Origin of the sequence: Haematobacter sp. (genome assembly GCF_032102465.1) — a bacterium.
In the GTDB taxonomy this organism is placed as follows: Bacteria; Pseudomonadota; Alphaproteobacteria; order Rhodobacterales; family Rhodobacteraceae; genus Haematobacter.
The window spans coordinates 1-55,203 of the sequence record NZ_DAMDHB010000007.1; the positions used below are offsets into that span (position 1 = coordinate 1).

Below are 55,203 nucleotides of genomic sequence, written 5' to 3' on the forward strand. Positions count from 1 at the left end.
GCGGGGCAGCGGGGCAGCGGGGCAGCGGGGCAGCGGGGCAGCGGGGCAGCGGGGCGGACCGCGCCGACCAAGTCAACAACAACGGTGGGCTACTGGGGCACCGTATGAATAAAGCAGCAAGCTGGTAACACCCTGTCCGCCGGACGCCGCGAGCTATCGGCTACCGCAGAGGCCTCTCTCCCAAGACCTCGACTCGCCGTGCCCCCCTCAGCGCATTACGGGCCGAAGACCGCTCACTTCCCCAGAAGCTCCATCCGCCGGGTGAGGCCTTCACGGCAGCGCTGAACCATGAAGTCCACGAACAGGCGGATCTTAGGGTCCCGGAGACGGCGATGCGGGGTCAGGCAGGAAAGCTGGATGGCAAGCGGGGGCGTCGCCTCCGCCACCGCCACCAGCGCGCCGGAGGCAAGGTGCCGGGCCACCTCGAACACCGGCTTCATCACGATGCCCCGGCCCGCCAGCGCCCAGCCGGTCAGCACATCGCCGTCATCGCTCTCATAGGGGCCGGAGACCTGGAACCGCTCTGGCCCCTCCGGCGTCATCAGCGTCCAGCGGAACTCCCGCGCGCCCGGAAAGCGCAGGTTGAGGCAGGCATGGCGATCCCGGACCAGCGCCGCGCCATCCGCCGGATTTCCCCGCGCCGCGACATAAGCCGGCGCCGCACAGAGAAGCCGCGGACATTCGGCGATCACCCGCACCTTCAGTTCGCTGTCCTCCAGCCGCCCGAGATGAAAGGCTACATCCAGCCCCTCTCCCGCCATGTCCACCCCCCGGTCGCTCAGCCGCATGCGGATATCGACACGGGGATGCATGTCATGGAATTCCGGCACGAAAGGCGCGATCAGCCGCCGTCCCACCCCCAGCGGAGCCGCGACGAACACCGTGCCCTGCGGGGTATTGGCGGCGTCCCGCACCTCCGCCTCCGCCGCCTCCATCGCCTCCAGAAGCCGCAGCGCGCCTTCATAGAAGATCCGGCCCGACTCGGTCGGCGTCAGGGTCCGGGTCGTGCGGTTGAACAGCCGGGTATCGAGATGCCGCTCCAGATCGGAAATCCGCGCCGATGCGACGGCGGGGGAGGTGCGCTGATCCCGTGCTGCCGCACTCATGCTGCCCAATTCATAGACACGGACGAACATGCGGACGTTCTCGACATAGGCCATGGGTTTATTTTGCGCCGGATTTTGAAAGTGCTGGGAGATTTATCGAATTAACAGGAAGGTCGTCCCCGGTATAGCCTGCCCGGCGCATAGCCGGGAGTTTGCCAATGTTCGATCTGACCGTCCTCGGGGAATGGCTGGAATTTGCCATCCGCTGGCTTCACGTGGTGACGGCGATCGCATGGATCGGATCGTCCTTCTATTTCATCGCGCTCGACCTCGGCCTGCAGAAGGCGCCGGGCATGCCGGAAGGCGCGCATGGGGAGGAATGGCAGGTCCATGGCGGCGGCTTCTACCATATCCAGAAATATCTCGTGGCGCCGGAACGGCTGCCCGAGCACCTCACCTGGTTCAAATGGGAGAGCTACTTCACCTGGATGTCGGGCTTCGCGCTGCTGGCCGTGGTCTATTATCACGGCGCGTCGCTGTTTCTCGTCGATCCGTCGGTGGCGGATATCCCCGCCTGGGGGGCGATCCTGATCTCGCTCGGATCGCTCGGCTTCGGGTGGCTGGCTTATGACCTGATCTGCAAATCGAAATTCGGCGATGACAACACGCGGCTGATGATCCTGCTCTACGTGCTGCTGGTCTGCATGGCCTGGGGATATACGCAGGTCTTTTCAGGTCGTGCGGCGCTGCTGCATCTGGGCGCCTTCACCGCGACGATCATGTCGGCCAACGTGTTCATGATCATCATTCCGAACCAGAAGATCGTCGTGGCAGACCTGAAGGCCGGGCGCACGCCCGATCCGAAATACGGCAAGATCGCCAAGCAGCGTTCGACCCACAACAACTACCTGACGCTGCCGGTCATCTTCCTGATGCTGTCGAACCACTATCCGCTCGCCTTCGCCACCGAATACAACTGGCTGATCGCGAGCCTCGTGTTCCTCATGGGGGTGACGATCCGTCACTACTTCAACACGATGCACGCGCGGAAGGGTCAGCCCAACTGGACCTGGGCGGTGACGGCGGTGATCTTCCTCATCATCGCCTGGCTTTCCACCGCGCCCATGTTCCGCACCGATCCGCCGGATGAGGTGCTGCTGCAGGGCGGGGCCGCGAAATTCGCGCAGGCGGAGGGGTTCCAGCAGGTCTCCGACATCGTGATGGGGCGCTGCTCCATGTGCCACGCGGCGGAGCCGGGCTATGAAGGGATCCTGTGGGCGCCGCGCGGCGTGCGGCTGGACACGCCCGGCCATATCGCGCGGCAGGCCAAGGACATCTACCTGCAGGCGGGCATCACCCATGCGATGCCGCCCGCCAACGTCTCCTTCATGGAGCCGGAGGAGCGCGCCCGGATCATCGCCTGGTATCGCGCCGCAAACGGGTCCTGACTTCGGGCCAGTTGCTTAGGGCCAGTACCTCGGGCCAGACTATTTCAGGCGGGCATTGCTTCAGGCCAAGTTACTTCAGGCCAAGTTACTTCAGGCAGGCCGAAACCGTATCCGCCAGACCCGTCATCAGGTCGGCGTAAAGCGCGGCCCCCGGCTCCAGCCGGCTGCCCTCCGGGTCCAGCGCGCCGCCTATCTTCACGGTCGTCCCTTCGGTCAGCAGTCTGAGATAGGCGGGGTCGTGGTTGGCCTCCGGGAAGATGCAGGCCGCATCCGCGATCTCTCCGCGCAGCGCGCTCAACCGCTGGGCGCCGGGCGTCGCCGCCTCTCCGTCCGAGACCGTGGCGAGGATGTCGAGCCCGTAATGGGCCGCGAAATAGCCGTAGGCGTCATGGAACAGCACGATGGGCCGATCCTTCGCCACGGCCAGTTCCGCCTTCAGTCGTGCGTCCAGCGCGGAGACACGCTCCTTCGCGGAGGCGGCGTTGCGCGCATAGGTTGCCGCATGCTCCGGGTCGAGGCGCGACAGTTCCGCCGCGATCGCCTCCAGCCAATGCGCGGCATTCGCGGGGTCGAGCCAGGCGTGGGGGTCAAGGCCCTCATGGTGATGGCCCTCATGGTGATGGCCGGCATGATCATCGCCCGCGGCATGATCCGTCTCATCACCGTCATCATTATGACCGTGGCTATCGTGCCCGTGTCCCTCTTGATCGTGACCATGGTCGTCATGACCGTCGGCATGACCGTCCTCCCCAAAGCTCCGCACTTCGGTTCCGGGCGCGTGCAGGAGCGCAAGGGCGGGCGTCTTGCCGATGCCCCGCGCCATCCACGGCGACATCTCCGGCCCGATCCAGACCACGAGATCCGCCGACCCCAGCGCCCGTGCCTGCGAGGGCCGGAGCTGGAAGTCGTGCGCATCCGCCCCCCGGTCGAGGAGCAGCACCGGCTCCGCCACGCCCTCCATCACCTGCGCGGCCAGCGAATGCACGGGCGGGATGTCCGTGACCAAGGTAGGCGCAGCGGTGGCGGGCGCTGCAAAGGCGGTCAGCAAAGGTATGAGGTAGCGCATCCGGTTTCTCCTTGCGGTCGCTCTGCAAGTGCATATGTTATTCTGTAACGCTTCGTATTGAGTTATAATATAACATGTCAAGCACAGAAACGCCCGGGCCGCGCGCCTTTGCGGATCATGACCACTCCCACTGCACCGGCGATCTCCTCGCCCGGGCGGAGATGCTTGCCCTCGAACACGGCGTGCGGCTTACCCCGGTGCGCCGGAGAACGCTCGAAATCCTGCTCGAAGCCCATCGCGCCATGGGGGCCTATGACGTGCTGGAGCGGCTGGCGGCGGAGGGGTTCGGCAAGCAGCCCCCGGTGGCCTATCGCGCGCTGGAATTCCTGGTGGAGAACGGGCTTGCCCACCGCGTGCGCCGCCTGAACGCCTTCACTGCCTGCATGAGCCCCGGCAAGGACCACGCGCCGGTATTCCTGATCTGCGAGGGCTGCGGCACGGTCGCGGAAACGCCTGGCGAGACGGTTCGCGCCGCGCTGGAAGCCGCGGCCGGGGATTTCGTCGTCCAGCGGTCCAGCATCGAGGCGGTCGGCCTCTGCCCCGCCTGCCGGAGCGCGGCATGAGCCTGCTCACCGCGCGATCCCTGAATGTAAGCTACGGCGGCGCGCCCGTGCTGACCGGGGTGGATTTCGCCATCGAGCCGGGCGAGATCGTGACCGTGATCGGCCCGAACGGCTCGGGCAAGTCCACGCTGCTCAAGGCGCTGCTCGGCGCCATCCCCTCCACCGGGAGGGTCACCCGCGCGCCGGACCTCACCATCGGCTACGTGCCGCAGAAGCTGCATGTCGATACCGGCATGCCCATGACCGTGCGGCGGTTTCTGTCGCTTCCCCGCCCCGTCACCGATACCGAGGCCTCAGCGATGCTGGAGCGGGTGGGCGTGCCGGGCCTTGGTGGCCGGCAGCTTTCCGGTCTCTCGGGCGGACAGTTTCAGCGGGTGCTGCTGGCCCGCGCCCTGCTGTCACGCCCGAACCTGCTGATGCTCGACGAGCCGACACAGGGGCTGGACCAGCCGGGAACAGGCGCCTTCTACCGGCTGATCGAAACGGTCCGGCAGGAAACCGGCGCGGCGGTGCTGATGGTCAGCCACGACCTGCACGTGGTCATGGCGGCCTCCGACCGGGTGATCTGCCTGAACGGGCATGTCTGCTGCGAGGGGGCACCCCGGCATGTCTCCACTGCGCCGGAATACCGGGCGCTGTTCGGCGACGGCACCGGCGGCACCATGGCGCTCTACCGTCACCATCATGACCACGACCATGACCACGGCGGCGATGACGGACAGGGTCACGATCACCCGCATGACCACGGCCATCATGACGGCGAGAGGAAACATGCTTGACCCCTTCCTGATCCGCGCGGCCCTTGCGGGCCTGGGCGTCGCGGCGGCGGCGGGGCCGCTCGGCTGTTTCGTCGTCTGGCGGCGGATGGCCTATTTCGGCGACGCGACCTCCCATGCCGCGATCCTCGGAGTTGCGTTGTCGCTGGCGCTGACCCTGCCGGTGCAGGCGGGGATCCTGCTGGTGGCGCTGCTCGCCGCGCTTGCGGTCTCCACGCTGGCGGCGCGGGGCTGGGCGCTGGACACGACGCTCGGCGTCATCGCGCATTCGGCGCTGGCCTTCGGGCTGGTGGCCGTGTCGTTCCTGCCGGTGCGCGTCAGCCTCGACGCCTATCTGTTCGGCGATATCCTCGCCGTAAGCTGGGGGGATGTGGCGACGATCTGGATCGGCGCGGCGTTGACGCTGGCGCTGATCGGGCTGCGCTGGAACGCGCTGGTGCTGACCACGCTGTCGGGCGATTTGGCAGTGGCCTCGGGGATCCGCCCGGACAAGGAGCGGCTGGTGCTGACCATCGCGCTCGCTCTGGTGGTGGCGCTGGCGATCAAGGTGGTGGGTGCCCTGCTGATCGCCGCCATGCTGCTCATCCCGGCCGCGACCGCCCGCGGCATTGCCCGGACGCCGGAATCTGCGGCGCTGACCGCCGTCGCGGCGGGCGCCGTGGCGACGCTGGCGGGGCTTTGGGCCTCCTTCCGGCTGGACACGCCCGCCGGCCCCTCCATCGTGACCGCCGCGACGCTGATCTTCGCCGCAACCGCCCTGATCCGCCGGAAAGCCTAGCAGGCTGCCGAAAAGGCCGGGCCCCTCCCCGGGCTTGCATTGAAAGCGGGAAAATCTATCCGGTCACACGCAAAACGTGCAGTTTCCGGGGCGCGCCTCACCAATGTGGAGACGATCTCCGCCCCGGCGCAACCGCGGAATGCTTCCTCAGCAGCCTGCTGGCAGACGGCCGCAAATCCGGGGTCACGGCCACCGCACTCCGGGAAATCAACGCCGGTGTGGGCGAGTTGCAGTGAAACAGGCACCCTTTCAGGAGCCCGTCCCACCGCAAAGCCCTTTGAACCCGCCTGTCAGGCCACCTGACCGAGCAGGATATCCCCGTAAAGCTCCCGCAGCTTCGCCTTCACCACCTTGCCCGTCGCGCCGAGCGGCAGGCTTTCGACGAAGATCACGCGGTCCGGCACCTGCCATTTCGCCACCTTGCCGTCGTAGAAGGCCAGCAGCTCTGCCTCCGTCACCTCGACGGCGGGCCGCTTCTGCACGATCAGCACCGGCCGTTCGTCCCATTTCTCATGGCGCGCCGCGATGGCCGCGGCATTGGCCACGAGCGGATGGGCGATGGCGATGTTCTCCAGCTCCACGGTGGAGATCCACTCTCCCCCCGACTTGATGATGTCCTTCGCCCGGTCGCGGATGATCATGTAGCCATCCTCGTCCAGCGTGGCGATGTCGCCCGTATCGAACCACCCGTCGAAGGTCAGTGCGGATTTTTCCTGCCCGAAGTAGTTCTGGATGATCCAGTGACCGCGGATCTGAAGCTGGCCCTGCTCCTCCCCGTCATTGGCGAGGATATGCCCCTCCGCATCCACGACGCGCAGATCCACGCCGAAGGGCGGCCGTCCCTGCCCCTGCCGGATCGCTTCCTTCTCTGCGTCGCTCAGATGCTGGTGCTTCTGCTTCAACTGGTTGAGCGAGCCGATCGGGCTTGTCTCCGTCATCCCCCAGGCGTGGATCAGTTCCACCCCGTAGCGGTCGCGGAATATCTTTATCATGGAGGGCGGCAGGGCCGATCCGCCGACGATGGTGCGCTGCAGGCTGAGGGAAGTCTCGCCCGCCTTTTCCAGCGCGCCGAGCAGCCCCATCCAGATCGTCGGCACACCGAGCGCGACGGTCACTTCCTCCGCATTGATGAGCCTGACGAGGCTCTCGCCATCCAGCCCCGGCCCCGGCAGCGCCATCTTGCAGCCCATCGCCGCCGCGACATAGGGCACACCCCAGGCATTGACGTGGAACATCGGGACCACCGGCATCACCGTGTCGGACCCCTTGAGCGCCAGCCCGTCCGGCTGGTTCGCACCATAGGAATGCAGCACCGTGGAGCGATGGGTGTAGAGCACGCCCTTCGGATTACCCGTGGTGCCGGACGTGTAGCAAAGGGAGGAGGGGCTGAGTTCGTCGAACTCCGGCCATGTGTAACCGTCGTCCCCTTCCGCCACCAGATCGTCGTGGAAGAGCAGCCCCTCGACCATCGCGGCCGCTTCTTCCTCCCGTGGCCCCATCAGGACGACACCCCGGAGCGTCTGAAGCTCCGGCAGCACCTTGGCGATCAGCGGAAGGAAGGTCCGGTCCACGAAGATCAGCCGGTCGCTGGCGTGGTTCATGATATAGATGAGTTGATCGGGCGGCAGACGCGGGTTCAGCGTGTGGCAGACCATCCCCGCCCCCGCGATGCCGTAGTAAAGCTCCAGATGCCGGCGGTTGTTCCAGGCCAGGGTGGCGATACGGTCGCCGCGCTCGAACCCCCGCGCCTCCAGCGCCGAGGCAAGCCGCCGCGCATTGGCCTCCACCGTTGCCCAGTCGGAACGGTCGATCCCGCCCGCCGTCTCCACCGAGACGATCTCCGTATCACCGTGCCAGCGCGCCGCATGTTCGATCAGGCTGCTGATCAAGAGCGGCTTGTACATCATTCCGCCGAGCATCCAGTAATCCTCCCCCTTGGACCGGATGCGCCCCTTCGGGCGCCTCATTCCGCATTTTGTGGCACGAATGCCGGCAAAACCACCAGAACTTCATTGTCGCGTTGCGGAGGGTTCGGCGTATTCCGTTGGGTCACGCGGCGCAGGTTCAGTCATGCTTCGCCGCATCGAAGGCGGCCTGCTGCGCGGCACCGGCCTCCTGCTGATGCTGTGCCTTCCAGTCCTCGTAAGGCATCCCGTAGAAGGCCGTGCGCGCCTGCTCTTTGTCCATCGGGATGCCCCGCGCTTCCGCCGCTTCCTGATACCACCGCGACAGGCAGTTGCGGCAGAACCCGGCAAGGTTCATCAGGTCGATGTTCTGCACCTCGGGATGCGCGGCAAGATGGTCGCGAAGCGCGCGAAAGGCCGCAGCCTCCAGTTCGATACGGGTTTGGTCGTCCATGTTCATCCTCCAATACCATGTTCATCCTCCAATAATTGTATCGTTTGCGTGCAGATGGGTTTTCGATCTTCCGGCAGAGCGCCTCCGGGTTCCGCTCACGAGGTTCCCTCAGACAGATCCGCCTTAGCAGGTTGCTGCAAAAGGCTTTTGGGTCTGCGTTGGAGCGGAGATCATTCGCAATCTGACGAAATCCAGCGCGAAATCCGGACATTTCGGGAGCATACCGGGGCCGATTTACAGATTTCCAGAGCTTAGGCGTGAGACTTCATAATTTTTTCAGCAGCCTGCTGGACGCATCCCCTCAGACGGCGGAGTCGGCAAGTGCGTCGGTGAGCAGCGGTGCCAGCCGCTCCGCCCAGCCGCGTTGCCCCTCCGCCTCCCGGACAAGATCGTTGCGGACTTCGATCAACGTGTTGGCCCGCCCCTGTGCAAGCGCGTGGCGGTCGATCGAATCCCCCGGCAGATGCCCCGCATAAGGTTCATTGTCGCCGATGCAGAGATCGTTTTCCCGCCGCAGCCGCGCCAGCACCGCCTGCGAAAACGCATCCTCTCCGGCATGGAGCACCCCCAGATGCCACGGCCGCGGCTCCCGCCCCTGAAGTCTGGGGGTGAAGCTGTGAATGGCAAGGATCACGGTATCCTCCCGCCGCGCCGCCAGCTCCTCCAGCGCCGCGTGATAGGGCCGGTGATAGGCGGTGAGCCGGCGCTCCACCTCCGCCGCGTCGGCATGGCGGTTCGCGGGAATGATCGTGCCGTCGTAGAGCTTCATCAGCAGGGTCGGATCGTCCTCCCCCCGGTTCGGGTCGATGACGAGGCGGGAAAAGTTCGACAGGATCACCGGCGCGTCCAGAAGCTCCCCCAGCCGCGCGCCCACGCCTGCAGCGCCCACATCGTAGGCAATGTGGCGCTGCATGTCGGCGGAAGCGATGCCCAGATCACCGCCGTTGACGGCATCCGGCACGGTATTGGCCGCGTGATCCACCGTGACGAGCCATCGGGACGGGCGATCCGCGCCAAGAATGTGATAGGGCTGGTATGTCATTCGGGCCTCCGCGATCGGACCATAGATCCGCCTCCGCCAAACGACCAGTTGCCGCAACGCCGCAATGGGGCAATAGTGCGCCCGAACAAGCCTGTTAGCGCGAACGAGGACAGATGAGACGCCAACGCAACGTTAAAATCGTGGCCACGCTTGGCCCTTCCTCCAGCGATTACGAGACGATCCGCGCCCTGTTCGAGGCGGGTGCGGACGTGTTCCGCCTGAACATGAGCCATGGCAGTCAGGCGGAACAGGCCGCGCGCCACGCCATCATCCGGCAGGTGGAGACGGATATCGGCCGCCCGATCGGCATTCTCGCCGATCTTCAGGGCCCGAAACTGCGCTGCGGGGTATTTGCGAACGCCTCCGAAGTGCTGGAGGAAGGCGCGGCATTCCGCTTCGACCTCGACCCCGCTCCGGGCAACCAGCAGCGGGTGTGCCTTCCCCATCCGGAGATTTTCGCGGCCCTCGAACCCGGTGCGACCTTGCTGGTCAATGACGGCAAGATACGGCTCTCCGTTACCGCCTGCGGCGTGGATTACGCCGATTGCACGGTGATCGCGGGGGGAGCCATCTCCAACCGCAAGGGCGTGAACGTGCCGGATGTGGTGCTCCCGCTCGCCGCCCTGTCCGAGAAGGACCGGGCCGATCTGGAGTTCGCCTGCGCGCTTGGCGTGGACTGGCTCGCGCTCTCCTTCGTGCAGCGGCCCGCCGACGTAACAGAGGCACGGGAGCTGGCGAGAGGCCGGGCGCTGATTCTGTCCAAGATCGAAAAGCCCGCCGCCGTGAAGGCGCTGAACGAGATTCTGGAGGTGTCGGACGGCATCATGGTCGCCCGCGGCGATCTGGGGGTTGAACTGCCCGTCCAGAACGTGCCGCCGATCCAGAAGCGCATCGGGCGGAAGTGCCGGGCCGCGGCCAAGCCGGTCATCATCGCGACCCAGATGCTCGAAAGCATGATCGAATCGCCCATGCCGACGCGGGCGGAGGTGTCCGACGTCGCGACCGCGATCTATGAGGGCGCGGATGCCGTCATGCTCTCCGCCGAAAGTGCCGCCGGAAAATACCCGGTCGAGGCGGTCCGCACGATGAACGCCGTGGCGGAGGAGGTGGAGACCGATCCGACCTATCGCGAGATCATCGAAAGCTCCCGGAAGGTGCCCCATCCGGGCCGTGCGGAAAGCATCGTCGCCGCTGCGCGCCAAGTGGCGGAATCCACCGATCTTCAGGCGATCTGCTGCTTCACCCAGACGGGGCGGTCGGCGCGGCTGGTGGCCCGCGAACGCTCGCGCGTGCCGCAGATCGCCATGACCATGACGCCGGAGGTCGCGCGGCAGCTCTGCCTCACTTGGGGCACCTACTGCGTGATGACGGGCGAGCTTGACCGGTTCCGCACGGCGGTGCTGAACGGGGTGCGCGCGGCCATCAACCACGGCTTTGCCAGCCCGCAGGACAATATCATCGTCATCGCGGGCGTACCCTTCAACACGCAGGGCACGACCAACATCCTGCGCATCGCGCCCTGCGAGGTGCGCCAGATCATGAAGGTGGAGGAGGACGCGGAATAGCGCGTCCGCCCTTTCCGCCCGGTTGATCCCGGAGCCGAGGCGACTTCGCTTCCGTCGCGCCCCCTGTCCTGAACGGATGGAATCCCGAAACGGGAATCCCGAACTTGGGGGGCGCGACATGATCCGTATTCCCCGGCGATCCTTGGCAGGCTGCCGAAAAAGCATTCCGGGTTTTACACTGAGGCGGAGATCTTTCCCCACATTGTTGAAGAGTGCCGCGAAAACCGCAAGTTTCGCCTCGGGAGCGGACCATTTCCTGGCTTTCAACGGAAACCCGGGTAGGTGCCCGAGTTTTCAGCAGCCTGTTAGGGCGACCGCACCACGACGGATTTCCGGGAAAATGCTGCATCGCCCTTGTCTCCTCCGTCGGTCCCGTGTATGCGGCCCCTTCCGAAATCGTGCGGCCGGCCAGTGTGGCATGCCGAGTCGCGCGGAAGACCACTCGAAAGAGGAGATGGAAATGCCCAAGATGAAGACCAAGTCTGCCGCCAAGAAGCGGTTCTCGATGACCGCGACGGGCAAGGTAAAAGCCGGTCCCGCCGGGAAACGCCACGGCATGATCAAACGCTCGACGAAATTCATCCGCGAAGTGACGGGGACGATGATCCTGTCCGATTCGGATGCGAAGATCGTCAAGAAATACATGCCGTACGATCGCTGAGGGAGGCTGACAGATGGCACGCGTCAAATCCGGCAAGGTCACCCACGCCGCTCACAAGAAAGTCCTGAAGGCCGCGAAGGGCTACTACTCCGCCCGCTCGCGCAACTTCCGCACCGCCACGCAGGCGGTGGACAAGGCGAACCAGTACGCAACGCGCGACCGGAAGGTCCGCAAGCGGAACTTCCGCGCGCTGTGGATCCAGCGCATCAACGCCGCCGTGCGGCTTGCCGATGCCGATATGACCTACTCGGTCTTCATCAACGGCCTCGCCAAATCGGGGATCGAGGTGGACCGCAAGGTGCTCGCCGATCTCGCCGTGCATGAGCCGGAAGCCTTCGGTGCGATCGTGGAAAAGGCCAAGGCCGCTCTGGCCGCCTGATCCCGCCCGCACGTTCGGACAGCCATGAAACCCCCGGAGCCTCCGCTCCGGGGGTTTTTTCACGTCTCGTGGGCCTCCTCCATGCATTCCCCTGCACGCCTTCCTTGACAGCCCAAAACGTTTTGGAGAGACTTCTCGTCGGAGGAGCCATGACAAACCTGCGCGAACTCGCCGAATCCCTCAACCTGTCGATCACCACGGTGTCGCGGGCGCTGGACGGCTATTCCGACGTGGCGGAGGCGACGCGGAACCGCGTGCGGCAGGCGGCGGATGCGGCGGGCTACCGCCCCAATGCCTCGGCCCGGCGGCTCCGGCGTCAGCGGGCGGAAGTCGTGGCCGTTCCGCTCCCCATCGCTGCGGGCCGGATCGGGACGCCGCACCTGCTCGACCTGCTGTCCGGCTGTGCGGAGCGGCTGGCACAGGAACGGCTCAACCTCATGATCGCCCCGGTCCCGAAGGGGGAAAGCGAGATCGACATCTGCCGCCGCTTCGTGGACGGCCGGCGGGTGGACGCGATCCTGCTGGTCCGCACCCGCAGGCAGGATGAGCGTGTGGCCTTCCTGCAATCCCGCGGCGTGCCCTTCGTGACGGACGGACGGACGGAGAATGCCCAGCCACACCCGTGGCTCGACGGCGATGGCGAGGACGGCTTTCGCCGCGCGACGGAGCGGTTCATCGCGGACGGGCATCGCCGGATCGGTCATGTCGCCGGCAATCAGGATTTCTTCTTTGCTCATGCCCGCGCGACGGGCTGGCAGGGCGCAATGGCGGCGGCGGGCCTTCCCGCCGATCTGCTGGCGGTGGGGGAGCTGTCGGAACAGGGCGGCTTCGACGCGGCGCAGGCGCTGCTCGCCACGCAGGATCCGCCGACGGCGCTTCTCTGCACGACGGATGAAATGGCCATCGGCGCGCTTGGCGCGCTGCGCGCCGCGGGACGTTCCGCGGCGGTGGTGGGGCACGACAACCTGCCGCTCGGCGCCTTCACCCATCCGTCGCTCTCCACCATGAGCATGCAGGGCGAGGCGCTGGGGCACCGGGTGGCAGAGCTCATCATCGGCGCCATGGCCGGACGCCCTGCGGCGGAACTTCAGGATCTGCGCCCCGTCCGCTTCGTGGATCGGGAAAGCCATCTTTGGCCGGGCAAGGCCAATCAAGGGAGGGAGACATCATGACGACTGCAACCCGCAAGGGGCTGGCGCTGGCCATCCTCGCCGCGACGACGGCAAGCGCCGCACCGGCGGAGACGATATTCCTGTCCACCCAGCTCCGCCCGATCGAGGAGGCGACCGCCGTCCGGCAGGAGTTGCTGAAAGGTCTCGACGGTGTGGACTACGTGGTGGAGGAACCGCCGCAATTCGCCGTCCGCATGGCGGCGGAGGCGGAAGCCGGAAAACACACCATCAGCCTCGTCGGCGCAACGCATGGCGAGCTTGCCCCGCTGGCGGACCGGAACATGCTCACCCCGCTCGACGACATCGCCGCGGCGCTGAAGGACAAGGGGATCACCCCCGCGCTGATGGATCTCGGCAAGCTCGGGCACGACCACCAGCAGTATATCCCGTGGATGCAGGCGACCTATGTCATGGTCGCCAAGCAGGAGGCGCTGGAATTCCTGCCCGAAGGCGCGGATCTGAATGCGCTGACCTATGAGCAGCTCATCGCCTGGGGCAAGGCCATGCAGGAGGCGACGGGGCAGGCACGGATCGGCTTCCCCGCCGGGCCGAAGGGTCTCTTCTCCCGCTTCTTCCAGGGCTATCTCTACCCCTCCTACACCGGCGGCGTGGTGCGGACCTTGAAGTCCCCGGAGGCCGTGAAGGGCTGGGAGATGATGAAGGCGCTCTGGGCCGTGACCAATCCCTCCTCCACCAATTACGGGTTCATGCAGGAGCCGCTGCTCGCCGACGAGGTATGGGTCGCATGGGATCACGTCGCGCGCCTGAAGGAGGCCGTCGTCTCCATGCCGGATCAAGTGAAGGTCTTCCCCGCGCCCGCAGGCCCGAAGGGCCGGGGTTACATGCCGGTCGTCGCGGGGCTGGCCATACCGCAGGGCTCGCCCGATGTGGCCGGGGCGGAGAAGGTCATCGCGCATCTCGTCACGCCCGAGGTGCAGCTCATGACCGCGGAGAAGGTCGGCTTCTTCCCGACCCTTTCCGTGCCGCTGCCCGAAGGCGGCGATCCTGGCATTGCGGCGATGGCCGCAGCCGTCACCGCCACGCAGACGGCGAGCGACGGGATGATCTCTCTCCTGCCGGTCGGGCTGGGCGACAAGGGGGGTGAGTTCAACAAGGTCTATACCGACACCTTCCAGCGCATCGTCCTGAACGGAGAGGATATCCAGACCGTGCTGGACGCGGAGGCCAAGGCGCTGAGCGGCCTCATGGAGACGACAAAGGCACCCTGCTGGGCGCCGGATGCGAAAAGCGACGGACCCTGTCCGGTGGAATGAGCGATGAGTGCCGCGCCCCCTGACATGACGGCACCGGCGGATCGCGCCGCCCTCCCCGGCGCGCCGCTGTCCCGGCGGATCATCCCTCCCCCCTGATCCGTCAGAGACGGACGGCGGGCGGTTCGCCGCCCGCCGGACCCCGGGCTCGCATCAGGCCCCCGGCCTCCCGCATCAGGCCCCATACCGGCCTCCGTATAAGCTCCCTCCCCGCAACCCGGAGACCCGCAAAGCCCTTCCCGGAAACCTCCCGGTCGAGACCCCCCGCTTCGCCGGCCGGTGTGCATTCCCGCCACTGTCGCTGGTCCCTTCTGACCTGAAACGTCGCCCGGGAAGCCCTATTCACGCAGGATACCATGCCCGAAAGACGCTGGACCCCCTATCTGCTCATCCTGCCCGCCAGCGTGTTTCTGGTGGTGCTGTTCCTCATCCCGCTGGTGCAGACGGTCTGGCTGGCCTTCTCCGACGGCGGGCAGCCGACGCTCGACCATGTCCGGCGGATGGCGGGAGATCTGAACTTCGCCCCGGCGCTTCGCAATACGCTACTGCTGACGGCGATCGTCGTTCCCGTGCAGGTGGCGTTGTCGCTGCTCATGGGCACGATGGTGGCCAAGATCGGGCGGGGGCGGGAGACGATCCTGTGGATCTGGACGATCCCGCTTGCGATATCCGATCTGGCGGCGGGGCTGGTCTGGCTCTCCATCCTGCAGAACTCGGGTTATCTCAACAGCCTGCTCTACATGCTGGGCGTGATCCCGCGGCAGACGGCCTGGCTCACCTATCAGACGCCGGTCGCGCTGTTCTTCGGCGTGGTCGCGGCGGAGATCTGGCGCTCCACCGCCATCGTGCTCATCGTGATCGTCGCCGGGCTGAACCAGGTGCCGAAGGATTTCGGCGAGGCGGCCGCGGTCTTCGGCGCGTCGCGCTGGACGCGGTTCACCAAGATCACCCTGCCGCTCATCCGTCCGGCGCTGCAATCCGCGCTCATCCTGCGCACCGTTCTGGCGTTCGAGGTGTTTGCGGTCGTCTATGCGCTCGGCGGACGGAACTTCCCCGTGCTGATGGGCGAAACCTACGTCTGGCAGCATGACAACCAGAACTACGCGGTGGCGGGGGCCTATGCCGTGCTGATCATGGTGATCTCGCTCGCCGCGACATTCGTTTACCTGAAAGCCATCAAGGTTGACCCGGAGCGGCTGCCATGAGCAATACCCCCGTGACCGCCGCCCCTCCCAGCGTGCCTGCCGCGCGCCGCCTGCTGTTCTGGGCCGGGATCGCCGCGCTCTGCGCCTGGGTTCTGGTGCCGATCTATCTGCTTGCGCTCGGCGCCTTCGGAGGCAGGCAGGGAGTTTATCAATGGCCCAAGACCATCCTGCCCACCAATGTCTCGCTCGATGCGTTCATGGTCTTTCTCCAGACGGAGGGGCTGATCACGGCCCTGCTTAATTCGCTCTGGGCGGCGGGGATCACGGTGCTGCTGTCGCTGCTGCTGGGCGCGCCCGCCGGCTATGCGCTTGCCCGCTACGACTTTCGCGGCAAGAACCTGTTCCGGGTGATGGTGCTGCTGACCCGCGCCTTCCCGCTGGCGGTTCTGGCCCTGCCGCTCACGGTGTCCTACATCCGGCTCGGTCTTTATGACACCGTGCTGGGCGTCGGGCTGATCCACACCATCCTCGCGCTGCCCTTTGCGGCGCTGGTGACGCAGGGCATCTTCATGGGCGTCCCGCGGGAGCTGGAGGAGGCCGCATGGGTCTTCGGCTGCTCGCGGCTGAAGGCGTTCTTCCGCATCGTCGTGCCGCTGGCGTTGCCCGGATTCGCGGCGACGGCGGTCTTCGCCTTCGTCATCTCGTGGAACGAGGTGTTCGCCGCCTCCGTCCTGACCGTCCGCAACCGGACGCTCACCGCCTATCTGCTCACCGTCCTGTCGGAAAGTCCGCTGCATTACCGCTTTGCGGGCGGGCTGCTGCTCATCGTGCCCTCCGTCGCGTTCATCTTCGCCGTTCGGCGTTACCTGTTCGCGATCTGGGGCGTTTCGTCGAAATGACCGGAAGACCCATTCATGGCTGATATCGTCATCGACCGCATACGGAAGCGTTTCGGCGCGACCGACGCGCTGAAGGAAGTGTCTCTCACCGTCCGGGACGGAGAGTTTGTCTCCCTCCTCGGTCCCTCCGGCTGCGGCAAGACCACGCTGCTCCGCATCGTCGCGGGTCTGGAGACGGCGACCTCCGGGGATGTCCGCATCGGCGGCCGCTCCGTCCGCGGGCTGGAACCGAAGGACCGGGGACTGGCCATGGTGTTCCAGAACTATGCGGTGTTTCCCCACATGACCGTGCGGGAGAACGTGGCCTTCGGTCTCAGGATGCAGAAGGCGGAGGAGGCCCGCGTGACCGCGCAGGTCGCCCGGGCTGCGGCGCTGCTGCATATCGAGCCCTATCTGGACCGCTATCCGAACAAGCTCTCGGGCGGCCAGCGGCAGCGGGTGGCGGTGGCGCGGGCGCTTGCCGTCGAACCGGCGGTGCTGCTGATGGACGAGCCGCTCTCCAACCTCGACGCGCTGCTGCGGCTGGAGATGCGGACGGAGCTGAAGCAGGTGCTGGCGGAGGCCGGAACCACCACGCTCTATGTCACCCACGACCAGACGGAGGCGATGGGCCTGTCCGACAGGATCGCGGTGATGCACGACGGTGTGGTGGAGCAGATCGGCTCGCCCGTGGAGATTTACGACCGGCCCGCGACGCGCTTCGTCGGCGGCTTCATCGGCAATCCGCCCATGAACTTCCTGACGCTGCCCGTGGAGGGCGGTGCGGTGGCGCTCGGCGGTTTTCGTGTCGCCGCCCCGCCCGGATCGGGCGCGGCCGTGACGCTCGGCCTGCGCGGAGAAGCCGTCCGGCGGGCAAGGGCGGGCGAGGGTCTGCCGATGACCGTCCGCGTGGCCGAACCGATGGGTTCCCACCTCCTCCTCACCGGCACCATTGCCGGAGAGCCGGTCCGCGTGAGCCTGCCGCCCGGAGAGAACATCCGACCGGGGGAGGAGATCGCCCTTGCCCCGGACACCGCCCGCCTTGTCTGGCTCTCGCCCGAGAGCGGACGCAGCCTTTCAGCCTGACCGGACATTCCCATGACACCCGATCACATCGCCGCCGCCAAGGCCGTCCTCGCCCGCAACGACAGGGGCGGATATACCCTGCCGACCGATCGGCTCTATCCCTTCCAGTGGAACTGGGATTCCGCCTTTGTCGCCATGGGGTTCGCAACCTATGACGTTGACCGGGGCTGCCGCGAGCTGGAACGCCTCGCGGAGGGGCAGTGGCCGGATGGCATGATCCCGCAGATCGTGTTCCACCAGCCAAGCGACAGCTACTACCCCGGACCCGAGGTCTGGCGCACCGGGAATGCCGTGGCCACGTCCGGCATCACCCAGCCGCCGGTTTTCGGCATGGCGGTCCGCGTGCTGCAGGAGCAGGGCGCCCCGGAGGCCCGCATCCGCCCGCTGTTCGAGGCGGCGCTCCGCTGGCATCGCTGGTGGTATTCGGCCCGCGACCCGGAGGGGACGGGCCTCGTGGCATTGCTCCACCCATGGGAGAGCGGATCGGACAATTCGCCCGCATGGGATGAGGCACTCTCCCGCGTGCCCACGACCACGCGGGAACCGGTGCGTCGCAAGGACACCGGCCATGTGGACCCCGCCATGCGGCCGCGGGATGAGGATTACCAGCGGTTCATCCACCTTGTGGACACCTACGCGGAGTGCGGCTGGGAACCGGCGCGGCAGTGGGCGGCGGCACCCTTCCGCATGGGCTGCGTGCAGACGACCGCGATACTGCTGAAAGCGGGGGAGGATCTGCTGAAGGTAGCAGAGGCGCTGGCCCTGCCGGACGCGGGGGAGGAGCTTCGCGCGATGACAGCCCGCTCCCGCGCGGCGCTTCTGTCCCGCTGGTCGCCGGAGCATCGCCGCTTTCTCATCCGTGACCTGATCGCCGGAACCGATGTGGCCACGCCCACGCAGGCGGGGTTCATCCCGCTCCTCGCACTTGATCTGCCCGCCGACATCCGTGATGCGGCGGTGGCAGAGATGCGGCAGTGGATGCAGGGGCTCCGCGTGGCCTTCCCCACGACGCCCGCCGACAGCCCGGCCTATGAGCCGCGCCGCTACTGGCGGGGGCCCGTCTGGCCCATCATCGACTGGCTGCTCGCCGCCGGGCTTGACCGGAACGGGGTGCCGGACCTGGCCCGGACGCTCCGCAGTTCCGTCAGCCGGGCGATGGAAACCGCGGGTTTCGTCGAATATTTTCACCCCGGGACGGGAGAGGGCTTGGGCGGACAGGGCTTCTCCTGGAGCGCGGCCGCCTATCTGCATTTCCGCGCCCTGACCGCCTGATCCCGCTCCGTTTCCGCGCGGCTTTTGGTCCGACGGGCTGGAACCGCGCGCCCACCCGGTGCAAACAGGGGAAAACCGAGCGGAGGCCGGACATGCAGACACCCGAACGGATCGATGTGGTTGCCGATGTGGGCGGCACGAATACCCGTGTCGCCATCGCCCGGGGCGGCAGGGTCGATGCGGCCACCATCCGCCGCTTCGCCAATACCCGGCATGGCTCGCTGGCGGAGGTGTTGCGCCAGTTCGGCGCGGACATGGGCCTGCAGCGTTGCGACAGCGCCTGCGCGGCCATTGCCGGGCCGGTGCGGGATCATGTCGGGCGGCTGACCAATCTCGACTGGTCCGCCGATCCCGACCTGCTCCGCGACGCGACGGGAGCAGCCCGGGCGGCGGTGCTGAACGATCTCGTGGCGCAGGGCTATGCGCTCGACGCGATACCCGAGGGGGAGATCACCCCGGTCTTTGCCGGGAGCAACGCAGGGCCGGGTGCCACTCGGCTGGTGATCGGGGTCGGCACCGGTTTCAACGCCGCCGCCGTGCACGAAACCGCCGCGGGACGGGTCGTCCTGCCGTCGGAGGCGGGCCATGTCACCCTGCCGGTCCGCACGGAAAAGGCGCTGTCCCTCGTGCGCGCGCTGGAGGGCGTGCATGGCTTCGTCGGGGTGGAGGACATCCTCTCCGGGCGCGGCGTGGCCCGGATCGACGCCTGGCTCGGCCATGGCGCGCCGGCCCGCGATACCGCCGCCATCATGGCCGCACTGGAAGCAGGCGAGCCGCGCGCGGTGGAGGCAGGGCGGATCTTCGTTAGCCTGCTTGGCGCCGTCGCCGGTGATCTGGCGCTGATCCACTTGCCCTTTGGCGGGATCTACCTGATCGGCGGGGTGGCGCGCGCCTTCCTGCCGTGGTTCGACCCCTTCGGCCTGTCGGACGCCTTCCGGGAGAAGGGGCGCTTCGGCCCCTTCATGGCCGACTTCGGCCTGTCGGTGATCGAGGACGACTTCGCAGCCCTCACGGGCTGCGCTGCCTATCTCGCCGCCACCGCGCCCTGACCGTCAGGACGCCGCCGCGACCGCCCTGACCGGCCGCGCCGCGCGGAAGGCCCCGCTGTCCAGCCGACCGTTGGAATACACCATCCGCCCGCCGCGCAACGTGGCGACGACATGGCCCAGACCCTCGTCCGTCGCGGCGATCAGGTCGGCACGGCGGCCGACGGCGATGGCCCCGCGATCCTTCAGCCCCAGCGCATCCGCCACGTTTCCGGCGGACAGTCGAGCGGCACCCGCCAGCCCGTTCGGATCGCTCTTGGCCAGCTCCAGAACGGCGGGCAGCATCGCGGAGGGGTGATAGTCGGAGGCGAGGATATCCAGCAGACCCGCCGCATGCGCCGCGCGGGCCGAGAGGTTGCCCGAATAGCTCTGGCCGCGCAGCGCGTTCGGCGCACCCATCACCGTGGCCAGGCCGCGACTGCGCGCCTCCACCGCCGCTTCCTCCGTCACCGGGAATTCGCTGATGCAGACGCCAAGCGCGGCCATGATGCCGACCTTCGCCACGGTATCGTCATCATGGCTGGCCAGCGCCACGCCATTCGCGTGACAGGCAGTGGAGATGCGGGAGAGCGTCGCGGCCAGTTCCTCCTCCGGGCGTGTGCGTTCGGCGATGCGTTCGGCCACGGCAGCGGCGGCTTCCTCCGCCGAGAGTCCCTTTTCCGCCATGGTCCGCTCCACCACGCGCTCGATGTCGCGGTACTGGCCCTGCCCCGGCGTATGATCGGTGAGGGAGATAAGCTCCACGCTCCCCTCGGAGATCAGTTCATGCACCACGTCGAGCGCCTTGGGAAAGGTGATCTCGAACCGGGCATGAACCCGATGCTCGATGAGCAGATCGCCCCGCATCCGGCGAAGCGCCCGGATGACCTCCGTCGTGTGGTCATAGCTCCTGAGGTGCCCATAGGTGGAGGCAGGGCTGAAGGACAGCGCGGCATAGGCGGTGGTGAAGCCCGAGCCGGCCAGCTTCCTGTCCAGATCGCGGATACCCAGCTCCAGCGGCATGTGGACGGAGGGGCGCGGCTCCACCTCCCGCTCGATCATGTCGCCATGCATGTCGATGAAGCCCGGCATGAGCAGAAGCCCGTCGCCCGCAACCGCCGCGCCCGCGACAGGGCCTTCCACGATATCGGCAATCCGGCCGTCTTCCACACGGACGGAGCCGCTCTCCAGCACGTCATCCGGCAGGATGACCCGGAAATCACTGAGCCACATGTTCCAACTCCTTCGTGGACAGGTCGAGTTCTGCGTCGATCAGCCCGGCCACATCGCCGGGATGGTGAAAGACGCCGATCATCGCGACGCCTTCGGTTTTCAGTTGCCGCAACCGGCGCACCAGCGCCCCCCGCGCGCCCGCGTCGAGCGAGGCCGTCGGCTCGTCGAGCATCAGGAGCCGCTGCGGCAGGATGAGTGCGCGGGCGAGGTTCACCTTCTGCTGCTCCCCGCCCGAGAAGGTGGAGGGATAGGCAGCCCAAAGCTCGCGCTTCACCCCGAACTCCGCAAGGGCCGCGCGCGCGGCTTCCAGCGCCTCGGCAGCGGGGCGCCCGGCAAGGCGCAGCGGTTCGGCCACGATATCCTCCGCCGCGACACGGGGGCGGGCGATGAGAAACTGGGTGACGAACCCGATCTCCCGCCGCCGGAGCAGCGCCACATCGACATCCGCCGCAGTGGCAAGGTCGATCCTCCCCTCCGCAGTGTTGAGCCAGATATGGCCGCCCTTCGGCAGATAGGTCCGGTAGAGCGTCCGCAGCAGCGTGGACTTGCCCGCGCCGTTGTGCCCGCTGAGCAGCAGGAACTGACCGGGATGCAGACGGAAGCTCACCCCCTCGAATGCCGGGAGGCGCTGGTGGAGATGGTGCATGTCGAAATGCTTGGCGAGCCCTTCGACTTCGAGCACGGGGAGGGAGCGGTGCATCATGGTCACCTCACAGTTTGGCATGAACAAGGGACTGGGTGTAGTCATGCTGCGGGTCCTGAAAGATCTGGTCGGCAAGTCCCTGCTCGACCACGCGTCCCCGGCGCATCACCATCACCCGGTCCGCCATGGTGCGGATGACGCCCAGATCGTGGCTGACCAGCACCATGGTGATCGACCGGTCGCGTTGCAGCCGTTTCAGCGTGTCCAGCACCAGCGCCTGCACCGATACATCAAGCCCGGTGGTGGGTTCGTCCAGCAGCAGCAGCGCGGGTTCCAGAGCGATGGCCTTGGCGAGCTGAACCCGTTGCTGCATCCCGCCCGACAGTTCGATCGGCCGCGCATCCATCCGCTCCAGCGGAAATTCGGACGCCGCCAGCGCCTCCTTCGCCTTTTCGCGCAGCGTGGCGAAGCGACGCTCCCCCGCGATCAGCAGCCGCTCGGCGACATTGCCGGAGGAGGAGTTGCGCATCAGAAGCCCCAGATGCGGGTTCTGATAGACGATCCCCACATGGCGCGCGCAGAGCATCCGCCGCGCATAACGGTCGAGGTCGAAGAGGTTGCCCTCCGCCCCCGGAATCGCCAGCCTGTAGTCACCGGTGTCGGGCGTGTCCTCAAGGTTCATCATGCGGAGCAGCGTGGATTTTCCCGACCCGCTCTCGCCGACGATGCCCAGAACCTCGCCGGGATAGACCGTCACATCTACATCGTCGAGCGCCGTCACCCTGCCGAAGCGGCGGGAAATGCCGGTCATCGTCATGATCGGCGGCGTCGTCATCAGGCGCGGCGCGGCGCGGCGCGTTCCTTCAGCAATCCGGGTCATTTCATCACCCCGTTCACATACCATGTTTCTCCGGGGGCGACGCCCTCGCCCTCCGCCGCCCGGATGTGTTTGACGGCATAGCCCGAGTCCGACAGCTCATGGATCGAGCCGCCGTCGGCCTGCGGAATTTCGTTCATGAAGAAGGCTTTGACGCCCGTGCGCCCGCAGGTGAGCCCGGCGTGATCCTCCACCCGGTAGGGCACGTCGGAAAACGCCAGCGGCTCCACCGGCGTAAACGGCGGCACGGCGAAGATGCGCTTTTCCCGCCCCGCCGACAGCAGCGTCAGATGCTGCGCCATGTTGAGCTTCGGCACGTCCCAGCGCGGGATGGGCGACGGCGTCATCACGTGCCGCCCGTTGACCAGCGCCGGGTATGAGGCACCCTGCATGATCCGCCCGGACCGCACGATCTGCTCATAGAGCACCAGCCAGAGACGCCCGTAATCGGCATCGGCGTGCATCTGCCGCGCCACGGAGATGTTCGGCTCCACCGGGCGGAGCGGCTCCGGGTTCGGCACCTGGAGGACGAGCACCTGATCCTCGCGCATCACCTCCTCCGGGATGCGGTGGCGGGATTGCAGGATCGTGGCCTCCGCCGTGTCCTCCGTACCCTGCGCACCCGCCACGCGGGCGACGAACTGGCGGATGGAAACGGCATTCACGCTGTCATCCGCGCCCTGATCGATCACCTTCACCACGGAGGCAGGGTTCACGAGCGTCAGCGTCACCTGAAGGCCGCCCGTGCCCCAGCCGCGCGCCATCGGCACTTCGCGGCTCGCATAGGGGATCTGGCAGCCGGGCACGGCGATGGCCTTCAGCATGGCGCGGCGCATCTCGCGCTTGGCGGAGGCGTCGAGGAAGCCGTAGCTCATCGCCTCCCAAGGGCGGGTAAGGTCGCTCAGGGCGGTCATGGGGTCGGCTCCTCGATTTTCTCCTCGGCCGGGCTGGCCTGCGGATCGGCTTCAGGGACAGTCGCCGCCTTCAGCGCCCGTGCGTCCCGCATTGCGTCGAGCGAGGACTGGAAGGTCACGTAGTGCGGCAGCTTGAAGTGGATGCAGAAGCCGGAGGCTTCCACCGGCTCGGTGTGGTAAAGGAAGAACTCCTCCTCCGTCGGCGATCCCTTTGCCGCGCCCGGCGCGTTCAGGTCGAGCGTCGCGGCCGAGATCACCTTCACCTCGTTCCAGCCCAGCGTGGCGGAGAAACCCAGCCGGATCTGGCTGGACGTGTCCTTTGCCGCGACCTCCGCCTGCGAGACCCTGACACGTCCTGCCGCGAATACCGTTCCGCGCGGATGGCGCACGCGCAGTTCCGCCTCCGCCAGCCGCAGCTCATTCACCGTCGGGTGAGCATTGCCGTAGCCCCGCATGGCCGAATAGCCCAGTGCCAGAACGCCGCCAGTGTCAGCTCTTGCAAGGCTTTGGAGCGTATGCGCGCGTTTTGCCGGGAAAAGGAGCGGCTCCCGCGTGAGATCTGGAATGTTTTCCGGCGCCACATTTTCGCGCGGCGGGTCGGCCACGAGGCCCTCGGCCTTTTGCCAGGCGGCAAGCGAGGGCTGAAATGCCGGAGCAGGCATCGCCGCGCGCTCCACCGGCTCCGGCACCAGCGGCGCGCCTTCCAGAACACCCGTCGCCAGAAGCCGGTGGGCGTAATCCAGCGTCGGGCCGAGGATCTGACCGCCCGGAATGTCCTTGAAGGCCGCGGAAATGCGGCGGTGCGTGAACAGCGCCTCCTGTATCACCGGCTCCGCCACCATCAGCCGGGGCTGGGTCGTGCGCCACGCGCGGAGCAGAAGCACCGTCTCGTAAAGATCGCCGCCCGTCTGGGAGAGCGCGAGCGCGGCCAGTTCCGGCTCATAGAGCGAGGCCTCGCCCATCACCCGGTCCACGAGCCAGGGCAGCGCCGCGGCAACAGCGGCCACACGGCTCTGATCGATGGTGCCAAGTCCCTCCCGGTAAAGCCGCTCCGCCTGCGCGATGGCGCGTTCTCCCCCGCGCGTTGCAACATAAGCCATCAGAGCACCTCGATGCGGGTGGAGCGGGGCAGACCGGTGATCCGGTCTCCGTCCACGAGGAACAGGTCGAAGCCGAGCGGGTAGGCCACGCGTTCGGCACGTATGTCCCAAAGCTCCGGGGGCAGAGCCGGGGCAATGGTGACGGAACCGTCGATCCCCGGACCGGCAAGCCGCAGACGGGGCCCGCCCTCCAGCGGCGCGGCGACGACCAGCGTCGCCCCCGCTTCAGGGTGGATCGCGGAGCCGGTCCGAGCCTGCCGGAACGCCGCCTCCGCGCCGCTGGCAAGAAACAGGTAATCGGCAGTGTTCAGACGGGCAGGCCGCGCGCCCGTGCGGTCGATGAGGCGCTGAAGCCCCTCGTCATCCGTGAAGGCCGTGACCTCCAGATCCACGAGCGCCTGCGCCACCGGGGCGAGTCCCGGCTCCGGCAGCCGCCGCTCCACGCCCGGGCGGGACAGAGCCCACATCAGCGCCTCGAACGTGGCATTGTCACGGGTTTCGTCGATATTCGGCAGGGGAGCAGCCATCAGAACGTCTCCATTTCGACCCGAGTCGCTTCAACGGCGCGGAGGGTGTCACGGTCCCCGGCGGCCTGACGCGCGGCCTCAGCTGTCACGAAACGCTCGATCTCCGGCCGGCCGACGTCTTCGGCATATGCGGCATCCGTCAGCGCCATCGCCATCGCCCGCTCCAGATCGCGGCCGATCACCATGCCGTAGCCCTCGGTCCCGGAGGTGAGGCGCAGATGGGCTTCCGCCACCAGAACCTCGCCCAGGTGGAAATCCGTCCCCTTCACCGTGTCGCGCATCGGCAGCATGACGAGGCCGGTGCGGCTCGCCAGCACTTCTACCTCCCCCAGCCGGGGAAGCAGCCCCTCCGCCAGCGCCTTCAGCGCCGCGGCATCGGCCCGCGCCAGTGTGGCGAGCAGGCGCGCATGATCGTCTCCCCCCGCGGGGGGGAGGCTGTTCTGGTCGAACATCTTGTCCTCTTTCTGTTGCCGGTCAGAACCGGCTGTCGTCAGGCCGTTCCGCGCCCGGCGGATCGGTGTCGAAGGTGAACTGCACCCGCTCCGCCGACCAGACGGCTTCGGAATGGCCGATCGGTTGGCCTGCCTCGTCCACGTCGGTCTTCTGCACGACAAGGACGGGCAGCAACGGATGCTGGGCAAGCAGGCGCGCTTCCTCCTCCTCCGCCCGGCGGGCGAAGATGGTGGTGGAGCGCCGGAAATAGTCGGTCACGCCATGAGCGGCATAGATGTCGCTGACGGCCTGCCCCGCCGCGCGGCGCTCTGCGAAATCAGGAAACCGCGCGGCGCAGCACCAGGAGAGGCCGAGGCTGATCGGCACGTCATCGGCCAACCCCCGGTTCAGCAGCCGGTGAACGGCGGCACCCTCCTCCAGCGCCAGCGCACGGGCGATCCGGGCGGGCGCAGGCACGATTTCCGCCGAAATCTGATCGCCCCCCGGCGCCAGACCCTGCTCCTGAAGGTTCTGACGGAAGCGGGTCCTGCGGCCGATGTGATAGTTGATGAGCGGGGCCGATTCCACGAAAGTTCCCCGCCCCTGCTCCACGCGCAGCTTGCCCTCCACCGCAAGGGCGGCGACAGCGCGGCGGATCGAATGCCGGCCCGCGCCGAAAAGCTGGCACAGTTCGGGCTCTGTCGGCAGCCTGTCGCCGGGCGAAAAGCTGCCCGAGGCGATCTCCTCCGAAATCCTGTCCCGGATCATCTGCCAGTTCTCGCGCCCCATGTGAGCCTCCGAGTCATTCGAATGAATTATGAATAGCTGCAGACTATGACGGCAAGATGAAATACAAAGACCTCGCGGAAAAAATTCCACGGCTCTGCAGATATTTGTATGTCTTTGAAATGTCGTCAAATATTCACGAAATAATTATTGCAGAATGCCGCGAGTGCGCCGTAACCGTTTGACACCCCTCGCCGGCGAACGGCCGCGAAGGGGTCAGGAGGATAAGATGAGGACAGCGATCTTCGCGGTGGTCGGCCCATCGGGCGCCGGCAAGGACACGGTGATCGCCGCGGCGCTCGCGCACAGGCCAGAGATCCACCGCGTCCGCCGCGTCATCACGCGGCCCACCGAAGCCGGCGGGGAAGACTTCGAGGGCGTGAGCGAAGCGCTATTCCAGAAGCGGCTGGCAGCAGGCGATTTCGCCCTGCACTGGCAGGCGCACGGCCTGTCCTATGGTATTCCGTGGTCGGAAATAATCTCCGGGCGAGACGTGCTGTTCAACGCCTCCCGCGCGATGGTGGAAAGGGCCGTTGAGGTCTTTCCCGCACTGCGAATTCTTCAGATCACCGCCCCGCCGGAAGTGCTCGCCCACCGCCTTGCCCAGCGCGGGCGGGAAACCGCAGGGGAAATCGCGCAACGCCTTGTCCGCGATACCGCGCCTCTCCCGCGAAACCTCGCTGTCAGCACGATTGACAATGGCGGGGCGCTGGAGGTTGCCGTCGAGCAGTTTCTTCACGAGCTGGACCGGGTGCCGCGCCGGGTTATGGGGTAGCCCGATCCTAATCGCTGCCCTTTTCTGAGCGGATTTACGCATAAGGCACAGCACCGAAAGCAGGCCCTTTTCTTGTGAAACCGGCGCCCCGCACTGGCCGACTGCCGGTTTCGGCAGCACGAAGATAGGTCGTGACCGAGAACCTCGAGAGCGGACATGGTGAGGCGGAAGCTCAGCCGGGACGCGGTGAGGCAGGTAACAGACCGGAGCGTTGCGATGACGCAGGTCGCGCGTGACCTTGGTATCGCCGAGAGCGTATTTCGGGCGATGGATGCGAGAATGGAGCCTAGCCCTGCCGCCGTCTTTCCCTGGAACGGTCAGATGTGGGCCAACCTGGCCAAGATTGCGCCATGAAGAAAAAGGTCACCCGGAATCGGGCGCAGCCTGACATCCCGAAGAGGGCGGAGGCTTTTTTTGCGCGTGAGGTGATATGAGGTTCGCCTTCATGCCGGGCACCCCGCAGATCGGGCCCGTCACCTGAGTCTGGGAGGCCCTCAGATCCCGTGGTCAGGCTACACGCTTGGCTGAACCGAGACCGGTGCGTGGACAACGAAGGCTGGAACCGGGCTTTGGTGCACCACCTCCCGCTGACCAATCCAGAGGGCTTTCAACGCGATTCAAAGCCACTGCGTCGGACATAACCGACCTTTCGCCGGCCGAAGACAGCGGGCGAAGAAATAAATCCCTCCATCCCCGTGCTTCCCGAGACAGAACATGTCGAAGATGAGGTGTTCTCAAACCAGGGGAGAGCGCATTGTTAGTGGGCACTCCTTGAGAACTTCAAATTTTCCATCCGGCCTTTGGCCGAAGAGATAGATGCGATCAATGATCAGCGGCTCCGGCAGAAGCGGCGCAAGATGTGGTTCGAGCTTCTCGATCACCTCCACGCCGACGTCCTGCGACACTCTGCCGGTGAGCGTGAGATGAAACCGGAAGTCATCGCCGACATAGGGATAGCCCCAGTCAAGGAGCTTCTGGCGCTGCGGCGGCGAGAGTGTTTCCGGCCTGCGGCGCGCGATTTCCGCCTCGGTCAACGGGGCCCTGAAATCATCGAAGAACTCCACGACCCTCATCGCAAATCTGTTCAGCTCCGCCGCATCTCCCTTTGGCCGGAGCGCGACAAATCCTGACAGCAGGCTAAAAGCCAGACCATCCAGTCTGACGGCTGCCTGATCTTCCGCAAAGCTTTGAAGTGCAGCCTCCAGCCCTACGCGATCGCGCCCTTCAGCCAGACGAAAGGGGGCTTTCAGTGTGGCGTGGAAGCCATAACGCCGCGGCTCCTCCGTGATCTGCGCCAATCCGAGCGGCTGGCCGAACCAGGGGGTGGTGGGTGGGGTTTCCACGGATGTCCAGGGATTCCATCCCAGCCAAGCCGCCGCAAAATCGGTGAGAGGGCCGGGAGGGGACGTCCAGTAAATGGCGTATCGCGTATGGTCTGTCATATTCTTGATCATGGCGCCGGAGGTCCGGCAATCCGCATCCTCTATGCTCTTCGCATGTCACTTTCATGACCCGTTTGCCGGATCATTCAAGATCAGAACGAGATCCCGGCGGAAAGCCCTGCTTTCTTCCAGAAGCGCTCCAGCTCCCGCAAGACTCAGGGAGGGTTGGGCCGCAGAAGTTCCTGCCCGAGAGGTTCCTGCTTGCACAGCAGCCGTGACCGGGGTCTCTGCCCTGCCCGACACTGTCTCGCTCCTGCCGAAACCAAGCGCGGTTACCCGCTCCTCCACGCCCGCCTGCACCGAAATTGGCAGATCAGGCGCGGTCAGCCGGGAACCGAGTGCGAAACGGAGGAAAGTCACGTCATCGGCGATCCGCAGAAGAAGTGTTGCCAGCGTCTCCCCGGTCTCACGCCGGAGCGAGGCGGGCAAGCGGTCGAACGCGCCATAGGCCGCGTCGAAATCGCCCGTGGAAGCGAGTGCAAGGACTTCCGCACGCGCCAATCTGTCTCCCAGTTGCGCCCCGCGCATCTCCATCGCGAGGGCAGCGGCCTGAACGGCGCGCTCATGTTCCACCGGCTCACCGCGCGCGACGCGGCCTTCAATAAGCAGCGCTAGCGCTTCCGCCCCAAGCACTCCCGAGGTCCGGGAGGTCGGCGCGAGGCCGGGAGGCTCCCTCTCCTCACGGGCAATCAGCCCGTCCGCGATTGCGACCGAAGGTCCCTCATCGGCACGAGCCATGACGGAACGCACCGAGAGCGCGGACTCATCGTCATCGCGCGCGAGGAACCGCTCAACCAGCCGGGGGCCGAGCAGGTCGCGTTGAAACGGGGCAAGCCGTGAAAAGCTGCGCAGGACAGCGCCCCTGTTCACCTCGCGACCCGCCCCAAGGCGGGGGTCGGCAAGGAGCGCCCAAAGCGGCGTCCAGCCGTCGCAGACCGCCATTGCCGCAAGCGGCCCGATGTCCCGGGGGATCTCGCCATCGACGAGCGCGGCTAGCGGCAAAAGCCACTCGCGGTCCCTGATGAGATCGGGGTTGAGCTGCATTTCCGCCAGCGCCTCGTGTCCGAAGCCCATGGCGAGGTAATATCGTACGAGAGTGTTCACGGCCTCTATGCCGGGCCGGTCGAATTCCCCAACCAGTTCCGCACGCAGCTTTCCCAACGTCTCGGCAAGGGGCTCGGCCTTCATCCAGGCCGTGGGGTCAAGGAGTTCAGGAGCCGGACATGCGGACAGCCCCGGAGCAGCGGGCCCATCGTCACGAACATCCCTGTCGAACGCGGTAATGACGGCAAGGCCCGGGGCGTCGTTGTTGGTCACCGGGGTTTCGGATGTGATGGGCGCTCCTTCAAGTTCTACCAACCCCTGGTCCACCGCCCTCGTCAGCTCTGCGCCGATCAGCGAACGCATTTTGGCCAGCGGCTGATCTGGCGCGAGCGGCAGAGGCAGCGGGGACGGAGGTCGGAGGGGAAGCGGAAGACGGGGCATGACGGCGGCCACCGGAATTTCCGGCGGGGGGCCGTCCGTCACGTCGAGCACGATGAGCCCCGGTCGCATCTCCGTCGCGACAGCATGGCACTCGCAGCCGAGAGACAGGCGAAGCCCCTCGGGCGTCTTGCGGATATCGGCGATCCTCCGGCGCGGAATGAGCTCGAACACGCGGCTGATGTCGAGCTGAGGCTTCGCCGCCATGTCGAGCCGATACCCCTCTCCAGCCCGCGTGAGCGACCATGCGGAAGGTTTTGGGAGAGCAATGACAATCCTGCTGAATGTCTCATGCTCGCCCGAGCGCACACGGATCGACTGGGCCGAGGCAAGGCACGGCAGCAAAAGCAGGGCGGCAAGCAGCAGGCGCATCAGGCGACCTCCGGCTTCAGTTCGCGCAACGCACCCTCCAGCATGGCAAAGGACGGACGAACCGCATGCGGCGCGTTCTGTCGCCCGACTTCGACACATATGTTGGCCGCGTGGTTGTGGAGGTTGGCGACCAGAACTTCCCGGATCAGGCGATGGAACTGCGCATCCTCCTCCGTCACCGCCTTCAGCCTCGCGGCGAGGGGACCGACGATTCCGTAGGCGAGGAATACACCAAGGAATGTGCCGACAAGCGCGCCCCCGATCAGCTTGCCCAGGACTTCCGGCGGCTGGTCGATGGAGGCCATCGTCTTGATGACGCCCAGCACGGCCGCGACGATGCCGAGCGCGGGCAGCCCATCGGCCATCGTCTGGAGTGCATGGCTGGTGTGAAGCGCATGATGGAGACTTACCTCCATCCGCTTTTCCAGAATCTCCTCCACCTGATGGGGGTCATCATAATTCATGGCGGCAGAGCGGAGCGTGTCGCAGATCAGATCCACCGCCTCATGATCGGCGACGATCCGCGGATACCGCGCGAAGATGGAGGAGCTTTCCGGCGCCTCCACATGCTCTTCCAGCGCCACCGGATTCTGACGCCCAAGGCGCACCAGTTCGAACAGCAGGCAAAGAAGATCCTGATAGTCGGTCTGGCGCCATTTCGGGCCTTTGAAGGCGCGCGCGATATCGCGAACCGTTGCCTTCACCAGCGCCATGTCGCTTGACAGCAGGAAGGCGCCCACGGCCGCGCCAAGGATCATCGCCATCTCATAGGGGAGCGAATGAAGGATGATCGACATCTTGCCGCCTGCGAGGATGTAGCCGCCAAAGACCATGACGAAGATCACAGCGATCCCGATGATGCCGAGCATTCCTGAAGCCTCCATTCCAGCGTGATCCCCAGAATAGAGGACGCGGGTTAATATTCGCTTGCGACGTCACTCAACCGGCGCAAGCGCATTACGGCCCGCAAGCAGGACGCTGAAAGAATAGGCCGTGCGGGGGTTGAGGCCCGCCATGAGGGAGGCGGCCGCCTCCGGACGCATGCGTGCGAGGAATCCGGCGGCGAAATCGGGTTCCATTTCTTCGAAAAGCAGTGCCGCCTCCTTGGGCTTCATTGCCTCGTAGACAGCAGTCAAACGGGCAAGGTCCGCCTCGCTCGCCTGGCGGGAGGCTGCGATTCGGGCATCAAGACTATCTTCTGCGGCCGCGAGCCGGGCGAGTTGCTGGCGAACGTCCATCTCGGCACGGTCGAGCGCCTCCTTGCGGGCAGTGAGTGCGCGTTCCGTCTCCACCACGCGGGCCTCGCGATCGCGGAGATTTGCCAGAAGTTCTGCCGCACCCGGTAGCGAGGTGCAGGATGTTTCGACCAGCGCGGGTGACGCCTCAAGCGCGAGTGCGCTTCCGCCCCACCCCGCAAGGCGGATCGCCGCGGAGGCGAGGAACATCACTGTGACCAGGGAGAGCGGGCCGGGGCGTCTCATTCCGCGGCCATAAGGATATCGTCCCTGCGCTGGCGAAGGCGAAGCCGGCGTCGCTGCGGCCTGGGAGCGGGCAGATCGTGCATCGCGGCCAGAACGACCTCCAGTCGCCGGGTTGCCGCCTCTGCACGACCCGTCACCTCCTCCAGCGAACGCTCCGACGCTCCCGCCGTCTCCCGCGCCAGCGCGACGGCTTTCGTCAGGTCATCGACCTGCGTGGACAGCAGGGCGACCGCCCCCCCCATTCCGCCTTCCAGTTGAGAAAAGCGCTTCAGACGGCGGGAGAGCACGAAGCAATAGAGACCCGCGCCGAAAGCGCCCGTCGCCAATAGCAGATCGGCGATGAAATCCATGCCCGTCTCCTCAGTTTATGACAAATTCCGAAACGAGCAGGTCGCGCACGCGACCTTCACCCGCGACGATCTGAACGCGGCGCAGCATCTGGGCTCGCAGCGTCATCAGCATGGCGGGCTGCTCCAGCCGCTCCGGCTCCACTGCGCGGAGATAGCCGTTCAGCACGTCGCGAATCCGGGGCATCACCAGCGTAACCTCCCGCGCATCCGCGCGTCTCACCTCCAGATCGGCGGCGAATCGCAGGTGGCGGCCCGCCATTCCCGGCCCGAGAGACAGGACGAGCGGCGGAATGGTCACATAGGCGATATCGCCCAGACCGCTCTCCGGCGTCTTCGGGGAAAACGCCGGTATCAACCCCGTCCGGGCGGCCATGAACCCCCCGCCTGCCAATGCCAGCGCCAGCACCCCGGCGAGAATCAGCCCGCGTTTGCCCCCCTTTCGGGGCGCATCTTCCGTCCCACGATCGGCCACGTCCGACATGTTGCCTCCGAATCTGCACCACATCGTCATAGCGCAAGCCGACTAACGCTTTCTTAAGGCTGCGAATGCAAAACCAGAGTCACGCAGACCGGATCAGGGAGAATCGTCGTGCAGCAGATCGTGGCCATCTGGAATGGGCTGACACTGGCGCGTCGTGTGGCCGTGGCGGCAGCCACGCTCGCCATGTTCGCGGCGATACTCCTGATGGCACGCGGGGTGGCCAGTCCGCGAATGACCCTGCTGTATTCCGGGCTGGAACCGGCGGCGGCGGGACAGGTGGTGAATGCGCTGGCCCAGCGCGGGATCGTCCATGACGTGCGGGGTGACGCGATCTTTGTGCCCGAACAGGCGCGCGACCAGCTCCGCATGGCTCTCGCCGCAGAGGGGATGCCGGCGAACAGCAGCGGGGGCTATGAGATACTCGATTCGCTCTCCGGCTTCGGGACGACGTCGCAGATGTTCGACGCGGCCTACTGGCGCGCGCGGGAGGGGGAGCTGGCCCGGACCATTCTGTCAAGCAACGGCATCCGGGCGGCGCGTGTGCATATCGCCACCGCGCGCGCCCAACCCTTCCGGCAGGATATGCCGCCCACGGCCTCCGTCACGGTCACGACCTCCGGCATGCCGCTCGGCGGCGATCAGGCGCGGGCGATGCGGTTTCTGGTCTCCTCCGCCGTGCCGGGGATGCTCCCCGAAGCGGTTTCAGTCATCGACAGTCAGCGCGGGTTGGTCCTCTCCGGCGTAGAGCCTCCCGGAGCGGGTCCGATGGCGGAGCGGACAGAGGCCTTGCGTCACAACATCCTCAGGCTTCTGGAAGCCCGTCTGGGCCCGGGCCGGGCCGTTGCGGAAGTCAGCCTCGACATCGCCAATGAGCGTGAGACCATCACCGAACGGCGGATCGATCCGGCCTCCCGCATCGCGGTCAGCCACGATGCGGAAGAAACGACGGCCAGCTCTTCCGAAAGCCCCGGCGCGCCGGTGGGCGTGGCCAGCAACCTGCCCGATGGCGAGGCGCAGTCGGAAGGCGGCAGTTCACGCAATCAGGACAGCCGGTCGCGAGAGCGGACAAATTTCGACTTTTCCCAGACCGAACGTGCGGTGGAGCGGGCACCGGGCGCGCTGCGCCGGCTGACGGTCGCGGTGCTGGTGGACGGAATGCAGGTGGCGGGGACCGACGGCACGACGACATGGCAACCCTTGCCCGAGGCGGAGATCGCGGCGCTCCGCGATCTCGTCGCCTCCACAGTCGGATATGACGAGGCAAGAGGCGATGTGATCACCCTGAAATCCATGCCGTTTCAGCCGGTCGATACGCCAGAGATGACGGCCGAGACGGGAATGTTCTCAGGTTTCGATGCCACGACGCTGGTGAAACCCGCGCTCCTTGGCCTCTTTGCCCTGCTCATCGGGCTGTTCGTCATCCGACCAATCCTCACCGGCACCAGAAAGACCAGTCGCGAGCTGGACGACAGCCGCCCCGTCAGGATACTCGCGGCGGGAGAGACGCTGGCTGGTCCGGGCCTCCCTGCCCCCACAGATATTTCAGAACCCGAGGAGCCCGTTCACCGCCTGCGCCGACTCATCGCGGAGCGTCAGGACGAAACGGTGGAAATCCTTAGAGGCTGGCTTGAAGACCGCAAGGAGCGCGTATGAAACCCCTCGCCCTCACATTGGAGAACTTCGCCACATACCCGCAGCTGGCCGAGGAGGACGCTTCGAAGGCGCGCGCCCTCGCCTATGACGAGGGTTTCGCCGCGGGATGGGAGGAAGCCGTGGCGGCAGAGGTTGCGGAGCGCGCGCGGCTCCGCACGGATCTGGACGCACGGCTTCAGGATCTGTCCCTCACCTGGCAGGAGGCGCGGGACCACGCTCTCAACGCACTCTCTCCGGTGCTGGATGCGCTGGTCGCGAAAGTCCTGCCCGCCGTGGCGCGGTCCGTGCTTGCGGACCTAATCCTCGAACATTTCGCACCGATCGCCCGACAGGCAACCCGGAAGCCGGTGGCCCTTGCCGTCTGCCCCGAGGATGTCGCAGCGCTTCAGGAGCGGCTTCTGGACCATGACGACCTGCCCTTCCAGATCGTCGCCGACGACACCCTCCTGCCCGGCCAGTGCGTCCTGCGCTCCGCGGCGGAGACGCTCTTCGATCTCGACGGCCTCACCCGCAGGCTGACCGAGGAAATCCGCAATCATTACCCCCAAAGACCGGAGCTTCGCGCCCATGGATGACAAGGCCTTTCCCGAGCAGCGCCTGTTTGGACAGATCCCCATCGAGATCACCGTCTCGGTCGGCAAGGCGCGCCCGCTGGTGCGCGACCTGCTCCGCCTCCAGCAGGATACCGTCCTGCCGCTGGACCGGCGCGTGGACGATCTCGTGGAGCTTTACGTAGGTGAGCGGCTGATCGCGCGCGGCGAGCTTCAGGAGCTTGAGGGCGACCAGGCCGGCCAACTCGCCGTCAAGCTGACGGAGGTCATCGATGTGGCGGGGGGCGCCTGATCCGGCGCTGCTCATCTGGACCGCGGGTTTCGCCCTGTTCGCGGGGGCAGCCTTCGCACAGGACGGCCTGATCCCGGCGGATGGAGCCTCGCTCGCCGGGCGGGCGGTGCAACTCATCGCGGTGATAACGCTTCTGGGCCTGGTGCCCGGCCTGGCGGTCACAGTGACCTGCTTTCCCTTCATCGTCACGGTGCTTTCCATCCTTCGGCAGGCCATCGGCCTGCAGCAGGCACCGCCGAACATGCTCATGGTGACGCTGGCGCTTTTCCTGAGCTGGTTCGTCATGGACCCCGTGCTGACGGAAGCGTGGGAAACCGGGATCGGCCCCCTCTCCCGCGGAGAAACGACGGTGGAGGCAGCGCTTCCCCATATCATCGGGCCGTTTCAGGGCTTCATGGCCCATCGCGTGAACCCCTCCACCCTGGCGGAACTGGCGACGCTCCGCGCTCCGGGGCTGCCGCCTCCCCCCGCAATGGAAGCGCCGCTGCCCCTGCTCGTGCCGAGCTTTCTGCTGAGCGAGATCGCCCGCGCCTTCCAGATCGGCTTCGTCATCTTTCTGCCGTTCCTGATCATCGACCTCGTCGTTTCGGCGGTGCTCATGTCGATGGGGATGATGATGGTTCCGCCCGCGATCGTTGCATTGCCATTCAAGCTGGCCTTCTTCGTGGTCGCGGATGGCTGGACCCTGATCTCCGGCGCGCTGGTACGCAGTTACATGTAGGTGTTCTACGGTCAGGGCTGGAAAAATCGTCCGACAATCGCAATGATGGAGGGAGAACCGCGAAAGGGATGAGGATGTTCGAGGATCTGAAGGGCAAAACCGCGCTGATCACCGGCGCGTCGGGCGGGCTGGGCGCCCATTTCGCCGAGCTTCTTGCAGGTGCGGGGGCGCATGTCATCGTCGCGGCCCGGCGCGCGGCAGCGTTGGAGGCGCTGTGCGAGCGTATCGCGGCTGCGGGCGGCAAGGCTGAGGCCGTCTCCCTCGACGTTACCGAACCGGACGCCATTACGGAGTGCTTCACCGGCCTCGCCCTCGCACCGCAGATCGTGGTGAATAACGCCGGTATCAGCATGCCCGGCCCCGCGCTGGACATCACCGCCGAGGATTGGGACCGTGTCGTCGATACCAATCTGCGTGGCGTATTCCTCGTGGCGCAGGCGGCGGCGCGGCGGATGCGGCAGGCGAAACAGGGCGGATCCATCATCAACGTGGCCTCGATTCTGGGGGTCCGGGTTGCGGGGGCAGTCGCCTCCTACGCCGCGTCCAAGGCGGGGGTGGTGCAGCTCTCCTCGGCGCTCGCGCTCGAATGGGCGCGCTACGGCATCCGGGTGAACGCGCTTTGCCCGGGATATTTTGAAACGGAAATGAATCGCGACTTCTTCGCCTCCCCCCCCGGAGAGGCATTGGTCAAACGGATACCCCAGCGCAGGCTGGGCCGCATGGAGGATCTCGACGGGCCGTTGCTGTTACTGGCCTCCGACGCGGGAGCCTATGTTACCGGCGCCGCGATTCCGGTGGACGGCGGGCACCTCGTCTCATCGCTCTGAGCGGCTGAGCGCGGCCTCGGCACGTTCAAAATCGGCGAGCGTGTCGATATCCATCGACCGCTCGGCCGGCATCGGCACCATGCCGATCCGATCCGTCGCCAGGCCGCCGTTCTGCCGGAACCATTCGGCGGAGAAGACATAGACCGCGCCATTGGGCCGCCAGACCAGCGGAAGCTGCTGACGGTTCATGAAGCAGTATTCCGGCCGGGCGACAGGCACGAAACGATCACCCTCGGCAAGACCGTATTTCAGGACGGTCGAGGGCGCCTCCGTCACCGACATGACGAGGTCGAACCCGCCCTGCCGCCAGACATCCACGCCGCGTCTGATGTCCTCCACCTGCCGGAGCGGTGAGGTGGCCTGCAGCAGCACCACAAGGGCAGGCCCCGCGTCGCGCAGCGCGTGAAGCAACACCGGATCCATTGGCACGCCATCGCCCGCAAGCGCCTCGGGCCGGGCGATCAGCCGTGTTCGGGGCTGTGGAGCCGCCAGAATCTCGGGAATGTCGGTGGAGACGATGACTTCCTGCGCGCCCGCTGCAAGACCCTGATCCACCGCGCGGCGGTAGAGCGGCACCCCCCCGAGCGGCCGGACGTTCTTGCCCGGCAGCCCCTTGGACCCGCCCCGGACGGGCACGATGGCGATAAGCGGCAGGTCTGTCATGGCGTGGTGTCCAGCAGCGGTTCGAGGATGGCCATGCTGCGCGCCGTCGCGCCGCTGTGGTCGGCAAAGAAGCTCTCCGTCCGGCGGGATATGGCGGCGAGCGCGTTGGGATCCAGCAGCAGATCGCCCATGACCTGCGCGAGATCGGGGATCGTCGGGCAGATGCGCAACACACCCGCGGCCTCCGCCTCCCGGCCCGGATATTCGATCGTCCAGACATGCGGCCCGACGAGCACCGGCTTGCGCAGGGCGAGCGGTTCGATCACGTTATGCGCCCCCTTCTCCACGAAGCCCCCGCCCACGACCGCCAGCTCGGACAGGGCGAGGTAGAAATACATCTCTCCCAGTGAATCACCGAGCAGGATATCGGCCTCTGCCACTCCCGGATCGGTGAGGGCAAGATCCGCATCGAAGGCGCGGGAGCGCCGCAGGACGCGCTGGCCGGATGCCTCCAGCATGTCGCCCACCTGCGCAAACCGCTCCGGCGCGCGGGGGATATGGATGAAGAGCGGCGGCACCCGCCCCGCCGCCCGGAACCGCTCCTGCACGAGACGATAGGCGTCGAGATACAGGTCGTCCTCGCCCTCCACCACGCTGGCCAGCGCCACGACATGCCGACCGCGAAGCACCATGCCGGTTGGCCCGTCGAGAAGCCGGGCGGCAGCCCCTGTCAGGCGCGCGGGAATGGGCTGATCGAAGCGCAGCTCCCCCACGACATGCACATTGGGCGCGCCGAGTGCTCGGAACCGCTCCGCCATGATCCGCGATTTGGCGAGAACCCCGGCCACGTCCCGGACTGGATGGCCGATCCACGGCAACCAGCGGCGGGCGCGCGCAAAGCTCCGCTCCGGTATCTGGCTGTTGGCGAGCCAGAGCGGCACGCCTGCCAGACGGGCCTCGTCGATCATCACGGGCCAGATCTCGATCTCCATCGCGAGGCCGAGGCGCGGGCGGGCGTTGCGGAAGAAATGCCGCCATGCCCCCGCAAGCTCCAGCGGCAGATAGCGCACGGCGACATCGCCCGCAGCGATCTCCGGGGCAAAGGCGGCTTCGCTGCCGCGCCGGCCTGCCGGGGTCAGATGGGTGATGAGCACCCTTTCCCCGCGGTCAAGGAAGGCACGGATCAACGGCACGGCGGAGCGGAGTTCGCCGAGCGACACCGCATGGACCCAGACGGTGGCCGCAAATGGCTCGCCCTGCCCGAAACGCTCCTCCATATGGTCGAGATAGGCCGGATCCCTTCGCCCGCGCCGCCGGAAATAGGCCCGCACGAACGGCAGGGCCGGATACCACAGCGCCCGGTAGAGGCGAAGGGCGAGACGCTGGCGCAGGGTCATGGTGCCCCCATCATCGCGATGAGGTGCCGGGCCGTGCGGTCAAGCTGCGCCTCTCCCCGTTCGGCCAGCGCAGCCGCGCGGGGGCGCATGGCGAGCGTTGCGGGATCGGAAAGCGCCTCCGTCATCGCCTCGGCGTGAAGGGTCAGCCGCGCGGCCCCCGCCCGGTCGAAGGCATCGTAATCCTCCTCGAAGTTCCACACGTTCGGTCCGTGCAGGATGGCGCAATCCAGCCGTGCCGCCTCATAGGGATTGTGGCCGCCGACCGCGGCGATGGAACCGCCGACGAAGGCCGTATCGGCCACCCGATACCACAGGCCGAGCTGGCCGATCCGCTGCACGACATAGACCTCCGCCCGGGCGGGCAGACGGTTGTCGGGCGGAAGCAGCTCCACCGCCAGACCGGCAGCGCGGCAGGTCGCGACCACCTCCGGCGCGCGATCAGGCGCGCGGGGCGCGACGACCAGCACTGCACCGGGGTCGCGCCGCAGGAGCCTCTGGTGTGCTTCGATCACCGCTCCTTCATCGCCCGGATGGGTGGAGGCCGCGAGCCAGAGGCGGCGACCGCCAAGGTCGTTCTCCACCGCATGGCGGCTTTCCGGCTGATCTGCGAGCGGGGGCGCCGCCGATTTCAGCGAGCCGGTGACATGGATGCGCGACGGCTCCCCGCCGAAGGCGGCGAAGTGGCGGGCGCTCTCCTCCTCCTGCGCACCGATGAAGGCGAAGCGGGTGTAGAGATCGGCGAACAACGCCCGCGCCCGGGCCTTCTGCCGAAAGGAGGCCGCGCTCATCTTGCCGTTGACGATGGCCAGCGGAATATCCCGCCGCGCGATCTCCCGGATGAATGCAGGCCAGACATCGCGCTCCGCCCAGACGGAGAGGTCGGGCCGCCAGTGATCCAGAAAGGCGCGCACGAAAGGAAGGGCATCCAGAGGCAGATACTGATGGATCGCACCGGCAGGCAGGTTCTTCGCGATCGCCTCCGCCGATGTGCGGGAGGAGGAGGTGAGCAGCACCGTCACATCGGGCCGGAGCGCACGGATGCGGTTGACCAGCCCCGGCAGCGCCAGAAGCTCCCCCACGCCCACGGCGTGCATCCAGACCAGAACCCCCTCGGGGCGGGGCACGCTGGCCTCTCCCAGCTTCTCGCGCCAGCGGGCCGGATCCTCCTTGCCGCGGGCGAGGCGCTTCTTCAGATGACGCCGCGCCAGCGGGGCCATGAGCGCGGAGGCGGCAAGGTAGCCCCGCAGAGCCAGGCCGGTGTGTTGCGTCACGCCCTTCCCCCGATCAGCCAACGTCGCGGAAGGCCTTCTGGAAGCCGCGCGCCCAGAAGCTCTCGTCATTCAGGATGGCCACGAAACGATCCGCCGCGCGGCCTTCGCCAAAGGCCGTGTCCGGCGGAAACCGGCGTCCCCACTCCGTGGTGAGAAAATCGAGGATGGCGGCCCGATCCGCAGGCGTATGGACAATGGAGGGCGCCTCCGAGCGGTTGGTCTGCCGCGTGCCGATATCCAGCGACGGGATGCCGAGAAACGGCGCCTCCCGCACGCCCGCCGATGAATTGCCCACGAGACAGGCCGCATTCTTCATCAGCTCGGAAAAATAGGCGAAGCGCATGGACGGGATGCGCCGGAAGCGCTCCGCCGGAAGCCGGTCGATGGCGCGGAAGATATCCTCCGACCCAGGATCGTTGTTGGGCAGGATGACGACGAAATTCCGCCGCGACTCCGCCAATGCTCCGAACAGGGTCTCCGCCTGCGCACCGATGGTCGCCGCTTCGGAGGTGACGGGATGGAACACCGCGATGCCGTAATCGGCGAAGGGAATGTCGTAGCGCGCCTTCACCTCCGCCAGCGTCACGCCGGAGGGCGCGCCATGCTTGTCGAGTTCGGGCGAGCCGATGACATAGATCGCCTCCGGCGCCTCTCCCAGAGCCATGACCCGCGCCTTTGCCTGTTCGGAGGAGACGAAATGGCACCAGGCGAGCTTGGTGTTGCAGTGGCGGAAGATCTCGTCGATCGTGCCCGACACCTCTCCGCCTTCGATATGGGCGCAGCGGACGTAATTCGTGGCGCAGACCAGCGCGCAGGCCAGAGCCTCCACCCGGTCACCGTGGACGATGACCAGATCGGGCCGGTGTTCCGCCAGGAAATCGGAAAATCCGACGACGGTCTTGGCAAGGATCATGTCCTGCGGATCGCCCTCCCGCTGGTTCAGGAACTCGAACACCTCGACCCCGGCGAGACGATGCACCTCGATCTTCGTGCGCCCGTAGCGGTCCATCATATGCATGCCGGTCACGAAGAAGGACACGCGGAAGCCCGCATCCCGCGCCGCGACGGCGAGCGGTTCGAGCTTGCCGAAATCGGCGCGCGTGCCGGTGACGAAGAGGAGCGAGCGGGTCATGCCCTGCCCTCTGGCACGGAAGCCCGGATCTCGGCAAGCATGACCGGTAACGGCGGGGCCAGATCGCCCGCCGCGACGGCGCGGAGATACTGCCGCCGCATCTCCACCGTCTGGGCCCGGTTGCGCTTCTTCATGAATGACAGGCCGAACAGCACCGCGGCCCCCCAGTGGAACGTGTCGTGATAGGTGCCGCCCGCGGAAGCGCGCCGGATATGGTCCCGTGCCCGGTCACGGAAGCCATTCCCATCGGGCAGCGCGAGGATCGCGTCCCGCTCCTGCTCCAGCGCATCTTCCGAATAGGCGGCGTAGTCGAGCGTCTTGCGGAGCCATCCGTCATCCGCCGTCGCGGCATGGTCCAGAAACGCCTGCCGCGAGGCAAGCCCGGAAGGGGCAAAGCCGCCCGCGAACATCGCCTGCGAGAAGCCCTTCTCGCCCCGCTGGAGCACCTTCCGCTTGGTGGAGGACATCAGGTAATCGCGCCAGTAGTCGCGGAAAGCCGTGCTCCGCCGCGCGGCGCGGGAGACGAGGAAGAAGTAGCTCTCGTAATGGGAGCGATGGACGCGGTTGCCCTTCAACTCATACATCGCTCCAAGGAAGCGGCTGCCGGAGGCCTCCATCCGCGCGATCATCGTCTCATCCTCGCGCAGCGGGAACCAGATGCTGTCGTTGAGGATGAGCAGCCACTCCGGGTCCAGCCCCTGTTCCTCCAGCACTCTCAGCCCGTCCCGGTAGCCGCCGAAATCATAACCGAAGTTCGGCCGCTCCATAACGAAGGCCGAGCGGGCGAGAACAGCCTCCGCACCCCCGTCCAGCGGGGCGTTGGAGACCACCAGCGGCACGTAGCCCCGCCCGAGCAGGTGATCGAGCATCGCGAGGGTCGAGGGTGCGATCCCCGCAGGCTGATAGAGCAGCACCAGCGCCACCCGGCTCCCGGCCACCTGTGCTCCCTTCTGAAGCGTCACAGCCGCCGGGAACCGCGCGTCATGCCGCCGGGTCGCGGAGCGATCAGGCAGAACGCTCAACGCATCGGTCACCTGATGACGCAGCCGGTTGATCTCCCGCAGCGCCTTGCCGCGCCAGCCCAGTCCCGATTTCACAGCCATGCGTTCCCTCAGCGCCGTTCGCGGCCCCCAATATGGCGTCTCGGGAGAGGAGGTCTAGGCCGCGTCTTCACGGGCGTCATTCATTGGCGGCGCTTCTGAAGACATCGCGGGCAGAAATCGCTCCAGCACGGCCCCGGCGGCAGGATCGGCCTCGAGCGCCCGGTCGGCCTCGAACGCGCGAGCGAACTTCCAGGATGTGGAAATCTGCCGGCAGTGAAGAAAGTGGAAGCCCCGGCCGCGAAACAGGTTCCGCGGAACCGCCGCAAGGCTGTGCACACCCCAGACCCAGCGTCCCAGGACAGACCCCGGAACGATGCAGTATTTCGGCTCACACCGCTCCTCCTGCGGGTCACGGAAGCGGTGGGATGCGTGACGCGGCCGGCTCTCCTGCCCGCCGGAATGACGCCACCGGCCCGGGATGGTGACATAACCGCTCCGGCTGCGAACCGCATGATCGAAGATGCTTTCCCCGGTTTCCGAAACCACCAGTTCGTCGATATCGACGGGGAGAACCGCGCGGGCATCGCGAAACAGCGTATCCCGCATGTGGTTCATCATTGCGACCTGAAGAAACTCCGCCCGGCCCAGTCCCCGCCGCGCGCCCGAAACCGGACCGTAGCGAAGCGGCGCCTCCACTACCCGCACCGTCGTCAGTCCCGCATCGCGGAGGGCGGCAGCGATATCAGCGCTGGTGAAATCCCTGCTCCCGTTATTCACGACGACAGCCGCATTGGCCCCGTGGGCATTCCGGTGAAACAGCCCCAGTCGTGAATCCATTTCGGATCCCCATTCTTCACCATGGAATAGAGGCAGTTCTTCCCCGCAAAATCGCGACCATTTGTCGCATTAACCGGAGCATCAAAAGATAAATGCCGATACCGAAGCCCGAAACTTTTCGGATTCGCAGAAACCCGGAAATCCAGCGTCCAGAACTGCCCCTGTCGACGTACTCTCTCAGGTCTTGCGCCAGTTCCATCTATGGAAAAGCTGCCGCGCAGCAATATAGATGCAAGATTTACAGGGTTTGGACAGCAGATCCGCAGGATATTATCGTCGGCGATATACACGGCATCGTAGATCAGCGTCGTCCTGTCATATCCATCCCAGAACTGGGGTTCACTGATCCGGGTTCTCGCAGGCGGATGCCTGAACGTCTCGAAATCTTCCGGCAGGGAAAGCGAAGAAATTTCGTAAAACTCGTCCGCCATTGCCACAGAACCATCGCTGCCGAAAAATAAACGCGCTCCGGCACCCATAATAAGGTCTGCAACGGCTAGCGCATTGATTTTTATTTCAAGCAACCTTTGGCTGAATTCAACTTTCTGGTTTCAGGTTTCAGCACGCATCTGTTTCCAATGCAAAATCCTTAAAGTTGACGCCCGCAGCGCGGCCAGAGATAGCCCTTCTTCAGCAACCACCAGCCGCGACGAAAGTAATTGGCAGCTTTCAATCGGTAATAGGGAAGACGCTGATACCATTTCAGCCGCGTCACATCCGCGAAACCGGAGCCGGTGATAAGGCTTTGGCCGCCATCGTCCACATGGCTGGGGAAGGGTTCCAGACCGAACAGCCGATAGTCGTGGATGAAGAACCGGTTGATCTCATGATCCGTGGCGCGGGTGATCGGGATCATTTCCGGGCGAAGGCGCTCGATCACCTCCCGCTTCACCAGATATGCTCCAGTCCCGGTCGCAGGACCAAGATAGGCGTTGACATGATACGGCCCGATCCTGCCCTGACAGATCGGCATCTTGGCCCGGATCCGGTTGAGCTTCAGGACGTCCCAGGCGCCGTCATGCGCCAGCGCCAGATCGACGGCGGAGAGGAAATCGTCGTGGAACACCACGTCATCCTCAAGGATCAACGCGACCTTCTTGTCGGAGGCCAGAAATTCCCCCCAGACGCCCAGATGGGAATGGTAGCAGCCGATCCCGCCCATCAGAATCCTGCGCCCGAGGTTGCGTTCGAACTGCTCCAGATCGACGGTCTTCAGAAGCTCCTCCGCCCGCGCCTTGCCATCCACACCGTCGAAGACGGTATAGGGCAGGTCCATCCCGGCAAGCTGCGCCTCCATCTTCCGCCGCCGCTCCACCGCGCGGGGCAGGTTGATGAGCCAGCAACCCATATCGGCGCGCGTGAGACTCATGCGAGGTCCGCCCATTTCAGCTGCGTGTTGCGGGTGACGGCACGGGTCAGCCGCTTGCCCACCACACTGTCGAACTCATAGGCGGGAATTTCGCCCGAACCGGGGCGGCGGGCCCAGATGTCGGCCTCCGCGATGACATGGCCTTCGGGAAGGTCGCGATCCGCCACCACGCTGCCGCGTGCGAAGGCATAGACGGATTCCTCCGCCTGCGTGCGTTCCTTCGGGTTGTTGGCGGCGATCCAGATCTCGCGGGACCGGTCGATCAGGAAACGCAGCTCCGCAGGATCCATGGAGTTGATGATGTCCGGCCCGATGCGATAGCGCGTATCGGTATAGTGCCGCTCCAGGATACAGGCGCCGAGCGCCACGGAAGCGAGCGCCATCTCCGGCCCGATGGAATGGTCGGAAAAACCCACGACCGCCTTCGGGAAGGCGGCGCGCAACTCCGTCACGCCCTTCAGGGACACGATCTCCGCCGGGGAGGGATAGAGGTTCGTGCATTCGAGCAGCGCGTAGTCGATCCCCGCCTCGTCAAGTATCCGCACGGAGGCGCTGACCGACTGGATCGTCTGCATCCCGGTGGACATGATGACCGGCTTGCCGAAACGGGCGATGTGGCGGATGAGCGGCAGGTTGTCGGCCTCGCCGGAGCCGATCTTGAAGGCCGGCACGCCGATGTCGTTCAGAAAATCGGCCGCCGCGCGGGAGAAGGGCGTGGAGAGATAGATCATCCCCAGCCCCTCGGTATAATCCTTCAGCGCGATCTCGTCCTCGCGGCTCAGGGCATTCCGCTCCATCACCTCCCAGATCGAGACATCGGCATTCGGCGGGAAGATGGACTTCGCCTCCTCCGTCATCTCGTCTTCGATGATGTGCGTCTGATGCTTGATGCATTCGCAGCCCGAAGCGGCGGCGAGGCGGACCATCTCCTTGGCGACGGCGAGACTGCCGCCGTGGTTGATCCCGATCTCGGCGATCACCAGCGGCGGCTGACCGGGTCCGATCTCACGGTGGGCGATTTTCATTGCATCATCCGGGCTTGTTGCACGGGCCAGATGTGCGTCATCCCACGCCGGTCTTCAAGGCTGCGCGACATTTGCGCCCGCCGCGGGCGGCTCCCCGCCCGGCCGGAGGGCCGGACGGGGGCAGACGGGGGGCGGGTCAGCCGCGCAACGCGCCACCCGTGGCCTTTGCGACCTTCTCCACGATCCTGGCGGAAACGGCGGCGATCTCCTCCTCCGTCAGGGTGCGGTCCTTGGGCTGGAGGCGCACGGTGATGGCGAGGCTCTTCTTGCCCGCACCCATCTGCGCCTCCGCCTTCTCGCCGGAGAATTCGTCGAATACGCGCACTTCCTCGATCAGCGCCTTGTCCGCCCCCTGCGCGGCGTTGACGAGCGTCAGGGCCTCCACGGAGCGGTCGATCACGAAGGCGAAGTCCCGTTCCACCGCCTGCAGATCGGAGAGCACGAGCGCGGGGCGCGTCGTGCCCTTGCCGCGCGGCAGCGGGATCGCGTCCAGATGAACGGTAAAGGCGACCGCCGGGCCCTTCACGTCGAAGGCGCGCAGGATACGGGGATGCACCTCGCCGAAGGTGGCGATGGCGTTCTTGCCAAGGCCGATGCGGCCTGACCGGCCGGGGTGGAAGGCATCGCCCGCGTCGCGGCTGATCTGCACCCGCTGCGGCGCGCCCGCGGCCGACAGGATCGCCTCCGCATCCGCCTTGGCGTCATACACGTCGAAACCGCGCCGGCCGCCGTGCACATCGCGCCCGACAGCCTCGCCCACCAGAAGCCCGGTGATCTCCGTCGCCTGTTCGCCCGGTTCACCGCCGGTGAACACCGGCCCGACCTCGAAGAACGCCAGATCGGCGAAACCGCGCGCCTGATTGCGGGCCGCAGCCTCCAGAAGGCCGGGCAGGAGCGACGGGCGCAGATGCGTCATGGCCGAGGAGATCGGGTTCTCCACCCGCGTGGCCGGCTCTGCGCCGCCGAACAGCTTTGCCGCCGCTTCGGAGATGAAACTGTAGGTCACGCATTCGTTGTAGCCGAGCGTCGCCGCCGTGCGCCGCGCCGCGCCCTCCCGCCGCTGCCGGGGGGAGAGGATCGGCTTGGGCACCCCCGCCGTCGCCCGTGGCAGGGGCTGACCCCGCAGCTTGGTGAGGGAGGCCACGCGCGCGACCTCCTCCACCAGATCGGCCTCTCCCAGCACGTCGGGGCGCCAGGAGGGGGGGCTGGCCATATCGCCCGTGAAGGTGAAGCCGAGCGCCTCCAGCGTGCGCTTCTGCTCCGTCGCGGGGATATCCATGCCGACGAGGCTGATGATCCGCTCCGGCTGCCAGCGATAGGCGCGGGCGGTATCGGGGACCGCGCCCGCGACCTGCACCTCCGACGCCTCACCCCCGCAGAGGTCGAGGATCATGCGCGTCGCAAGCTCCATCCCCTCCAGCGTGAAGTCCGGGTCGATGCCACGCTCGAACCGGTAGCGCGCGTCCGAGATGATCTTGAGTGCGCGACCCGTCGTTGCCGTGCGGATCGGGTCGAAATACGCGGCCTCCAGATAGACGCTGACCGTCTCCTCCGTGCAGCCCGAAGCCTCGCCCCCCATGACGCCACCCAGGCTCTCCACACCGGCATCATCGGCAATCACTGTGATGCCGGGCGTCAGGGCGTAGCTCTTGCCATCCAGCGCCAGCAGGTCTTCCCCCTCCCGGGCCGAGCGCACGGTCAGCGTGCCCTTGACCTTGTCCGCGTCGAAGACATGCAGCGGGCGGTTCAGATCGAAGGTGAAGTAATTGGTGATGTCCACCAGCGCGGAAATGGGCCGCAGACCGATGGCCTTCAGCCGCGCCTGCATCCATGAGGGCGAGGGGCCGTTCTTCACCCCGCGGATCACCCGCCCGGCAAAGAGCGGGCAGAAGGGGAGCGTATTGCCCTCGATGCTCACCGGGATCGGGTTCGGGAAGGCGCCCGGCACCTTTTCGACGGCCAGCGGCTTCAGCGTTCCAAGGCCCCGCGCCGCCAGATCGCGCGCGACGCCCCGCACCCCCAGCGCATCGGGGCGGTTGGGGGTAATCTTGATGTGGAACATCGGATCGACCGCGCCGGGACGGTTCTCCGCCAGCCAGTCCACGAATTTCTCGCCGACCTCGCCCGAGGGAAGTTCGATGATCCCGTCATGCTCGTCCGACAGTTCCAGCTCGCGTTCGGAGGCCATCATGCCATGGCTTTCCACGCCGCGGATCTTGCCCACGCCGAGCGTGATGTCGAGCCCGGGCACATAGTCACCGGGCTTCACCAGCACGACGGTGATCCCCGCCCGCGCATTGGGCGCACCGCAGACGATCTGCTTCTCGCCCTCGTCCGTCATCACGCGGCAGACCCGGAGCCGGTCGGCATCGGGGTGCTGTTCGGCGTGGAGCACCTTCGCCAGCGTGAAGGGTTTCAGCCGGGCGGAAGGATCGGACACCTCCTCCACCTCCAGCCCGAGATCGGTCAGCGTCTCAGCGATTTCCTCGACGGTGGCCGTGGTGTCGAGATGGTCTTTCAGCCAGGAGAGGGTGAATTTCATTTTTTGTTTTCCTTCGCCTCTAGATGGGCGGTAGACAGCAGCTGCTTTTTGATTGTCTCGATCAGCTCGATCTGTTCATTTCGAAACTCGTCAGTCCCCGAATTAAAGCTGTAGAGCTTACGGCGATATTCGTTGGGAGACCTATCACGAAGATTATAGGCTACCTTCAAGCTTGAACGGAGCGAGTTCCGCAAAGTTAGCAGGCGTTCGGCAGCCGATACCGCAGGGCTATCGAGAGCCAGGTCAAGACGGATTTGAGCGGCAACTTTTGCCTGCTGAAGTATTTCAAAGAAATCGCGTTCCTGTTTGAGCCGACCAATATATTCCTCAAATTCGGCATCTGGATTTTCTGCGTCCAGTTCACGAACGGGACTACGGATGAAATCGAACGAATCTCCAACATTTACCGCTGCCATAATAAGAGCTTCTGCCGCTTCTGCCCGTTTCATAGAGCGCGCCTCATCGCGCCAACTGCTCAACTGGCGAAAGCCAATCCAAATCGCCCCGGAAGTCAGTAGAAGTGTCCCCACAGCCGCGACTGCAGAAACCACAGCTGCAATGTCGCTAGTCGTGACGAATGCCCCTACTCCTTGGCTCACCTGCTCAACCCGCCCACAATCCCCGGCACATCGAGCGCGGCGAAGCCGTAGTGCTTGAGCCATCGCAGGTCGCTTTCGAAGAACGCGCGCAGGTCGGGGATGCCGTATTTCAGCATGGCGATCCGGTCGATGCCCATGCCGAAGGCGAAGCCCTGCCATTCGTTCGGGTCGATGCCGCCCGCGGCCAGAACCTTCGGGTGGACCATGCCGCTGCCGAGGATTTCGAGCCACGAGTCGCCTTCGCCGATCTTGAGCTGGCCACCCTCCCAGGAGCAGCGGATATCGACCTCCGCCGAGGGTTCGGTGAAGGGGAAGTGCGAGGCGCGGAAGCGCAGTTCCACGCTGTCCACTTCGAAGAAGGCACGGCAGAACTCCTCCAGCACCCATTTGAGGTTGGCCATGTTGATGTCGCGGCCGAGCGCCAGCCCCTCGACCTGATGGAACATCGGCGTGTGGGTCTGATCCATGTCCATGCGATAGACGCGCCCCGGACAGATGACGCGAAGCGGGGCGCCCCGTTCCTGCATCGCGCGGATCTGCACGGGCGAGGTATGGGTCCGCAGCACGTTCGGCGGGCGGTTGTCGCCCGGATCGCGCGCCATGAAGAAGGTGTCATGCTCCTGCCGGGCGGGGTGCTCGGGCGCGATGTTCAGCGCGTCGAAATTGTACCAGTCGCTCTCCACCTGCGGGCCTTCCGCCACGGCGAAGCCCATGTCGGCAAAGATGGCGGTGACCTCCTCCGTCACCTGGCTCACGGGATGGATCGTGCCCTGACGGCGGGGGCGGGCGGGCAGGGTGACGTCCAGCCACTCCGCCTTCAGCCGGGCGTCGAGCGCCGCATCGCCGAGAGCGGTATTGCGGGCGCGAAGGGCGGCGTCGATCTCGTCCTTCAGGCGGTTCAGCGCGGCGCCGGTGGTCTGGCGCTCCTCCGGGGTCATCTTGCCCAGTTCGCGCATCTTCAGGCTGATCTCGCCCTTCTTGCCCAGCGCGGCAAGGCGGATATCCTCCAGCGACGACTCATCCGACGCCCCGGCGATGCCGTCGAGATACCTGCCCCTCAGTGCGTCCAAACCGTCCATGTCATCTCTCCGGGAAAATCCGGGCCCGTGCTACCACAGGCCCGGCCCCGGGGAAAAGACCCAAGCCCGAGGCAGGGCCGGATCGGGTTCATTCCTCGACGAACACCTCTTCCCGCTTGCGGCGGATGTTGGGCAGGAACAGCACCACCAGCACGGCCAGCGTCAGCAGCAGGAGCGTCAGGCTGATCGGCCGGTTGACGAAGGTCATGGGATCGCCCCGCGACAGAATCATAGCCCGGCGCAGGTTCTCCTCCATCATCGGGCCGAGGACGAAGCCCAGCAGCAGCGGCGCGGGCTCGAACCCCAGTTTGGCCATGACATAGCCGAGCAGACCGAAGGCCGCGACGGCATAGAGGTCGAAGGTGTTGGAGGCGACGCTGTAAACACCGATGGAGCAGAAGGCCATGATGATGGGAAACAGCACGTAGTAGGGGACCGTCAGCAGCTTTACCCAAAGCCCGATCAGCGGCAGGTTCAGCACGACGAGCATCAGGTTGCCAATCCACATCGAGGCGATGATCCCCCAGAAGAGCGCGGGTTGCTCCGTCGCCACATTGGGGCCGGGAACGATGCCCTGAATGATCATCGCGCCGATCATCAGCGCCATGACGGGATTTGCGGGAATCCCCAGCGTAAGCAAGGGGATGAAGGAGGTCTGCGCCCCGGCATTGTTGGCGGATTCCGGCCCCGCCACGCCCTCCAGCGCACCGTGGCCGAATTCCGCAGGGTTCTTCGCGAGACGCTTTTCCATCGTGTAGGAGGCGAAGGAGGCAAGGATCGCCCCGCCCCCCGGCAGGATGCCCAGCACCGAGCCAAGCGCCGTCCCGCGCAACACCGGTGCCACCATGCGCCGGAACTCCTCCCGGTTGGGCATGAGCCTGTCCACAGTGGTGCGCAGGATGGAGCGGCTCCCCTCAGACTCCAGGTTGCGCAGGATCTCCGCAATGCCGAAAACGCCCACGGCAAGCGCGACGAAGTTCAGCCCGTCGGCATATTCGCGGATGCCCAGAGTGAACCGCGGCGTGCCGGTGTAGATATCCGTGCCCACCAGCCCGAGCAGCAGCCCGAGCACCACCATGGCCAGCGCCTTGAGCACCGAGCCATGCGCAAGCGCGATGGACATGACGAGGCCGAGGAGCATCAGCGAAAAATACTCCGCCGCGCCGAAGCGCAGGGCAATGGCGGTGAGCGGCGGCGCAAAGATCGCCACCAGCAGGGTGGAAACCGTCCCGGCAAAGAAGGATCCCAGCGCGGCAATGGCAAGGGCAGTGCCCGCCTTTCCCTTGCGCGCCATCTGATAGCCGTCGATCGCCGTCACGGCAGAGGACGATTCGCCCGGCATGTTGATGAGGATGGCCGTGGTCGAGCCGCCGTATTGCGCGCCGTAGTAGATGCCCGCCAGCATGATGAGCGAGGAGACGGGTTCCAGCTGGAACGTGATCGGCAGCAGCATGGCGATGGTCGCCGTGGCGCCGATCCCCGGCAGCACGCCCACCAGCGTACCGAGCAGCGCCCCGATCAGGCAGAACAGCAGGTTCGCAGGCGTCGATGCCGTGGCAAAGCCCAGCGCGAGGTTTGAGAGCAGATCCATCGTCGGGCCTCAGAACGGGAGCCAGGGGCCGAAACGCCGGAACGGCAGGCCGAGGGCATAGCTGAACACAAGGGTCGAAAACACCGTGATGGCAACGGCGAGCACCACCGCGCCCAGAGGGCGCATCCGCGTGGAGGCGAAGGAAGCGATGAGCGCCGTGACGAACAGCGCCGGCACGAAGCCCAGCCCCCGCACCGTCAGCCCGAAGAAGATCGGCGCAGGAAGGATGAACAGCATGCCCCTCCACGCGATTTCGCCGATCGGTTCGCCCCTGGTGCGAAAGCCGTCGAAAAGGATGATGAGCCCCAGGAGACCAAGCACCAGCGACAGGACGAACGGGAAGTAACCCGGCCCCATGCGCCGCGATGTCCCAAGCTCCAGGTCGAGCGATTCCAGCGCGAAGAACAGGGCGGTGAGGACCAGCAGCGCGCCGCCGATCAGACTGCTGGTGTTCAGATGACGTGACATTCGGATCTCCGGATGGGGAGCGCCCGACAGAGTCGGACGCAGCAGATCGACCATCGGGGGTCAGTCGGCATAGACGCCGGCAGCCTCGATCACCGGCTTCCAGCGGGCGATTTCCGTCTCCAGCTTCTCCTTGAGCGCCGCCGGGGTCGCTTCCGCGGCGGAGGAGGGCGTGGTGCCAAGTTCCGCAAAGCGTGCAATCACGTTCGGATCGGCAAGCGCCTTCTGCAGCGAGACGGAGAGGCGCTCGTTGATCGCCGCCGGCGTGCCTTTCGGCGAATAGATGCCGTGCCAGATGCCCACGGTAAAGCCGTCAAGGCCCGCCTCGGACGCGGTGGGCAGATCGGGGAAGATCGCCAGCCGTTCGGGCGAGGTCACGGCATAGGCCTTGATCGTGCCGCCCTTGATCTGCTGGGTGGTGTTGGTGGTCTGGTCGCACATCAGATCCACCTGCCCGCCCAACAGATCCGTCATCGCCGGGCCCGTCCCCTTGTAGGGCACCGTCACCAGAGGCGTGTCGATGGCCGACATGAACATCATCCCGCAGAGATGCGAGGCCGCGCCGATCCCGGCATTGGCGAGCGTCACCTCGTCCGCGTGTTCCTTGACGTAGGAGATCAGGCCCTTGAGGTCTGCGGCTTCCATGTCCTTGCGGGAAACGATGGTCATGGGCACTTCGGTGACGAGGCCCACATACTCGAAGTCGCCCAGCGTGTCATAGGCCAGCTTGCGATACAGCGTGGCCGAGGTCGCCATGCCGATATGGTGGAGCAGCAGCGTGTAGCCGTCAGGATCCGCCGTCGCAACCCGGCCCGCGCCAAGCGTTCCACCGGCACCGCCCACGTTCTCGATGATGACCTGCTGGCCGAGATCGCGGGACATGGACTCCGCCACAAGCCGCGCGACGGTATCGGTCGGGCCACCCGCCGAGAAGGGCACGATCATCGTGATCTGCCGCGTGGGATAGTCCTGCGCCATTGCCGCACCGGCAAGCATCGCAAAGCCGGCAGCCAAGCCGCCGATGAGTTTCCTCGTCATGGTATCCTCCCTCAGGGGCGCTGATTGGCCGCACCCTCCGGGAAAGGATGGCATTTCCGGAACGACAGGTCACCAAAATGTTATTGCCGGGCGGAAAATTCGGGTTCCAGCTCCGTGGCTTCTGCCGTTTCCGACAGAAGCTTTCTGTCCAGACCGTATTTCTGCATCTTCTCATAGAGCGTCTTGCGAGAGATCCCGAGCGCTTCATAGACCGGCTTCAACCGGCCCCCATGGGCGCTGATCGCGCCGGATATGAGGCTCCGCTCGAACTCCGCCACCCGGTCCGACAGCCGGGAGCCCTCGCCCGTCGCGCTCTCCATACCCTCGATTCCGAGCACGAAGCGTTCAGCGGCATTGCGTAGCTCGCGCACATTTCCGGGCCAGTCGCGGGTGGAGAGCCTGGCCAGCAGGCCGGGAGGCGCCTCCCGCTCCGCCACGCCATGCCGCGCCGCCGCTTCGCGAGCGAGGTGGAGGAAGAGGAGCGGTATGTCCTCCCGGCGCTCCATCAACGAAGGCAGCCGGATCGTCGCGACGTTCAGCCGGTAGTAGAGATCCTCCCGGAAGCGGCCTGCGGCCACCTCCTCCGCCAGATCGACCTTGCTGGTGGCGATGAAGCGGACATCAAGGGGGATGGCATCGTGCGACCCCAGCCGGGTGATGACCCGCGCCTCCAGCACCCGCAGCAGCTTGGCCTGAAGATCGAAGGGCATGGAGCCGATCTCATCGAGCAGGATCGTCCCTCCGCGGGCATGTTCGAACTTGCCGAACCGCGACCGCAGCGCCCCGGGGAAGGCGCCGATCTCATGGCCGAACAGCTCGCTTTCGATCAGCGTCGCGGGCAACGCGGCGCAATCGATGGCGATAAACGGCCGCTGCGCGCGGGAGGACAGGTCGTGCATCGCCCGCGCGACGACCTCCTTCCCTGCCCCCGTCGGCCCGATGATGAGCGCATCGGCATCCGAGGCGCCGATGGCGCGCAGACGGTAGCGCAGGTCCACCATCCCCTGGGAGCGGCCCGGCACGCGGGTTTCGATATCGTCCCGCTTGCCCGCCGCCGCACGGAGCCGCCGGTTCTCCAGCACCAGCCCCCGGTGGTCGAGCGCGCGGCGCAGCACCGCCACCAGCGCCTGCATGGTGAAGGGCTTCTCGATGAAGTCGTAGGCCCCACGCCGCATGGCCTCGACGGCGAGCTGCACCTCTGCATGGCCGGTGATGAGGACCACGGGGATTTCCGCGTCGATCTCCCGCACGCGGTCCAGCAGGGTCATGCCATCCATGCCGGGCATGCGGATATCGCTGGCGATGACGCCGTTGAACCCCGGGGCGGCAAGGGCCAGAACCTCCTCCGCGGAGGCAAATGCCTCGACCTGGAAACCCGCAAGGTCCAGCCCCTCCGCCGTGGAATGACGCATTTCCGCGTCATCGTCGGCCAGCAATATCCGCATGATGCTCACGCCGCCGCTCCCCGTCGCTCCGCCACGTTCAGGATGACCGCGAATTCCGCGCCGTGGCCGGTGTCCGTCACCCGGAGATCGCCGCCGAAATCCTTGACGATGTTATAGGAGATGGAAAGCCCCAGCCCAAGGCCCGCCCCCACCCGCTTGGTTGTGAAGAACGGATCGAAAATGCGGTCGATGATCGCCGCCGGCACTCCCGGCCCGTGATCGCGCACGCGGATGATGGCGAGGCCCTCCTCCAGATGCGCGGTCAGATGGATGCGGCGGTCCTCCGCCTCCGTTGCCGCGTCGGCGGCATTGCCGATGAGGTTGACCAGCACCTGTTGAAGGCGCGTCGCCCCGGCACGGAGCGCGGGAAGGTCGGGCGCGATCTCCATTTCCAGTACCGCACCCGCCGCCTCCAGCCGGGGGGCGACGATGGCGCGGGTTTCGTCCATGAGCGGCGCGAGATCGACCGGGCCGAGCTTCTCCTCCGGGTTGCGGGCGACATTGCGCAGATGCTGACCGATGGAGGTCATGCGATCCACAAGGGCGTGGATGCGGCCCACATTGTCGCGCGCCCGGGGAAGATCCTGCCTGTCGATGAGGGTCATTGCGTTATCGGCATAGTTCCGCGCCGCGGCCAGCGGCTGGTTGAGTTCGTGCGAGAGGGCCGCGGCCATCTGGCCCAGCGCGGCGAGCTTGCCAGCCTGAACGAGGCTCGCCTGCGTGCGGCGAAGCTCGTTCTCCGTCTCGCGGCGCTCCGCGATCTCCGCCTCCAGCCGAAGGTTCGCGGCATTGAGCGCCGATGTCCGGCGTGCGACGCGCTGCTCCAGATGCGCGCGGGCGCGTTCCTGCAGCGCCAGCCGTTCCCGCTGGCCCGCGCTGCGCTGCCGGATGACCATGGCCGCGGAAAGCAGCAGGCAGAGCAGAAGCCCCGTGGCCAGCGCCGCCAGCGCCGCCTGTGCCCGGGCGGAGGCGCTGTCGAGCAGGACATGAACCTGCCATCCGGCGTCGGACGAGACCTGCGCCACGGCAGTGTAATCGTTGCGCCGTCCGCCTGCCTCGCGCAGCGTCTCCACCCCCGCCACCGATTGCCGTGTGAGCGGCAGGGGGAACAGCCGCTCCCCCGCATAGCGGCGGGAGGCTTCCTCTCGCGCCACCCGGTCCGGCGTCAGCGGCATCAGGCCGCCGTAGAGCCACTCCGGCACGGAAGACATGAAGACGACCCCCTCCGGGTCGGTGACGAAAATGCGGTATTCGCTGCCGGACCAGCTCTCCTCCAGCGCGTCGAGGCCGATCTTCA

At 66.3% G+C, this 55,203-nt stretch carries 56 protein-coding genes (1 of these 56 only partly in view); 20 read left to right on the forward strand and 36 right to left on the reverse strand.

The features are described from left to right. Nucleotides 1–233: 233 nt before the first annotated feature. Nucleotides 234–1,160: a LysR family transcriptional regulator gene (locus RT513_RS06580; RefSeq protein WP_088216362.1), complete on the reverse strand. Its 927-nt coding sequence runs from the start codon at nt 1,158–1,160 to the stop codon at nt 234–236. A gap of 104 nt (nt 1,161–1,264) precedes the next feature. On the opposite strand from RT513_RS06580, the gene RT513_RS06585 reads away from it, so the two are divergent. After that, nucleotides 1,265–2,494 (forward strand): urate hydroxylase PuuD, encoded by a 1,230-nt coding sequence (locus RT513_RS06585; protein WP_290684537.1) that lies wholly within the window; start codon nt 1,265–1,267, stop codon nt 2,492–2,494. Between the two features lie 85 nt (nt 2,495–2,579). Here RT513_RS06585 and RT513_RS06590 read toward each other — a convergent pair whose 3' ends face one another. Continuing rightward, nucleotides 2,580–3,560, reverse strand: a complete 981-nt coding sequence (locus RT513_RS06590; protein ID WP_290684535.1) for a zinc ABC transporter substrate-binding protein — start codon at nt 3,558–3,560, stop codon at nt 2,580–2,582. A 74-nt stretch (nt 3,561–3,634) separates the two neighbouring features. On the opposite strand from RT513_RS06590, the gene RT513_RS06595 reads away from it, so the two are divergent. The 3 genes from RT513_RS06595 to RT513_RS06605 are packed head-to-tail and all read left to right on the forward strand — an operon-like array spanning nt 3,635 to nt 5,677. Further along, nucleotides 3,635–4,123, forward strand: coding sequence for a Fur family transcriptional regulator (locus tag RT513_RS06595; RefSeq protein WP_088216365.1), 489 nt, complete (start codon nt 3,635–3,637; stop codon nt 4,121–4,123). Then, nucleotides 4,120–4,902, forward strand: coding sequence for a metal ABC transporter ATP-binding protein (locus RT513_RS06600; RefSeq protein WP_290684525.1), 783 nt, complete (start codon nt 4,120–4,122; stop codon nt 4,900–4,902). Before RT513_RS06595 ends, RT513_RS06600 begins: the two co-directional genes overlap by 4 nt. After that, nucleotides 4,895–5,677 (forward strand): metal ABC transporter permease, encoded by a 783-nt coding sequence (locus RT513_RS06605; RefSeq protein ID WP_290684548.1) that lies wholly within the window; start codon nt 4,895–4,897, stop codon nt 5,675–5,677. The genes RT513_RS06600 and RT513_RS06605 overlap by 8 nt, the downstream gene beginning before the upstream one ends. 290 nt (nt 5,678–5,967) lie before the next feature. On the opposite strand, the gene RT513_RS06610 is transcribed toward RT513_RS06605, so the two are convergent. From RT513_RS06610 to RT513_RS06620, 3 genes are all read right to left on the reverse strand, one after another. Beyond that, on the reverse strand, nt 5,968–7,596 hold the full coding sequence (locus tag RT513_RS06610; protein WP_290684546.1) for a long-chain-fatty-acid--CoA ligase: 1,629 nt from the start codon (nt 7,594–7,596) through the stop codon (nt 5,968–5,970). A gap of 145 nt (nt 7,597–7,741) precedes the next feature. Then, complete coding sequence (locus RT513_RS06615) at nt 7,742–8,035, reverse strand: DUF1244 domain-containing protein (RefSeq protein WP_088216368.1); 294 nt, start codon at nt 8,033–8,035, stop codon at nt 7,742–7,744. Nucleotides 8,036–8,336: 301 nt separating this feature from the next. Next, nucleotides 8,337–9,077, reverse strand: a complete 741-nt coding sequence (locus tag RT513_RS06620; RefSeq protein ID WP_290684522.1) for an N-formylglutamate amidohydrolase — start codon at nt 9,075–9,077, stop codon at nt 8,337–8,339. A gap of 113 nt (nt 9,078–9,190) precedes the next feature. On the opposite strand from RT513_RS06620, the gene pyk reads away from it, so the two are divergent. The 10 genes from pyk (at nt 9,191) to RT513_RS06670 (ending at nt 19,555) form a co-directional block, all read left to right on the forward strand. Continuing rightward, nucleotides 9,191–10,642, forward strand: coding sequence for a pyruvate kinase (gene pyk / locus RT513_RS06625; protein WP_290684520.1), 1,452 nt, complete (start codon nt 9,191–9,193; stop codon nt 10,640–10,642). Nucleotides 10,643–11,102: 460 nt separating this feature from the next. Then, nucleotides 11,103–11,303: a 50S ribosomal protein L35 gene (rpmI, locus tag RT513_RS06630; RefSeq protein ID WP_035743468.1), complete on the forward strand. Its 201-nt coding sequence runs from the start codon at nt 11,103–11,105 to the stop codon at nt 11,301–11,303. A gap of 13 nt (nt 11,304–11,316) precedes the next feature. Further along, nucleotides 11,317–11,682: a 50S ribosomal protein L20 gene (gene rplT / locus RT513_RS06635; RefSeq protein ID WP_088216371.1), complete on the forward strand. Its 366-nt coding sequence runs from the start codon at nt 11,317–11,319 to the stop codon at nt 11,680–11,682. 149 nt (nt 11,683–11,831) lie between these two features. Further along, nucleotides 11,832–12,854, forward strand: coding sequence for a LacI family DNA-binding transcriptional regulator (locus RT513_RS06640; protein ID WP_290684516.1), 1,023 nt, complete (start codon nt 11,832–11,834; stop codon nt 12,852–12,854). Further along, the gene (locus RT513_RS06645; protein ID WP_290684514.1) at nt 12,851–14,128 is read left to right on the forward strand and encodes an ABC transporter substrate-binding protein; all 1,278 of its coding nucleotides are present in this window, start codon (nt 12,851–12,853) and stop codon (nt 14,126–14,128) included. Before RT513_RS06640 ends, RT513_RS06645 begins: the two co-directional genes overlap by 4 nt. A 353-nt stretch (nt 14,129–14,481) precedes the next feature. After that, on the forward strand, nt 14,482–15,330 hold the full coding sequence (locus RT513_RS06650; protein ID WP_088216374.1) for a carbohydrate ABC transporter permease: 849 nt from the start codon (nt 14,482–14,484) through the stop codon (nt 15,328–15,330). After that, entirely contained in the window at nt 15,327–16,169 is an 843-nt protein-coding gene (locus RT513_RS06655; protein WP_290684511.1) for a carbohydrate ABC transporter permease, read from the forward strand. Before RT513_RS06650 ends, RT513_RS06655 begins: the two co-directional genes overlap by 4 nt. A 15-nt stretch (nt 16,170–16,184) precedes the next feature. Further along, nucleotides 16,185–17,234: an ABC transporter ATP-binding protein gene (locus RT513_RS06660; protein WP_290684509.1), complete on the forward strand. Its 1,050-nt coding sequence runs from the start codon at nt 16,185–16,187 to the stop codon at nt 17,232–17,234. 12 nt (nt 17,235–17,246) lie between these two features. Beyond that, complete coding sequence (locus tag RT513_RS06665; protein ID WP_290684507.1) at nt 17,247–18,506, forward strand: MGH1-like glycoside hydrolase domain-containing protein; 1,260 nt, start codon at nt 17,247–17,249, stop codon at nt 18,504–18,506. A 92-nt stretch (nt 18,507–18,598) separates the two neighbouring features. Further along, complete coding sequence (locus RT513_RS06670) at nt 18,599–19,555, forward strand: glucokinase (RefSeq protein ID WP_290684505.1); 957 nt, start codon at nt 18,599–18,601, stop codon at nt 19,553–19,555. A gap of 3 nt (nt 19,556–19,558) precedes the next feature. Here the strand turns inward: RT513_RS06670 and RT513_RS06675 are convergent, their stop codons facing one another. From RT513_RS06675 to phnF, 8 genes are read right to left on the reverse strand one after another with little or no spacing between them, the layout of a single operon-like run. Continuing rightward, complete coding sequence (locus RT513_RS06675) at nt 19,559–20,764, reverse strand: alpha-D-ribose 1-methylphosphonate 5-triphosphate diphosphatase (RefSeq protein ID WP_290684503.1); 1,206 nt, start codon at nt 20,762–20,764, stop codon at nt 19,559–19,561. After that, nucleotides 20,751–21,464 carry a phosphonate C-P lyase system protein PhnL gene (locus RT513_RS06680; protein WP_256947374.1) on the reverse strand — a complete coding sequence of 238 codons (714 nt, stop codon included), beginning with the start codon at nt 21,462–21,464 and terminating at the stop codon, nt 20,751–20,753. The genes RT513_RS06675 and RT513_RS06680 overlap by 14 nt, the downstream gene beginning before the upstream one ends. A 10-nt stretch (nt 21,465–21,474) precedes the next feature. Next, nucleotides 21,475–22,287, reverse strand: coding sequence for an ATP-binding cassette domain-containing protein (locus tag RT513_RS06685; RefSeq protein ID WP_290684501.1), 813 nt, complete (start codon nt 22,285–22,287; stop codon nt 21,475–21,477). Then, nucleotides 22,284–23,198 carry an alpha-D-ribose 1-methylphosphonate 5-phosphate C-P-lyase PhnJ gene (locus RT513_RS06690; RefSeq protein WP_290684497.1) on the reverse strand — a complete coding sequence of 305 codons (915 nt, stop codon included), beginning with the start codon at nt 23,196–23,198 and terminating at the stop codon, nt 22,284–22,286. The genes RT513_RS06685 and RT513_RS06690 overlap by 4 nt, the downstream gene beginning before the upstream one ends. Further along, on the reverse strand, nt 23,195–24,298 hold the full coding sequence (locus RT513_RS06695; protein ID WP_290684491.1) for a carbon-phosphorus lyase complex subunit PhnI: 1,104 nt from the start codon (nt 24,296–24,298) through the stop codon (nt 23,195–23,197). The genes RT513_RS06690 and RT513_RS06695 overlap by 4 nt, the downstream gene beginning before the upstream one ends. Further along, nucleotides 24,298–24,825, reverse strand: a complete 528-nt coding sequence (gene phnH, locus RT513_RS06700) for a phosphonate C-P lyase system protein PhnH (protein WP_290684489.1) — start codon at nt 24,823–24,825, stop codon at nt 24,298–24,300. The genes RT513_RS06695 and phnH overlap by 1 nt, the downstream gene beginning before the upstream one ends. Beyond that, entirely contained in the window at nt 24,825–25,277 is a 453-nt protein-coding gene (gene phnG, locus RT513_RS06705; RefSeq protein WP_088216384.1) for a phosphonate C-P lyase system protein PhnG, read from the reverse strand. Before phnG ends, phnH begins: the two co-directional genes overlap by 1 nt. A 22-nt stretch (nt 25,278–25,299) precedes the next feature. Next, entirely contained in the window at nt 25,300–26,046 is a 747-nt protein-coding gene (gene phnF, locus RT513_RS06710; RefSeq protein ID WP_088216385.1) for a phosphonate metabolism transcriptional regulator PhnF, read from the reverse strand. Nucleotides 26,047–26,272: 226 nt separating this feature from the next. On the opposite strand from phnF, the gene phnN reads away from it, so the two are divergent. Continuing rightward, nucleotides 26,273–26,818, forward strand: coding sequence for a phosphonate metabolism protein/1,5-bisphosphokinase (PRPP-forming) PhnN (phnN, locus tag RT513_RS06715; RefSeq protein ID WP_290684484.1), 546 nt, complete (start codon nt 26,273–26,275; stop codon nt 26,816–26,818). Nucleotides 26,819–27,552: 734 nt separating this feature from the next. On the opposite strand, the gene RT513_RS06720 is transcribed toward phnN, so the two are convergent. The 6 genes from RT513_RS06720 to fliL form a co-directional block, all read right to left on the reverse strand. Beyond that, nucleotides 27,553–28,272, reverse strand: coding sequence for a DUF1045 domain-containing protein (locus RT513_RS06720; protein WP_290684482.1), 720 nt, complete (start codon nt 28,270–28,272; stop codon nt 27,553–27,555). A gap of 51 nt (nt 28,273–28,323) precedes the next feature. Further along, nucleotides 28,324–30,114, reverse strand: a complete 1,791-nt coding sequence (locus tag RT513_RS06725) for a hypothetical protein (RefSeq protein WP_290684480.1) — start codon at nt 30,112–30,114, stop codon at nt 28,324–28,326. After that, nucleotides 30,114–30,983: a flagellar motor stator protein MotA gene (gene motA / locus RT513_RS06730; RefSeq protein ID WP_088215959.1), complete on the reverse strand. Its 870-nt coding sequence runs from the start codon at nt 30,981–30,983 to the stop codon at nt 30,114–30,116. Before motA ends, RT513_RS06725 begins: the two co-directional genes overlap by 1 nt. A 66-nt stretch (nt 30,984–31,049) precedes the next feature. Beyond that, nucleotides 31,050–31,595: a magnesium transporter MgtE N-terminal domain-containing protein gene (locus RT513_RS06735; RefSeq protein ID WP_313533780.1), complete on the reverse strand. Its 546-nt coding sequence runs from the start codon at nt 31,593–31,595 to the stop codon at nt 31,050–31,052. Further along, nucleotides 31,592–31,945, reverse strand: a complete 354-nt coding sequence (locus tag RT513_RS06740) for a hypothetical protein (protein WP_290684475.1) — start codon at nt 31,943–31,945, stop codon at nt 31,592–31,594. Before RT513_RS06740 ends, RT513_RS06735 begins: the two co-directional genes overlap by 4 nt. A 10-nt stretch (nt 31,946–31,955) precedes the next feature. After that, a complete protein-coding gene (fliL, locus tag RT513_RS06745) occupies nt 31,956–32,426 on the reverse strand; it encodes a flagellar basal body-associated protein FliL (RefSeq protein ID WP_088215956.1) in 471 nt (156 codons plus the stop codon). A gap of 108 nt (nt 32,427–32,534) precedes the next feature. Between fliL and fliF the strand changes: the two genes are divergently transcribed. The 5 genes from fliF (at nt 32,535) to RT513_RS06770 (ending at nt 36,470) form a co-directional block, all read left to right on the forward strand. Next, on the forward strand, nt 32,535–34,079 hold the full coding sequence (gene fliF, locus RT513_RS06750; RefSeq protein WP_290684472.1) for a flagellar basal-body MS-ring/collar protein FliF: 1,545 nt from the start codon (nt 32,535–32,537) through the stop codon (nt 34,077–34,079). Further along, nucleotides 34,076–34,654: a hypothetical protein gene (locus tag RT513_RS06755; RefSeq protein ID WP_290684471.1), complete on the forward strand. Its 579-nt coding sequence runs from the start codon at nt 34,076–34,078 to the stop codon at nt 34,652–34,654. The genes fliF and RT513_RS06755 overlap by 4 nt, the downstream gene beginning before the upstream one ends. Next, nucleotides 34,647–34,922: a FliM/FliN family flagellar motor switch protein gene (locus RT513_RS06760; protein WP_035743437.1), complete on the forward strand. Its 276-nt coding sequence runs from the start codon at nt 34,647–34,649 to the stop codon at nt 34,920–34,922. The genes RT513_RS06755 and RT513_RS06760 overlap by 8 nt, the downstream gene beginning before the upstream one ends. After that, entirely contained in the window at nt 34,903–35,643 is a 741-nt protein-coding gene (locus tag RT513_RS06765; protein ID WP_088215953.1) for a flagellar type III secretion system pore protein FliP, read from the forward strand. The genes RT513_RS06760 and RT513_RS06765 overlap by 20 nt, the downstream gene beginning before the upstream one ends. 68 nt (nt 35,644–35,711) lie before the next feature. After that, nucleotides 35,712–36,470, forward strand: a complete 759-nt coding sequence (locus tag RT513_RS06770) for an SDR family NAD(P)-dependent oxidoreductase (protein WP_290684468.1) — start codon at nt 35,712–35,714, stop codon at nt 36,468–36,470. On the opposite strand, the gene RT513_RS06775 is transcribed toward RT513_RS06770, so the two are convergent. The 17 genes from RT513_RS06775 to RT513_RS06855 form a co-directional block, all read right to left on the reverse strand. Continuing rightward, a complete protein-coding gene (locus RT513_RS06775; protein WP_290684463.1) occupies nt 36,459–37,133 on the reverse strand; it encodes a cytidylyltransferase domain-containing protein in 675 nt (224 codons plus the stop codon). The genes RT513_RS06770 and RT513_RS06775 overlap by 12 nt on opposite strands. Further along, nucleotides 37,130–38,470, reverse strand: coding sequence for a 3-deoxy-D-manno-octulosonic acid transferase (locus tag RT513_RS06780; RefSeq protein ID WP_290684461.1), 1,341 nt, complete (start codon nt 38,468–38,470; stop codon nt 37,130–37,132). The genes RT513_RS06775 and RT513_RS06780 overlap by 4 nt, the downstream gene beginning before the upstream one ends. Further along, complete coding sequence (locus tag RT513_RS06785) at nt 38,467–39,741, reverse strand: 3-deoxy-D-manno-octulosonic acid transferase (protein WP_290684456.1); 1,275 nt, start codon at nt 39,739–39,741, stop codon at nt 38,467–38,469. The genes RT513_RS06780 and RT513_RS06785 overlap by 4 nt, the downstream gene beginning before the upstream one ends. 13 nt (nt 39,742–39,754) lie before the next feature. Further along, the gene (gene neuC, locus RT513_RS06790) at nt 39,755–40,873 is read right to left on the reverse strand and encodes a UDP-N-acetylglucosamine 2-epimerase (RefSeq protein ID WP_290684454.1); all 1,119 of its coding nucleotides are present in this window, start codon (nt 40,871–40,873) and stop codon (nt 39,755–39,757) included. After that, complete coding sequence (locus tag RT513_RS06795) at nt 40,870–41,976, reverse strand: rhamnan synthesis F family protein (RefSeq protein WP_290684452.1); 1,107 nt, start codon at nt 41,974–41,976, stop codon at nt 40,870–40,872. The genes neuC and RT513_RS06795 overlap by 4 nt, the downstream gene beginning before the upstream one ends. A gap of 54 nt (nt 41,977–42,030) precedes the next feature. After that, complete coding sequence (locus RT513_RS06800) at nt 42,031–42,753, reverse strand: hypothetical protein (protein WP_290684450.1); 723 nt, start codon at nt 42,751–42,753, stop codon at nt 42,031–42,033. Then, nucleotides 42,690–43,277, reverse strand: a complete 588-nt coding sequence (locus RT513_RS06805) for a hypothetical protein (RefSeq protein ID WP_290684448.1) — start codon at nt 43,275–43,277, stop codon at nt 42,690–42,692. Before RT513_RS06805 ends, RT513_RS06800 begins: the two co-directional genes overlap by 64 nt. A 65-nt stretch (nt 43,278–43,342) precedes the next feature. Beyond that, nucleotides 43,343–44,122: a glycosyltransferase family 25 protein gene (locus RT513_RS06810; protein WP_290684446.1), complete on the reverse strand. Its 780-nt coding sequence runs from the start codon at nt 44,120–44,122 to the stop codon at nt 43,343–43,345. Continuing rightward, a complete protein-coding gene (locus tag RT513_RS06815; protein ID WP_290684444.1) occupies nt 44,119–45,147 on the reverse strand; it encodes an N-acetylneuraminate synthase family protein in 1,029 nt (342 codons plus the stop codon). The genes RT513_RS06810 and RT513_RS06815 overlap by 4 nt, the downstream gene beginning before the upstream one ends. A 136-nt stretch (nt 45,148–45,283) precedes the next feature. Then, on the reverse strand, nt 45,284–47,689 hold the full coding sequence (gene pheT / locus RT513_RS06820; protein ID WP_290684439.1) for a phenylalanine--tRNA ligase subunit beta: 2,406 nt from the start codon (nt 47,687–47,689) through the stop codon (nt 45,284–45,286). Beyond that, a complete protein-coding gene (locus tag RT513_RS06825) occupies nt 47,686–48,138 on the reverse strand; it encodes a hypothetical protein (protein WP_290684437.1) in 453 nt (150 codons plus the stop codon). Before RT513_RS06825 ends, pheT begins: the two co-directional genes overlap by 4 nt. 146 nt (nt 48,139–48,284) lie before the next feature. Further along, nucleotides 48,285–49,367, reverse strand: coding sequence for a phenylalanine--tRNA ligase subunit alpha (gene pheS, locus RT513_RS06830; RefSeq protein WP_409518402.1), 1,083 nt, complete (start codon nt 49,365–49,367; stop codon nt 48,285–48,287). 88 nt (nt 49,368–49,455) lie between these two features. Continuing rightward, complete coding sequence (locus RT513_RS06835) at nt 49,456–50,958, reverse strand: tripartite tricarboxylate transporter permease (protein ID WP_290684435.1); 1,503 nt, start codon at nt 50,956–50,958, stop codon at nt 49,456–49,458. A 9-nt stretch (nt 50,959–50,967) separates the two neighbouring features. Next, nucleotides 50,968–51,426, reverse strand: a complete 459-nt coding sequence (locus tag RT513_RS06840) for a tripartite tricarboxylate transporter TctB family protein (protein WP_290684433.1) — start codon at nt 51,424–51,426, stop codon at nt 50,968–50,970. Between the two features lie 60 nt (nt 51,427–51,486). Then, on the reverse strand, nt 51,487–52,461 hold the full coding sequence (locus RT513_RS06845; protein WP_290684431.1) for a tripartite tricarboxylate transporter substrate-binding protein: 975 nt from the start codon (nt 52,459–52,461) through the stop codon (nt 51,487–51,489). A gap of 80 nt (nt 52,462–52,541) precedes the next feature. Further along, nucleotides 52,542–53,906, reverse strand: a complete 1,365-nt coding sequence (locus tag RT513_RS06850) for a sigma-54-dependent transcriptional regulator (RefSeq protein WP_290684542.1) — start codon at nt 53,904–53,906, stop codon at nt 52,542–52,544. Between the two features lie 5 nt (nt 53,907–53,911). Then, nucleotides 53,912–55,203: the 3' portion of an ATP-binding protein gene (locus tag RT513_RS06855; RefSeq protein WP_290684429.1), read on the reverse strand. 520 nt of this gene lie beyond the right edge of the window; 1,292 of the gene's 1,812 nt are visible here — the last part of the coding sequence; its start codon lies beyond the right edge, outside the window — the gene reads right to left on this strand; the stop codon is at nt 53,912–53,914.

Bases quoted from the DNA above. Each gene is read 5' to 3' on its own strand.
- RT513_RS06580 (WP_088216362.1), bottom strand. From the start codon at position 1,160: ATGGCCTATGTCGAGAACGTCCGCATGTTCGTCCGTGTCTATGAATTG.
- RT513_RS06585 (WP_290684537.1), top strand. From the start codon at position 1,265: ATGTTCGATCTGACCGTCCTCGGGGAATGGCTGGAATTTGCCATCCGC.
- RT513_RS06590 (WP_290684535.1), bottom strand. From the start codon at position 3,560: ATGCGCTACCTCATACCTTTGCTGACCGCCTTTGCAGCGCCCGCCACC.
- RT513_RS06595 (WP_088216365.1), top strand. From the start codon at position 3,635: ATGTCAAGCACAGAAACGCCCGGGCCGCGCGCCTTTGCGGATCATGAC.
- RT513_RS06600 (WP_290684525.1), top strand. From the start codon at position 4,120: ATGAGCCTGCTCACCGCGCGATCCCTGAATGTAAGCTACGGCGGCGCG.
- RT513_RS06605 (WP_290684548.1), top strand. From the start codon at position 4,895: ATGCTTGACCCCTTCCTGATCCGCGCGGCCCTTGCGGGCCTGGGCGTC.
- RT513_RS06610 (WP_290684546.1), bottom strand. From the start codon at position 7,596: ATGCTCGGCGGAATGATGTACAAGCCGCTCTTGATCAGCAGCCTGATC.
- RT513_RS06615 (WP_088216368.1), bottom strand. From the start codon at position 8,035: ATGGACGACCAAACCCGTATCGAACTGGAGGCTGCGGCCTTTCGCGCG.
- RT513_RS06620 (WP_290684522.1), bottom strand. From the start codon at position 9,077: ATGACATACCAGCCCTATCACATTCTTGGCGCGGATCGCCCGTCCCGA.
- pyk (WP_290684520.1), top strand. From the start codon at position 9,191: ATGAGACGCCAACGCAACGTTAAAATCGTGGCCACGCTTGGCCCTTCC.
- rpmI (WP_035743468.1), top strand. From the start codon at position 11,103: ATGCCCAAGATGAAGACCAAGTCTGCCGCCAAGAAGCGGTTCTCGATG.
- rplT (WP_088216371.1), top strand. From the start codon at position 11,317: ATGGCACGCGTCAAATCCGGCAAGGTCACCCACGCCGCTCACAAGAAA.
- RT513_RS06640 (WP_290684516.1), top strand. From the start codon at position 11,832: ATGACAAACCTGCGCGAACTCGCCGAATCCCTCAACCTGTCGATCACC.
- RT513_RS06645 (WP_290684514.1), top strand. From the start codon at position 12,851: ATGACGACTGCAACCCGCAAGGGGCTGGCGCTGGCCATCCTCGCCGCG.
- RT513_RS06650 (WP_088216374.1), top strand. From the start codon at position 14,482: ATGCCCGAAAGACGCTGGACCCCCTATCTGCTCATCCTGCCCGCCAGC.
- RT513_RS06655 (WP_290684511.1), top strand. From the start codon at position 15,327: ATGAGCAATACCCCCGTGACCGCCGCCCCTCCCAGCGTGCCTGCCGCG.
- RT513_RS06660 (WP_290684509.1), top strand. From the start codon at position 16,185: ATGGCTGATATCGTCATCGACCGCATACGGAAGCGTTTCGGCGCGACC.
- RT513_RS06665 (WP_290684507.1), top strand. From the start codon at position 17,247: ATGACACCCGATCACATCGCCGCCGCCAAGGCCGTCCTCGCCCGCAAC.
- RT513_RS06670 (WP_290684505.1), top strand. From the start codon at position 18,599: ATGCAGACACCCGAACGGATCGATGTGGTTGCCGATGTGGGCGGCACG.
- RT513_RS06675 (WP_290684503.1), bottom strand. From the start codon at position 20,764: ATGTGGCTCAGTGATTTCCGGGTCATCCTGCCGGATGACGTGCTGGAG.
- RT513_RS06680 (WP_256947374.1), bottom strand. From the start codon at position 21,464: ATGCACCGCTCCCTCCCCGTGCTCGAAGTCGAAGGGCTCGCCAAGCAT.
- RT513_RS06685 (WP_290684501.1), bottom strand. From the start codon at position 22,287: ATGACCCGGATTGCTGAAGGAACGCGCCGCGCCGCGCCGCGCCTGATG.
- RT513_RS06690 (WP_290684497.1), bottom strand. From the start codon at position 23,198: ATGACCGCCCTGAGCGACCTTACCCGCCCTTGGGAGGCGATGAGCTAC.
- RT513_RS06695 (WP_290684491.1), bottom strand. From the start codon at position 24,298: ATGGCTTATGTTGCAACGCGCGGGGGAGAACGCGCCATCGCGCAGGCG.
- phnH (WP_290684489.1), bottom strand. From the start codon at position 24,825: ATGGCTGCTCCCCTGCCGAATATCGACGAAACCCGTGACAATGCCACG.
- phnG (WP_088216384.1), bottom strand. From the start codon at position 25,277: ATGTTCGACCAGAACAGCCTCCCCCCCGCGGGGGGAGACGATCATGCG.
- phnF (WP_088216385.1), bottom strand. From the start codon at position 26,046: ATGGGGCGCGAGAACTGGCAGATGATCCGGGACAGGATTTCGGAGGAG.
- phnN (WP_290684484.1), top strand. From the start codon at position 26,273: ATGAGGACAGCGATCTTCGCGGTGGTCGGCCCATCGGGCGCCGGCAAG.
- RT513_RS06720 (WP_290684482.1), bottom strand. From the start codon at position 28,272: ATGATCAAGAATATGACAGACCATACGCGATACGCCATTTACTGGACG.
- RT513_RS06725 (WP_290684480.1), bottom strand. From the start codon at position 30,114: ATGCGCCTGCTGCTTGCCGCCCTGCTTTTGCTGCCGTGCCTTGCCTCG.
- motA (WP_088215959.1), bottom strand. From the start codon at position 30,983: ATGCTCGGCATCATCGGGATCGCTGTGATCTTCGTCATGGTCTTTGGC.
- RT513_RS06735 (WP_313533780.1), bottom strand. From the start codon at position 31,595: ATGAGACGCCCCGGCCCGCTCTCCCTGGTCACAGTGATGTTCCTCGCC.
- RT513_RS06740 (WP_290684475.1), bottom strand. From the start codon at position 31,945: ATGGATTTCATCGCCGATCTGCTATTGGCGACGGGCGCTTTCGGCGCG.
- fliL (WP_088215956.1), bottom strand. From the start codon at position 32,426: ATGTCGGACGTGGCCGATCGTGGGACGGAAGATGCGCCCCGAAAGGGG.
- RT513_RS06755 (WP_290684471.1), top strand. From the start codon at position 34,076: ATGAAACCCCTCGCCCTCACATTGGAGAACTTCGCCACATACCCGCAG.
- RT513_RS06760 (WP_035743437.1), top strand. From the start codon at position 34,647: ATGGATGACAAGGCCTTTCCCGAGCAGCGCCTGTTTGGACAGATCCCC.
- RT513_RS06765 (WP_088215953.1), top strand. From the start codon at position 34,903: ATGTGGCGGGGGGCGCCTGATCCGGCGCTGCTCATCTGGACCGCGGGT.
- RT513_RS06770 (WP_290684468.1), top strand. From the start codon at position 35,712: ATGAGGATGTTCGAGGATCTGAAGGGCAAAACCGCGCTGATCACCGGC.
- RT513_RS06775 (WP_290684463.1), bottom strand. From the start codon at position 37,133: ATGACAGACCTGCCGCTTATCGCCATCGTGCCCGTCCGGGGCGGGTCC.
- RT513_RS06780 (WP_290684461.1), bottom strand. From the start codon at position 38,470: ATGACCCTGCGCCAGCGTCTCGCCCTTCGCCTCTACCGGGCGCTGTGG.
- neuC (WP_290684454.1), bottom strand. From the start codon at position 40,873: ATGACCCGCTCGCTCCTCTTCGTCACCGGCACGCGCGCCGATTTCGGC.
- RT513_RS06795 (WP_290684452.1), bottom strand. From the start codon at position 41,976: ATGGCTGTGAAATCGGGACTGGGCTGGCGCGGCAAGGCGCTGCGGGAG.
- RT513_RS06800 (WP_290684450.1), bottom strand. From the start codon at position 42,753: ATGGATTCACGACTGGGGCTGTTTCACCGGAATGCCCACGGGGCCAAT.
- RT513_RS06810 (WP_290684446.1), bottom strand. From the start codon at position 44,122: ATGAGTCTCACGCGCGCCGATATGGGTTGCTGGCTCATCAACCTGCCC.
- RT513_RS06815 (WP_290684444.1), bottom strand. From the start codon at position 45,147: ATGAAAATCGCCCACCGTGAGATCGGACCCGGTCAGCCGCCGCTGGTG.
- pheT (WP_290684439.1), bottom strand. From the start codon at position 47,689: ATGAAATTCACCCTCTCCTGGCTGAAAGACCATCTCGACACCACGGCC.
- RT513_RS06825 (WP_290684437.1), bottom strand. From the start codon at position 48,138: ATGAAACGGGCAGAAGCGGCAGAAGCTCTTATTATGGCAGCGGTAAAT.
- pheS (WP_409518402.1), bottom strand. From the start codon at position 49,367: ATGGACGGTTTGGACGCACTGAGGGGCAGGTATCTCGACGGCATCGCC.
- RT513_RS06835 (WP_290684435.1), bottom strand. From the start codon at position 50,958: ATGGATCTGCTCTCAAACCTCGCGCTGGGCTTTGCCACGGCATCGACG.
- RT513_RS06840 (WP_290684433.1), bottom strand. From the start codon at position 51,426: ATGTCACGTCATCTGAACACCAGCAGTCTGATCGGCGGCGCGCTGCTG.
- RT513_RS06845 (WP_290684431.1), bottom strand. From the start codon at position 52,461: ATGACGAGGAAACTCATCGGCGGCTTGGCTGCCGGCTTTGCGATGCTT.
- RT513_RS06850 (WP_290684542.1), bottom strand. From the start codon at position 53,906: ATGCGGATATTGCTGGCCGACGATGACGCGGAAATGCGTCATTCCACG.